Source organism: Umbribacter vaginalis, from assembly GCA_001552935.1.
Lineage (GTDB): Bacteria > Actinomycetota > Coriobacteriia > Coriobacteriales > Eggerthellaceae > Berryella > Berryella vaginalis.
Map to the genome: position 1 here is coordinate 36,323 of KQ959676.1, position 57,671 is coordinate 93,993.

The following is a 57,671-nucleotide window of genomic DNA, read 5'->3' on the forward strand; positions in this document are numbered from 1 at the left end:
AAAACGCCAAACGCTAAACCTGTTCCCAGTGATGCAAGCGCGTATGACGCTATACGCATGCCATCTTCGCTTTGTGAAAGCAGCGCAAATATAAGTGTCATCATGGTAAAAATGAAACATCCAATACCAATTCCCGTGCATATATCTTGAGTCATCTGTTTTATGGTTATATTCATCATAAACTCCTTTATTGCCATGTAAATAATCTTTACATTCCTAAGCGTTTCTTAAATGATGCAACGCAGCGCCTGCTTATCCACTCCACCATTGAGTTATCAAGGCGCACGCTTAACGAGCCACTGAAACCAGGCTCTATGCGCGCAATATGATTAAGGTTCACAAGCGCCGATTTCGAAATACGCACCAGTGAAGAAAACGCATTCGACTCAAAGTCCATCAAGCGTTTGTACGACACGCATGTTCCCTTGGTAGTGTACAAAACCACCGATCCGTGCTCCATGCGAACAAGTACAATGTGCTCTTCGCGCAACACGATAATGGCGCCATCTTTGTGGCCGTAGAAATAATCGGGCTGCAAAGGCACCTCTGAACAGGCGCTATGAGCGTTCTTCTGGCTTGAGGCTGCGGCGGGCTTGTGTTCGGTGCCGCCCACGCTGCCTTGCGCTACCTGCACCGTAGCCATGCGATGGTCGTCTGCACACTGCCCGCACGATTGCAAGTCGAACGCATACGCTTTAATCGCGGGTGTAAGTTCATGCACGTAAAATTCAACTGACTCTTCCTGTGTATCAGGCACTATATTAAGAGTCACCTTCATATGCCGTTCCTTTCAATTCTATACTGCGCGACACAATGGTAATTGCAATTACAGCTATACCTTATCAAAGAAGCGCGAACGTGTCTTGCGTTGAAGCGTATGCGGTTGGATTGGGCGCATAACAGGAAAAACGGAGCTCTCAGCGTACAAAAACATGCGCGCTAACCGCGAGGATGCGCCTTGTGCTGCACCGCTTTCAGATGCTCAAACGACAAGTGCGTATAAATTTGCGTGGTAGATAATGACGCGTGACCAAGCATTTCTTGAACGCTGCGCAAGTCGGCACCACCCTCAAGTAAATCAGACGCAAAGGTATGGCGCATATCGTGGGGCGTGGTGTGCTCTTGCACACCCGCATTGCGCACAGAACGCGCAAAAATATTGCGAATTTGGTCGGTGCTGATATGAGACCCCGAAGCAGTAACAAACACATAGGGTGCATGATGCTGCTGAAGAAGAACGGGGCGCGCGCTGTCGAGGTAGATTTCGAGCACCTTGATACAAGTGTCGTGAAGTGGCACAATGCGCTCCTTATTGCCTTTACCCCACAAGCGCACGCAGCGCTCACGCAAATCGAGCTGCGAAAGCTTTAACAGCGACACTTCCGAAATACGCGCTCCGCAGGCGTACATGAATTCCAGCAGCGCGCGATTACGCAGCTCAAGAGCTTCTTTATAAGGGCGCCGTACAGTGGATAGTTTGGGAACAGGAACAGGTGCTGGCGCAAGCGTACCCTCTGAAGCTGCGGCATGTGCGCTCGTGAACAGATCAGATGAAGCAGCGTTGTTCATGGTGCTTGTGCCATCCAACAGCCGATCAAGCTGCTGATGTTTCAAGGTGTGCGGCAAATGGCGCGCAATTTTCGGCGCGCGCAAGCTAAGCGTTGGGTCTAGTGCGCAGCGCTTCTCATCGCACAACCACGCATAAAAACCTCGCAAGGTACTAAGAAGCCTGTTTAAACTAGCATGGCTTATGCCATCGCTCGTGCGCTGTGCCAGAAATGCGCGCACATCAAAGCGCGAGACGCGCGCAATATCCCAGCTGTTCTGATTGCAAAACCGTGCAAACAGCGACAAATCACTCGCATACGAACGCAAGCTGGCTTTGCTGTACAAGCCGCGCTTCGTTTGGTTGAGAATATACCTATCGATCAAGGCATTATTTGCTTTTGAACAGGAGTTTTGTTCCTCTGTAGAAGAACACGCGTCAGCACACGTCTCCTCTGTAGAAGAACGCTCTTCAGCACGCATGTCTGTTGCGCCAAACCGCTCAGGCGTTTTAAGTCGCGTGGCGTTATGTTCGCTATTACTTGCCATACTCTGCTTTCAACAAGCCTAAATTCTCCAGTTCAGATGCGTAATTCTCAAGTGCACGCGACGCACGCTGCGCATAGGCAGTGTAGCGCTGCGTCTTGTTTTTGCATGGTACATCAAGCGGTTTCATGATACCGAAATTAACATGCATCGGCTGAAAATGCTGTGGCTCGGCGTGCGTCATGTAGTGTAAAAGCGAGCCAAACACCGTTTCGTCAGGGATAACAGGCGCTCGCAAACCAGAAAGCTGCGCCGCAACCGCAAGCGCAACATGCAAGCCCGAGCGAATTGCTTCGCTATACCCTTCCGATCCTGAAAGCTGACCTGCCACATACACCGGACACGGCAGCGTTTGTGCAAGCGATGTAAGCTGCAAGTTAGCGTTCAGCAAGCGTGGTGCACATAAAAAGGTGTTGCGGTGCATAACGCCATAACGTGAAAATTCGGCTTCAGACAGCGCAGGTATCAGCTGAAATACGCGTTTTTGCTCAGGAAACGTTAAATTCGTTTGAAAGCCAACCAAATTATAGGCGGTTTTTTCAGCATTTTCGGCACGCAACTGCACCACCGCATAAGGACGTTTCCCGGTGCGCGGATCGCGCAAACCAACTGGCTTAAGCGCGCCAAAACGGGGTGCATCAAGGCCTTTACGTGCAATTTCTTCGATAGGCTGGCACGCTTGAAACAAGTCTTTCGTTTCAAAATCGCGCAAAATGACACGTTTCGCATGCACAAGTTCGTGAATAAAGTGCTCGTATTCTTCTTGCGAAAGCGGCGCATTCAAATACGCTGCTGGTGCGGTGGCGGTGGTGGCATCAAGCGGTGCGGGTGGTATCGCATCGGGTGCGGCATCACCTGCGGGAACGCAAGCAGCATCGCTCGCAGCACCAGGCTTAGCCTTGGGGTTGGTATCGCATGCAACAGCAGATGCAACGCAAGGCAGCGCATCGCGCAAAGCGCCAGTTGTGTGAACAGGCACAGCATCTTCGTAGCGATCCTGCAAAAACAAGCGATCGAAACGCAAGCTGCTCGTCTCAACAATAGGCGCCGCAGCATCATAAAAAGCCAGCGCATCACTGCCCGTATACGCACGTAAATCGCGCACGAGGGCATCAGTTGTAAGCGGCCCAGACGCAACAATACACGCATCACTTGCTGCTGCAAGTTCAGCAATACTGCTAACAGCATTGCGCTCGAAGTGAATATTCGGATGCTCAAGCACACGTTTGTGAACCGCAGCGCTAAAGCGAGTTCTATCAACGGCAAGTGCACCACCTGCATCAACTTTGCACGCGAGCGCGCACGCATAAAGGCGTGAGTGCAAACGCGCAAGCTCTTCTTTCAGCAAGCCAGCAGCCGAGTTTAGTTTTGTTGATTTCAGCGAATTCGAACACACCAACTCAGCGCAGGTATCCGTTTTGTGAACAGAGCTTTTGCACAAAGGACGCGCCTCACACAAGCGCACGTGCGCGCCTCGATCGGCAAGCTGCAACGCCGCTTCTGAGCCAGCTAAACCAGCTCCAATAATTGTAACGTTTTTATCCATGCATCCATTCTAACGTATTTTTGCGCTCCACCGACCATCAGGAAGCCGCTCAATCTCTCCGTTTAACTCAGCGCTTACCAAAATTTCCATCAACATCGTATAAGAAAATGTAGCGCTTACGTGGCTTTGTGCATAAGCGAGTAATTCATCATCTGTTGCGGAACGGGCACAAATAGCTGTAATTACAGGATGCTGCGGCGGGGCATTTTCAACACTCTCCTTGCTCACAAGCGCATCCGCACAATCAATAAACGGGTATGCTGATTGCAGCGCATCGGTAAAGCTTTGCGTATCAATAATAGGATACGCGCCTTGGTACAACAAATAATTGGTGCCTTTCGAAAACGCTGACGTAATAGCTCCCGGAACAACCATCACGCATTTCCCCATGTTAAGCGCATCGTCTGCCGTTGAAAGCGTGCCTGATGGCATCCCTGCTTCAGCAATTAAAAGCGCTTTTGATAGTGCTGCAATAAGACGATTGCGTTTGCGAAACATATACGGCTTTGGAATTGTGTTTGGTTGATTTTCGCTGATAAGAAGCCCTTTATTGTCAATAATGTCCTGAAACAGCTGAACGTGACGCGCAGGATACACATGCTCAAAACCTCCCCCCAATACGCAGATCGTAGCACAACGAGCTTTTAAGGCGGCTTTATGCGCGCAGCTATCGCAGCCATACGCACCTCCTGATACGACGATTAAATTATACTTACACGCTTGCGCTGCAAACAATTCAGTCACCGAAAGTCCGTACGGGCTTGCCTTACGCGCACCAATAATCGCAAAACAGCGCGCACGGACATCAGCACTCAAAAGCGAAGTATCACCCATACAATACAAGCATTTTGGTGGCGATACTACCTGATGAAACTCTAACGGATAGCGCGCATCGTTTGCATAAATGCATTCATAGGCTCCTTGTAAAGCAGTCATGATTGCCCCCCTTATCAGCGCGCGGGTGTGTTGTCGGTGCGCGTTCGATAGCTAAACGCTTCAAGAATGTGCTGTTTGCTTACCTGCGCTTGCTCTTCAAGATCGGCAATCGTGCGTGCAACCGATAAAATGGACACCATTCCCCTGCCGCTTAACTGGGCTTTTTCTGACATCGCCGTAAAAAACTGCATGTCGTTTTCCGACAAGTTGCACTGCTGCAAGCACGCACTTATGCAGCGGCGCACCAGGGGCTTGCGCTTTTGTGCGAAGGCACGCGCACGCAACACAGCAGCACGCAAATCGTGTGATGACTGCGCCCGCGCTGTTTCCATAATTTCAGTTGATGTGATGCGCGAAACCTCTATTCGCATGTCAAACCTATCAAAAAGCGGACCGCCAATTTTGTTTTGGTAGTTAACAATTTGCGTTTGAGAACATTTACACGAATAATGCGTGTCGCCGTAGTATCCGCACGGGCACGGGTTAAGCGCCGCAATCAGCGAAAAACGCGCCGGGAACGCAATCACTCGGCCTGCGCGCGCAATGCGCACTTCCCCATTTTCAAGCGGCGTGCGCAAACTTTGCAGCACTGAGCTTTTGAACTCCGCAAGCTCATCGAGAAATAACACTCCATTGTGTGCAAGTGAAATCTCACCAGGAACAATGGGTGTACCTCCTCCTAAAAGTCCTGCTTGTGTTATAGAATGGTGTGGACTGCGAAACGGTCGGTACCCAGCAAAAATACTGCTACATGAAAGCCCACGGATCGAGTGAATGACCGCCGTTTGAATTTTTTCGTCTGCGGAAAGTTCGGGTAATATGGAAGGTAAGCGCGATGCGAGCATTGATTTCCCTGATCCAGGAGGACCAATCATCAGCAAACCATGCCGTCCCGCTGCCGCAATTTGCAACGCACGCTTAGCACGCGTGTTGCCAACAATATCAGCAAAATCAAGCGTAGCTGGCTTTGCTGTGGAACACGGAGCAGTCAACTTATTCACGCAATGCGTTTCAAGATGCTCAATATCACGCAGCGTTTCTAAGCACCCAATCGACAAATTCTGCAGTTCGCCCAGCTGATCATTTAAAGGTCCACATACCAGTGCATACTTAAGACGCAATGCTGTAAGCGCACACGGCAAAATGCTTTGCGCGCAGCGAACGCGCCCATCAAGGGAAAGCTCGCCAACAAACAGGCGATTATGCGCACAGCGCGGATCAACTTGCCGCGTTGCAATGAGAATACCCAGTGATATAGCTACGTCAAATGCTGTTCCCGATTTTTTAAGCGAGCTGGGAGCCAAATTTACCACAATGCGACACATAGGCATCGTATAGCCTTGCGCTTTTATAGCGCTGCGTATACGTTCGCGTGACTCCTGAACAGCAGTATCTGCCAAACCAACAATCAAAAAACTGGGCATTCCTGCACTTACAAGAACTTCTACATCAACGCACACGGCATCAATGCCATCAAGTGCCGCACTGGTAATTCTACATTGACCCGTAAACGACATACGACATCACAAGTCTTTAGTGCTTGCAAACGCATTGATATGATGACGCAACAAGGCACGATGCGTATCAGCGAACAAAATTGAAATGACATCGAAGCGTAACGGACATTCTTGCTGCTCATACGTTGAAATATAACTCAGTGCAATCTTTTCGTATCGTGCACGTTTTTTCTTATCAACAGCCTCACTAGGCAAACCACACGTAACATCACTACGTGTTTTCACTTCAACAAATACAAGCGTGTCTTCATCGCGCGCAATAATATCTGCTTCTCCCGCAAAACAATGCCAATTGCGCTCGAGAATTTCATACCCACATCGCTCCAGATAATGAAGTGCCGCTTGCTCACCTCGAATGCCAAGTTCATGAGCGCTTTCAGGAAGAGGATCTTGCACTTTAAGCACGCAATCGAGCGCATCAAATGTATCAGGAGTGGAAAGCGTTTGGGGTGTGAATGTTTTGGTACAAGTCATAGCAATCTCCTTTCATTACGAAAAAAGACTACATCAGCAAAACTGGTAAAAAGACGCGAAAAAGACGCCAATAACACGCGAATAATACGGCATAAAAACACGAACAATACGACAATAACACAGCTCAAAGACGGCGCAAATGAGCAGCACGGCAAGCAGCCATCAACGGCACAAACGGAGCAACACGGCAAGCAGCCATCAACGGCGCAAACGGAGCAAAACGATGTGCAAGCGCACAATGTCGCTCACGATGCAATGCACTGAACAACCGCATAACACCGCAAACGGAGCATACGCAGCAAAACCTCTGCGTTCTTACGAAAGAAAGTTTTTGCAAAAACTCACCCGATGCAGAGGGCAGATACCATGCGTTTTAATAGCATTAATGTGCTGCTGTGAACCATAGCCTTTATGAGCATCGAAACCGTATACGGGGTATAGTTTATGCTGTTCAACCATGTAATTATCACGCGCAACTTTCGCGATTATCGACGCTGCAGCAATAGACGCGCTTTTCGTATCGCCTTTTACAACGGCACGTTCGCGCTTATCAAGATGCAGCGGCACACCGTCAAGCAAAATGCACTCAACGGGCACGTGGTGCGCATCAAAATATGCAATGACGCTGCTAAATGCGCTGCGCAAACAGTACGCCATACCATAAGTATCAATATCGTGCGCATCAACCGATTCAATATGGAATGCAAGCGCTTGCTGCTGGATGCACGCTGCAATCCGTTCTCGTTTATCAGGCGCAATTTGCTTAGAATCGTTAAGCTCAGCAATGGGTGGTGCATTTAAGTTCAATACAACACCACCAACATACATGGGACCTGCCAGCGGGCCTCTTCCCACTTCATCCATACCAAGAACGCATGAGTGAGCTCCAGCGCGTATATCGAAATCGTAGAGTGCACGCAGGCGCGCTTGTTCTTCTTGTTCGCGAAGAATCTGGCGTTTTCGCACGTCAAAAGCATGCTTAACGCCTTTACGACTATCGGATGCGTAAAGGATACGCAGCGCTTCAAGCTCACTTTGTGAAGCATGAGCAATGCGTGCTTGAATGTCGGATATAGTTTCCACTGACGCACTCCTTTTCATCGATGAACGTTTTTCTTCATATTACATTGTACTAATTTCAACAGACTCACTCTCATTGCGCGCTGGTAACACACGATGAGCGCACAGTTAATGCTTTTATGCACTTTTATGCACTGCTAGGGACAACGGCACCAACAATAATGTCTCATACAGGAAGCGATTGCCTGCACACTAATCAAGGTCAGAGAAACGCGAACATAAAAAAGCCCACACAGTGTGCGGGCTTAATCAAATCAATAATGCGGCAGTACTGATAAAAGCAAATCTTAACGGAATGCTTTTTCCTTAATTTTTGCAGCCTTACCAATTTTGTCACGCAGATAGTACAGTTTTGCACGACGTACATCGCCCTCGCGAACGACTTCAATTTTGTCAATTTTAGGAGAATGAACGGGGAATGTACGCTCAACACCTACCGAGAAGCTCATTTTACGTACCGTAAAGGTTTCACGGCTCGACTGACCATGACGTCGAATAACGTCACCTTGAAATACCTGAATACGTTCACGATTACCCTCAGTAATGCGATAATGAACTTTTACGTTATCGCCCACATGGAAATCAGGAACATCGGTCTTAAATTGTTGCTGTTCAATGGCGCGAATGATATCCATAGTATATTTCCTTCTGTATGTCTAAAACATTTATCGTGTATACTCTCTAAAACACGCATTACGATAGTATATTGCCTTGTAAGTCACGATGCAAGTACTTTTTTAGACGTCAAGAATTTATGCACAAGACGCACAAAATTTCACTTGCAGCCCATGAAAATAAGATGTATGCAAGTAATCCTACCACAGCACACAACACAATAGAACGCTTAAAATATGCTGTTATTCCTACACACAATGCAGCTAAAAGCGCAACTAAAAAAGCACAGCCATCATGAGCCTGAAAATACGGAGACGTCACATCGTTTACCACCAATGCTGCAAACGCAGCAGGAGGAATAAGCGATAACATACGTGCAGCTATACGTGGTATTTTACGACCTTTCAGCAACATAAGCGGCAGAATACGTGAAGCCGCCATCGCCGCAACTAAACATACGAGCAAAATAAAAAACTCACTCCAGCTTATTGTATGCATTAGAGGCTCCCCCTTGCACGTGCGTACAAGCAAGCAGCCATAAGACCAATAAGCGAACCAACAATAATAGCAGGCCCGTTTAAGCCAAGAAGCTTGCATCCAATAACGCCGATGCCAGCAAAAATAGCTGCAACAATATCGTCACGCGTTCCCAAAGCAAGTGCCAACAAGCAAATAAAAACCGACGTCATAGCAAATGAAGCTACAGGAAGCGGCAAGCTAAGCGCACCGCCAATCACGCAACCAACTACGCCTGAAATCGTCCACGATGTTTGAGAAAATATATTCACCCACGTAGCACGCGTAATATCCCAATCTTGCGTTTTGAACTTCGTCATGTTGATGCCAAACGACTCATCGGTTACGTTACCGGCGAATAATATGGCACGCGCTGGTGAAACATTCGCTGCATAAGGAGATAACGATGCGGAATAGAGCATTTGACGCAAATTTACAAGCGCAATACTGGCAATAATTGACGGTAAAGGAGTGCCTGCAAGATACATATTAGGAAGCATGAATTGCCCTGTTCCCGAATAAAATAGAACACACATAATCAGCACTTGAAGTGGGCTTAAGCCGATAGATGCACTTAAAATACCACAGGGAACACCAATTGCGACATAGCCAAACACAATAGGCAGCGCTGCTATAAACGCTTCTTTTATTGCTGTTATATGCTGTAACGCGTTCACTATTGTTACGAATCCCTTTCATGCTCACGCATCGTACAAAATAAGATTCACGTGCATACTGCACATGCGGGTGCTGTGACATGCAGCAGATCTCCATCAACTGACGTGCTTTGGTGCCTATCGCACACGCGTGCTTATGACGTTAATCAGGGCGTTTAACGCGTGATGCAGAACCCGCATACCGCACACGCATGCTTGTGACATAAGCCTGCTCCACGGGTATAGTAACACCGATACGCTCCAAAAATTTCCAACAACTATGCAACAGCTTACACGCACAAGAAAACTATAAACAGTATTTACAATTGTTTTCATGAACGTCTATCATCGCTTATAAAATAGATAGAAATTCACAGAGTTTTACCATGTTATCAGCCTCTTTTCGTGGAGGAAATACGAAAATGCACTCCTTAGAATTGACTTTTCCTAGCAATCAAGTATGTTTAGTACAAACAGACGCAGTATGCTTTTAACTACAACTGCTTAAAAGCTACTCAAGAGAGAGGATATCGTTATGATATACAACAATATTGCTGAAACAGTAGGCAACACTCCCCTCGTAGCACTTTCCCGCTACGCTGCAAACCAGCACATTAACGCAACTATTCTTGGGAAAGTTGAAGCATTTAACCCCACCAGTTCGGTGAAAGACCGTATTGCCATTGCTATGATTGATGATGCCTTTGAGCAAGGTCTGATTGATAACAATACAACACTTATTGAACCAACCTCAGGAAATACTGGCATTGGACTTGCATCGTGCGCGGCGGCACGCGGCTTAAAGCTTATTATCACGATGCCTGAAACCATGTCGATAGAGCGCCGTAAGCTTATGAAAGCACTGGGTGCACAGCTGGTGCTTACCGAAGGAGCAAAAGGCATGAAAGGTGCTATTGAAAAGGCACAACAGCTACACGAGGCTACCGAAAATTCATTTATTCCCTCTCAATTTACCAATAGTGCCAATCCGCGTATTCACTTTGCAACAACTGGCCCAGAAATCTGGAAGGACACTGACGGAAAGCTTGATATTTTTGTCGCAGGTGTTGGTACCGGTGGAACAATTTCAGGAACAGGCGCTTTTCTGAAACAGCAAAATCCTTCTATCAAAGTTGTAGCTGTTGAACCAAAAGACAGTCCTCTGTTAAGTGAAGGACATGCAGGTGCGCATAAAATTCAAGGCATAGGAGCAGGCTTTATACCCGAAACCTTAGATACATCGATATATGATGAAGTAATTGCTATCGAAAACGAAGAAGCATTTCAACACGCACGCAGTGTAGCTGCACATGAAGGATTGCTCGTAGGAATTTCTTCAGGAGCAGCACTCGCAGCAGCTCAAAAACTGGCAGCGCGCGAAGAAAACCACGGTAAAACGATTGTTGTACTGCTTCCCGATACAGGAGAGCGTTATTTAACGACCGAACTGTTTAATGTGGAGTAAAAATCACAAACTTTAGCTTATACTACAGGTATGAATTCGATTCGTTGTAGCAACACCTAATCATAGCTGCATGGTTGTACCCTCTGCAGCTATGAAGTACATCGAAAGGCGACTCATGAAGATATCAGCTAAAGGTTTATATGCTGTAAAAGCAATGATTTATATTGCGCGACATGCTACGGATGAACCCGTTTCGCTTTCAGAAATTGCTAGTGAAGAAAACATTTCACGTAAGTATCTCGAACAAATTATGCACACTCTCAGCAGCGCACAACTTGTAGTAGCGACACGCGGTAAATTGGGAGGCTACCGATTAGCGCTTCCACCTAGTGAAATAAGCATGTTTATGATATTAAAAGCAACGGAAAACTCATTGAGTCCTGGCAGTTCTAACGAAGAGCAGCATATTTGCTCAGTAAGTATCGATCCTGATTTATGGAAAGGTTTGGGTGACGCAATCAGGAGCTACTTAAGCGATATTACCCTTGCTACAATACTCAAAGATACACAAGCACAATAATGCCAGTTTAAAGGAGCACAACCGTATCGTGACAGGTAAAGATTCAAGCATTGCAAGCGATTATGCCCAACCAACACCAGGCCAGCGCGTTTTAAGCGCAATGAGCGGAGGGGTAGACAGTTCAGTTGCTACTCTGTTGTTGCACTCATGGGGTTTAGAAGTACAAGGTGTCACACTCAAATTATTTAACAATGAAACCAGTTGCTCTCTTGAAACTAAAACGTGCTGTTCACTTCAAGATGTTGAAGACGCGCGCAGTGTATGTGTCGATTTAGGCGTTTCGCACTACGTCTTTAATTTTACAAAAACGTTTGGTACAACGGTTATTGATAAGTTTTGCGATGCGTATTTATCAGGAGAAACACCCAATCCGTGCATCGATTGCAATCGCTTTGTAAAGTTTGAGGCGCTCCAACAGCGCCGGCGTGATTTAGGTTTCGATTACGTTGCAACAGGACATTATGCGCGGCGCATCTACAACGATGACACGCAGCGCTTCGAGTTACATACTGCTTTTGACGAACACAAAGATCAAAGCTACGTATTGTTTCACCTTGATCAAGACACCTTACGCCATATGCTTTTCCCCCTGGGAGATCTTACAAAAACGCAGGTAAGAGAACTTGCGCGTGAAGCGGGTTTTATCAACGCGCAAAAACAAGAAAGTCAGGACATTTGCTTTGTTCCCGATGGTAATTATGCAGCGTTTATACACAATAGAACAGGAAAAACATTCACGCCAGGCGCTATCGTGAACCGCGAAGGCAAGCGGCTTGGTACGCATCAAGGGCTTATTCACTACACGATCGGCCAGCGCAAAGGCATAGGTGTTGCGGCAGCGCAACCACTGTATGTATACGAAAAGCGTCCAGAAACAAACGAACTCGTTGTTGATACTGATATGAAAACGCAGTGTCGCGGCGTTATTGTGCGCGATGTAACGTATGGTGCTCTTGACCATATAGATGGCACGCAGCAGCTCAGTGTAAAAACACACTATCGTCAAAAAGCTCAAGATGCTGTGGTAACAAATGCCAGCAACAAGCGCCTTCGGATAGAATTTTGTGCTCCACAACGAGCGTGCGCACCTGGGCAATTTGCAGTTTGTTATCGTGGTGACACTGTTATATGTGGCGGCACGATAGAAGATATCATTCCCGAATAGCGCGTAAGCAAGCAACGGCGGTTACGGGCAAGCACTTCTTGCTTACGAGCTCTCCTTAGTTACCTTAGTTACGAGCGCTCTTTGGTTGCCACACGTTACGTGCCAAAAAGCGCTCCTTGATTACGGATATGTCTTGTTTACGAGCGCCCTTTATTTGAAAACGCCCGTTGCCTCCTAGCGCTCCTTGCTTGAAAGTGCTGCCTGAGCTGCCGCTAAACGCGCAACAGGAACGCGATACGGCGAGCAGCTTACGTAGTCAACACCGATGTTATGGAACGTATGGATTGAATCAGGGTCACCGCCGTGTTCCCCGCAAACACCCACTTTCAGCTTGGGATTTCCCTTGCGTCCTAAATCGGTTCCCATCGCAACTAATTTTGCGACAGCAGCATCAATCGTTGCAAACGGGTTATACGCAAGCAGCTTTTCAGATAAATATTGAGGGATGAACTCCCCTTCCACGTCATCGCGGCTAAAACCAAAGGTAGTTTGCGTAAGGTCGTTTGTGCCGAAGCTAAAGAAGTCTGCCTGCTTAGCAATTTCGTCGGCCGTCAGCGCTGCACGCGGCAACTCAATCATAGTTCCAACAGGAATTTCAAGTGAAACACCAAATTCATCAGCAATTTCTTGAACTGTTTGCTCACAGGTTGCACGCAACTTTTTCAGCTCGCGCACAGTACAAACCAGTGGGATCATAATTTCTGGTTTGGGATGTAAACCTTCTTTTATCAGACGTGCTGCTGCTGTTGCAATAGCACGTACTTGCATAACCGGCAAAATGGGATACACAATGCCAAGACGGCAACCGCGCAGACCAAGCATAGGATTTGCTTCTACAAACGAATCAATTTTTGAAAGCAGCAAACGTTTTTCAGATAGTTGCTCATCAGCAACACCCTGCGCTTCTAAACGAGCGATCTCAACCGCTAAATCGCGCGGATTTTCCAAGAACTCATGCAAAGGCGGATCGAGCAAACGCACAATAACAGGCAGCTCATCCATAGCTTTAAACATACCATAGAAGTCTTCTTGCTGAGCTGTAAACAACTTATCAGTTGCTTCTTTGCGCACGTCAGCGTTATCGTTTAAGATGAACGTTTGAATAATTTGTTTGCGCTCGCCTAAAAACATGTGCTCGGTTCTGTCAAGCCCGATACCTTCTGCACCAAACGAACGTGAAAGACGCGCATCTTCTGGGTTATCGGCGTTTGCACGTACGCCTAACTGTCTGAATTCATCAGCCCATTCCAAGATAGTGTCAAGATTTCCCGTAAGTGACGGCGATACTAAATCGACAGCACCCAAAACGACAATGCCCGTTGTTCCATCAAGGGAGATAAGGTCGCCCTCATGCAGCACAACCGATGTGCCGCTCACGCGTGCTTCTTTAGCTTGCGCGTCAATTTTAAGCGCCTCAACACCACAAACGCAAGGAGCGCCCATGCCACGTGCAATAACAGCAGCATGCGAAGTTTTGCCACCATGGGACGTAAGGATACCTTCAGCAGCAATCATGCCTGCAAGATCGTCAGGTGTTGTTTCCCAGCGTACCAAAATTGTTTTTTCGCCACGCTCAGCAGCTTCAACTGCTGCTTTAGCTGAAAAGACGCATTTTCCAACTGCAGCTCCAGGAGAAGCATTCAATCCGCGCGCCAAAACATCGTAGTGAGCATTCGCGTCAAATTGCGGGTGAAGCAGCTGGTCAAGTTGCTGTGGTTCGATACGCATGACCGCTTCCTCTTTGCTAATAAGCCCCTCAGTATGCATATCAATCGCAATTTTAAGCGCCGATGCAGCTGTACGCTTGCCAACGCGCGTTTGCAGCATCCACAGTTTACCCTGTTCAATGGTAAATTCGATATCCATCATATCGCGATAATGTTGCTCAAGTATCAAAAACACACGCTCAAGCTCACTGCCTGCTTCCTGCAATCCTTCAACTGTTTTAAGCTCTGATATAGGAGAAGTGTTACGAATACCAGCAACAACGTCTTCACCTTGCGCATTTACCAAGTAGTCGCCATAAAATTCCTTGGTGCCATCAGCAGGGTTACGCGTGAATGCCACGCCTGTTGCTGAGGTATTGCCCTTGTTACCAAACACCATGCACTGAACATTAACGGCAGTACCTAAATCGTCGGGAATCCTGTTCTTTGAGCGATACAACACCGCGCGCGGATTATTCCAGCTTCCAAACACTGCTTCAATAGCAAGCTTAAGCTGCACTAAAGGATCTTGCGGAAACGCACAGCTTGAACCCTCAACAAGCTGAGGATATTGATCTTGCGGCGTATATTGCGAAAAAATGCGTTTAAACTCCTGCACTAATTCTTCCAAATCGCTAGCCGTCAGTTGTGTATCAGATTCAACATTACGCTTGCGTTTCATGCTGATAATGGCGTTTTCAAACAAATCGCCGTCAAGCCCGATAACCACGTTCGAAAACATTTGAATAAAACGGCGATACGAATCCCATGCAAAACGCGGATTGTTCGTTTGTGCAATAAGGCCATGAATCGATCGATCATTCAAGCCTAAGTTCAACACGGTGTCCATCATGCCTGGCATCGACAAAGGCGCACCCGAGCGCACCGACACCAGCAGCGGATCGTTATCGTCCCCAATAGTTTTACCCATGCGCTTTTCAAGATCAACGCGGTATTCATGTATCTCTTCAAGAGCGCCATCAGGCCATACGTTTGATGCGTTGGCATATTCCATGCACGTTTGGCAGGTGATAGTAAAACCAGGAGGAACGGGCAAGTCAAGATTTGCCATTTCTGCTAAATTAGCGCCTTTGCCTCCCAAAAGAGCCTTCATATGGGCGCTTCCTTCAGTAACGTTTACTCCCGCTGCATCTTTTCCGAATCGATAGACTCGTTTAACCTGATTGGTCACCTTAATCTCCTTCAGCGAATTGGTTTGCTTGCCTACACAATACGCGCTTGTAATACCTTCGTACACAACGAGCTTCGTGCACAACAAACACGCGAGGTACAAATTCTAGGCATACCTACCACGTACTATTTCCACACGGGGCATGTGCACCCTGCTTACACGCTGCAAAGCACCTCTGTGCAGATACTGCAGTGTAATTATAAAACACAGTGCTTCTGCATTACTATATATGTGCAGGCTGTAACGCATTTTTTACAAAGCAACAGGTATCATGTGAACTTATACGAAACTTTCACATAATTGCTTCGTCCTTATAGTACTCTAAGATAAGACACAATAAACGCGCTATCACGCATACGTTGCGAAATTTACCGCGTATGGTTGTTGGTGCGCGCAAGCATGAAAGGAGGCTTGTATGCATCTGTTGCTTATTGAAGATGACCGCAGCTTGTCACGTACCTTGCAAGCACTCCTGCAGGAGCACAACTACTCAGTTGACTGTGTGTTTGATGGCACAACAGGACTTACCTATGCGCGCTGTGGTGAATATGACATTATTATCTGCGATGTAATGATTCCTGAAATTGATGGTTTAAGTGTATGTAAAAAATTGCGACGAGAAGGCATATCAACACCTGTTTTAATGCTTACTGCACGCGGAAGTGTTGCTGATAAAATTGAAGGCTACGACAGCGGTGCCGACGACTACATGACAAAACCGTTCTCGACTGCAGAACTGCTGGCTCACTTGCGCGCACTGGCGCGCCGTCAAGGATCTGTTCTGTTTGAAAAAATTGACGTAGGCGACTTAAGCCTTAATCTTGAAGCACACGAACTGCAATGTAACGACAAAAAAATTAACCTCTCGCAAAAAGAATTCATCATTGCGCAACTGTTTATGTCAGCGCCCACCCATACCCTCACAAAAGACATGATTATTGCAAAAGCGTGGGATAGCGAAAGCTTTGTTATGGATAATAACGTTGAAGCGTATATCTCATTTTTGCGCAAAAAAATCCGTTTTGTGGGCTCAAGCGTACGTATTGAAACAATGCGAAAAATTGGATATAAACTGGTAATCGATGAAAAATCAGCCGATACACAATCGACAAGGTCGCTCGATGATTAAGCGCTCAACGAATAGCATAATAAAAACACTTCGCTTGAAATTTATTGCCGTAGTCATTATTGTGAGCTTCGTTTTGCTTACCAGTATCTCAGCACTTCTGTGTATCTTAAGTTTTAACCGCTCGGTGGATGAACTTTCCTTTTCACTTAATCAAGCCTTACAGCGAAGCACATCAGCCTATATTTTCCCACGTCAACCTGAGAATTACTATATGCTCCACCAAGATGAAGCGCTTGCACCTTTCGAGCTCAACGCATCTCATTATGGCACTAACGCTCTTCCTATTCCTGTTGCCGTTTATCGAATAAGTGCTGGTGGCGTTATAGACCTTGTAGCTCAAGCGTCTCAAGCAGTTCTTTCGCCACAAACGCTTGGAACAAGCATTGAAGAAGCGCTGAACAATACGCATGACACAGGCTCACTACCGCACGCAAATTTACACTTTGCAAAAACATACGCGTACGGTTCAACTTATATTGCCTTCGCAGAAACAAGCTCTTTGCGAGAATGGAAACGCGTTGCTGTTATGCTTGTATTTGGCGAGCTTGTAACATTGATTTTTATCAGCGTTATCGTAACGTTAATTGCCAACTGGCTGCTGTTGCCAACTCAGCGCGCCTGGGAAGAACAGCGACGCTTTATTGCTGATGCATCTCACGAACTTAAAACACCTCTTACTATAATTCTTGCAAATATCTCGCTTATAACACATCACAAAGACCATACGATTCAGCAAGAAATTCAGTGGATTAACGCCATTGCGCACGAAGTAAAGCGCATGGAGCATCTTACAGGTGAAATGCTACGACTTGCTCATGTGGAAGAATCAGACAAGCTGGTAGTAACAACCCTATCGCTCAACGAGCTTATCGAAAAAGAACTGTTGCAATTTGAAGCGCTTGCCTATGAACATCATTTTACCCTTGAGTGCAGCAGTAGTGAGCCTATTAACATACAAGCTGATGAAGATAAAATTCAGCAATGCTTTGCAACCTTGCTTGACAATGCGTGCAAATACGTTAATGAACAGGGATTTGTTCGCGTAGAACTGAAACGAGATGCAAGGCGTGCGCAGGTCTACATCACCAATAGCGGTGGCGATATTAGTGAAAAAGATGCGCTTCATTTATTTGAGCGCTTTTATCGATCGGATAAATCGCGTGGAAGTAGCATTGAGGGCTTTGGCTTAGGTTTATCAATTGCGCGTGAAATTGTTCGTAAACACCGTGGCACATTGCAATTATATGCCTATGGCAAAGGAGAAACCTGTTTTCGCGTGACTCTTCCTCTTAAACAGCCGGTCAAAAAGCTCTTTGATGACAAATAACCTTATCTTCAAATTACAATAAACGAGCAGTTCAGACCCATAAGCGTTCGCTCATTGTTGCAAGAATGTTACGATATTGAAATTTTTGTTACAAGGAGTAAAATTATTAACGTAATGCAAAGCCAAAGAAAAAGGAGAAACTATGGCTTGCTTTCTTGTTAGTACCGGCGAAGCAATTGTGGTGAGCATTGTTCGCGCAGCGGTGAAGAAAAAGGAAATGGAAAAAGGCATTGTAGATGCTGAAGGAAACCAACTCACCGATCCATCGGTTTCTGGCATTTGCTGGACACGCAAACTCAGCTGGCTTATGAATATGCTGTGGGGCGGCGCGATTTTGCTGTGTTTAGAGCACATGTGGCATGGCGAAGTGGTTCCGTTTCCGCCGTTCCTTACTGCCATGAACGATCCGTCCGATATTGGGGATATGCTTCATGAAATGGCAACCGTAGGTGTTGGTATGGCCGTATTGGTTACTATCGTGTGGATCGTAACGTTCCTTGTTGCCGATGCGCTCGTAAAACGCCCTGTTAAAAGTGCTAAGGAGGCATAACATGACGCTCGTCCTTACTTTCCTTGCTGCTGCAATCGCTTCCATCGTTTGGTATGCAGCTGGCCCTCAAAACCACATGAAAATTGGCGCACTTGCCCTTATGTACTGGGGAGCAGCAATTATGTGGTGTGTAGATGGTATTAACAACCTTATCGAAGGTGAAGGCTTCATTGAGATTGTAGAAGCAGAAACTATGATTGATGACGCAATTTTAGGACTAACCGTTATTGTCCTTGGCTTAGTTGCATGGAGCATTTACCTGTTCATCAAAGATCCAAAAGGAACGATACGTCAATCGTTGCGTAGAACAAAATAACGCACACTGCCTGCATATAGCGCAAAACGTGCTGTAGAGCACGGCGTGCGCGGCACAAAGGTGATGCGTTAAGAAGAAGTACTTCTAGTAGAAGCCGCCTCCAAACCATGGATGCGGCTTCTACTTACTCTGCTTATAATTCCAGCTTCTATTTATAACCGATAAAAACTCACGTACGTCCTATCGCCGCGCGATATACTCATGCATTCCTTATCGACGCGTTCCCTATTAACGCAAGGCATATCAGCAAGAATGCCAAAGGTTGCGCGTGTGCTGGTACTTCCGATTAAGACCAGTTATTACGATCAGCAATGCTCCCCATGCCAGTGGTTATGCATGTGCGTGCACTTCAGTAGTATATGTGCACGAACGACAGCACACAACCTGATTATCTTGCAGTTGTTCAAGTGCCGTTTGACCTAATTCACGCGTAACAGGCTCTGAAAGATCGGTGTATACCACAGTCTCAAAGCCCAAGCGCTGTGCATCAAGCGCGCTTTCTTTTACACAATGCGAAAGCGCAAGACCACAAACATCAACCTCATCAATTGCATGATCACGCAAAATACTCTCAAGCGAGTTACCCGCTTCATCAACACCTTCAAACGCTGAATAAGCACTTGCATACATCCCTTTTTTCACCGACACGTCAATCGGCAAGCCCGAAATGCTTGCTTGTAATTGTGCGTTTGGAGTATCAGCAACGCCATGAACAGGCCACGTATCGATAAAATCGGGGTGATCAGAAAAATGCGCACCAGGATCGATATGCCAATCTTGCGATGTAACAATAAGCGTATAGTCACGTGCGTGTTTCTTCACGTGATTTGCTATTCTAACAGCGCATAAATTACCACCTTGAACAGGCAATTCACCGCCTTCACAAAACGTGGGCTGCACATCTACAATAAGAAGTGCACGTCGCTTATTCATATCTGCCCCCTATTCATGGTATGTATACGTGCGAAAAAGCAAATGCAAAACAGATACTTAATGCGCTTGCGCCCAGTTAGGAGCAATGCGCGCGTCAACACGCAGCGGCACTGATAACTCAACCACGTGCTCCATACAATCTAGCACACGTTCACGAAAATCATCCACTTGATTCTGCTTAACGGAGAAATCAAGTTCGTCGTGTACTTGCAATAATAAATGAGCATCAAAATGTTCTTCGTCAATAATGCGTGCAACGTTAATCATTGCAAGTTTAATAAGGTCGGCTGCTGAACCTTGCATAGGGTGATTCATGGCCATACGTGCACCAAAAGCACTTATGTTTTTATTCGTTGAGCGAAGCTGAGGAATATGACGTTTACGCCCAAACATCGTTTGTGCAAACCCATGCGTGCGTGCGAGCTGCACCGTTTCATCTAAATAGTGTCGTACCTGCGGATATACTGCAAAATATGAATCGATCATGTCTTTGGCTTCAGCGCGGCTAATGCCAAGCGATGTTGCTAAACCATAGGCTTGCTGACCATACACAATGCCGAAGTTGACCGCTTTTGCATGAGAGCGTTGCGAAGCACTAACCTGTTCAACAGGAATGCCAAACACGTGTGCTGCCGTTAACGTATGAAAGTCCACGCCCGAATTAAACGCTTCAATAAGCTTAGTATCACCTGATAAATGCGCAAGGAGCCGCAGTTCTATTTGAGAATAGTCGGCAGACAGAAATACTTCATCGTGCGCACGCGGCACAAAACATGAACGAATACTGCGTCCCAGTTCACTGCGAACAGGAATATTTTGTAAATTCGGATCGGATGACGACAAGCGCCCGGTGGTTGTGATTGTTTGGTTAAACGTGGTGTGAATAAAACCATCAGCACTATGATCTGCTAAATCAAGCAAGGTTGTAAGATACGTAGAGCGCAACTTTGCCAATTCTCGATACTCAAGAATCGCCTTTGGCAATGGATGCAACACTGATAAACGCTCAAGTTCAGCAGAATTCGTAGAATAGCCACGCTGTGTTTTCTTTCCTGGTGGTAAACCCAGCACGTCAAACAAAATATGAGCTAGTTGCATTGGAGAATCAATATTAAAGCTTTCACCAGCTAATTCTGTGATTTTTTGTTCATAACGTTGCAGCTTTTCGGTAGTTTCCTGCAAAATGTCACTCATATGCTGCGAATCAATAGCAGCGCCCGTGCGTTCCATGCACGCCAACACACCAACAAGCGGCGCATCGATTGTCGTAAATACATTCCACGATGAATCGTTTTGCAATAATTGACACAATTCAGGTACAAGCTGCGAAACAACATCAGCTTCAAGGCACACGCACGCAGTATTGTCGCTTTCATCATGATCTGGCAGCACTTGATGCAAATAGCTTTCTGCAAGAAAGTCGAGCGTTTGGTTTTGCTCAGATGAACGCAATAAATAGCTTGCCAAACGAACATCAAAAGCATCCATCGTGATAACATCATGATTCGATAAAGGCGATGGCAGCGCGCTATCAGCAGGAAATACCTGTTGAATAAGAGATTTTACATCGTATGCAGCAAAACTTCCTTGCTTGATAATGCGTGCAAGAAGCTGCGGCGCATCATCAGAACTTACAAGCGCAAGACCTGCATCGCTGGCACAAGCAAGCACATGCGCCGACTGAAATAAATGAGGTGTATCGACGCTTCGATACGAAAGCGCAAGACGAGTATGTGCATGGAGAGCGTTTTCAACAAATGCAAGCGCCTCATCTGATTGCAGTGCAACACGTACTTCAAAGCGATCATGCATACTGCCATCGGTTACATCAGCTGCACTTTCATCTTCGTGCAATAGCTCACGTATGCGTGTTACGAGCGCTTTAAGGTTATATTTGTTCAATACTGTTTGCACATACGCAAAATCACATTGGGGAAATACCAAGGTTTCAAGATCAAGATCAAGCGCAACATCATTGCGAATAGTTGCAATGTCGCGGCTTAAAAACGCCTTATCTTTGTCTTCGCACAAGTGCTCTTTATCTTTACCGCGCAGCTCATCGATATGCTCATAAATACCTTCAAGCGAATCGAATTTTTGAAGCAACGTTGATGCTTTTTTTGGACCAATACCACTTACACCTGGTATATTATCAGCGCTATCGCCCATAAGCCCCAAATAGTCAATAAATTGCCGCGGCCAAACACCATAGCGATCAAACACCGCTTGCTTATCATAAATACCAAGCGATGATGTTCCACGAACGGTTGTAAAAACGCTTACGGTATCGTTGATAAGCTGATAGGCGTCTTTATCACCCGTCAGCAGGTGCGATGCCATATTCAGCTTGCTTGCTTGATGAGCAACACTCCCTAAAATATCGTCACCCTCGATACCTGATATTTTTACTACTGGGACATTCAACGCTTTCAAAATTTCTTCTGCAACAGCAAATTGAGGACGCAAATTTTCATCCATCGGAGGGCGATTTGCTTTATATTGTGGCAATTTATCAATACGAAACTGAGGCTTACCTGAATCAAAAGCACACACAACAGCATCAGGTTTTTGCTCTTGTATAAACCGAATAAGCATTACCATAAACCCATATACCGCGTTAGTAGGCGTGCCATCAGGAGCTGTGAGTGGTGCGCTGATTGCATGAAACGCACGATGCATAAGAGAATTCCCATCAATAACAGCTACTACTTTTTGCAAAGACATGCATAACTCCTTACCACAGGTACGGCTTCATTTCGTATTCTACGCGTGTACTGCGCGTGTTCTGCGCTTGCGTTACGTGCGCTCTACGCTTGTGCGTTGGGTATCTCAGCGTGCCATAAGTAACCTACACCACGCACCGTTTCAAGACGCTGCGCTAAATCGGGACCAATTTTTGCACGAATACGGCGCACATGCACATCAACCGTACGCGATCCGCCATAATAATCAAAACCCCATACACGCTGTAACAACGCATCACGCGAAAAAGTCTGATTCGGGTGTTTTGCAAAAAATGCCAATAGCGCATACTCAAGATAGGTAAGATCAATGGGCATACCATTAACGCATACTTGATACGTTGCCAAATTGATAAGCATGCTATCGATACGCAATTCATCGCCCTCATGTTGAGGAACGTGATACGCTAACAACCTTGAAATGCGCATCATACACTCTTCAAGACTTGCATTGCTCGAAACATAATCGCAACGCTCCATAAAAGGCCTGTTGATACTTTGAAAATCACCAGGTGTCAGAATTTCAAGCAAAGGTGTTTCTGACTCTTGCGCTTGATGCTCAACAACGCCAAGCGCAGAGCGCGCGGCACCAGTAGCTTCGTACACGACCACATCAAAACGTGAAGACGATGTCCATAAGCGAGACAGCTGATTCGTAGAACCTGCGCAAACATCAACACCAAGACGCATAAATACCTGGTGAAAGTGGTGTGCGTGATCTAAACTATCAGCAATAAAAAGCGCTTTATGTGACATACAACATTCTCCTTAATGCACGTAACTCAAACGCAACGGGTGCATCTTCTTGCTATAACGTAGGTAAATACCGATCAATTTCCCACTGTGATACCATCTTTTGATATTCGCTCCATTCTTCTTTTTTGGCACGCAACAAATAAGAAAACACATGGTCACCAAGAACCTTGTGGGCAAATTCTGAATGCTCAAAGGCTGTTATTGCTTCTCCTAAATTAGTAGGAAGCGGAGTAAGCGTACTGGTTTTGGGATCGGTCGACTTGAAATTCGTTGCAGGCGGCAGCGCAAGCTTCTTCTCGATACCTTCAAGACCTGCAGCTATCATAAGCGCAAACACCAAGTACGGGTTAGACGCAGGGTCGGGGTTTCTAAACTCGATACGGCATGCTTCTTCACTTGACGGTCGATACCCTGGAATACGTACTAACGCAGCACGGTTTTTATAACTCCACGTAACCATTTTTGGAGCTTGATCGCAAGAATTTAAGCGCTTGTAAGAATTCACATACTGATTGGTGATAAGCGCAAATTCAGGAGCATAATGAAGCAAGCCTGCTATATAGTGTTTGGCAACATCAGAGAGGTTATACCCCAGCGGATCAGCAGGATCGTAAAATGCATTATTGCCTTCATCATCAAACAAGCTTTGATGCACGTGCATGCCGTTACCAGGATGATGCGCAAACGGCATTGGCATAAATGATGCATGAACGCCATGTTCAATGGCAATTTCTTTTACCACAAGCTTGTAGGTCATAACCGCATCAGCCATCGAGAGCGCGTCAGTAAAACGCAGGTCAATTTCATTTTGCGACGGCCCGCGCTCGTGGTGAGAATATTCAACCGGAATGCCCATGTTTTCAAGCATAAGAACAGTTTCACGACGTAAATCGGTAGCTGAATCAAGCGTCGTAAGATCGAAGTAACCACCACAATCAAGCACTTCAGGGCGCTGTCCGTTCTTGAAATAGTAAAATTCCAGCTCGGATCCAGCATTTACAACATAGCCTTTTTCAGCAGCGGCGTTTACCATGCGCTCAAGAATGCGGCGCGGATCGCCCTCAAAAGCTGCGCCATCAGGATGACGAATGGAGCAAAACATGCGTGCTACTGCATTTGACATGGGACGCCACGGCAACACTTGAAACGTTGATGCATCGGGAAAAGCAAGCATATCCGATTCTTCTGAAGAGGCAAAGCCTGCAATGCAGCTACCGTCAAAACCCATGCCATTCGCGAATGCATGCTGAACTTCACTCGGACTTACCGCAAACGACTTCATATTCCCCAGCACGTCAGTAAACCAAAAGCGTACAAAATGAATATCGCGACTGTTAATGGTTTTCATAACAAAATCTTCTTGAGGCGTCATTTTTACATCCCATCGCTTTGATTTTTGTAACTACTCTATCATAGTTCTTTTAGAACGCTTACTATAACTAGATTCGATACAAGCAAGTGAACTGCACGAATAAAGCAAAATTGACTATTCTCGACAAAAGAACTCATACTTGCATAGAAGTGCAAGTACCTTGATAATCACACCATTGCCTGTTTTACAGGTACAACAAGCACACGAACAGAACGGAACAACCACTATGATCACTATTGATCACGTATCGAAAACATACGCAAGCAAGCAAGGTGAACATCATGCACTCAAAGATATATCGCTGACTATCGAAAGCGGCGATATTTTCGGAATTTTAGGCTCGTCGGGCGCTGGTAAATCGACACTCGTACGCTGCATCAACTTACTTGAACGACCAAGTTCGGGGCGTATTCTGATTGATGGCAATGATATAACCAACTATCGCGGGGCACAATTAAAAGAGCTGCGCCAATCAATTGGTATGATCTTTCAGAATTTCTCGCTGTTTCAACAGCGCACAGTACTCGAGAATATCACGTTTCCTCTTGAGCTTACTGGCTGCCCTAAAGCAAAGCGTGAAACACGTGCAAAAGAACTGCTCGATGTAGTAGGTCTTGCCGATTTGAGTGCACGCTATCCAGCGCAGCTATCAGGTGGCCAGCAGCAGCGTGTTGCTATTGCACGAGCACTTGCCAACCGTGCAAAAATCATGCTCTGTGATGAAGCAACCAGCGCACTTGACACCAAAACAACCGTTGCCATTCTCGACTTATTAAAAACAATCAATCGCGAATTTGGTGTCACGCAAGTGCTTATTACCCATGCACTCACCGTAGCAGAGTCAGCATGCAACAAAATTGCCGTTATTGATGATGGACGTATCGTTGAGCAAGGAGCTACGCACAGCGTATTTGCCCATCCTCAAAGCAATGCACTTCATGAACTGATAGAAAATTCGCGCAGCGTTATAAGCGCTCAGGGCGTTTCGATTGTTGAACAGGGAGCATAACCATGAACGAAATTCAACTCTTTTGCAATAAATATGGAGCGCTCCTTGCGCAAGGAACTATTGACTCTATTGTCATGACAGGAATTGCAACACTTATCGCTGGCATTATCGGACTGGTCTTAGGCGTTATTCTGGTAATTTGTGCACCTGGTGGGCTAAAAAGCAACCGCGTCGTGTATACCATTGTTGGCTGGATAGTCAACCTTGTGCGCTCGGTGCCGTTTATTATTTTACTGGTTGCTATTATTCCTTTTACACGCCTTATTGCAGGTACATCACTTGGCGTACCTGGTGCACTTGTTCCCTTAACCATAACAGCAGCGCCGTTTGTAGCGCGCGTTGTAGAACAATCGTTAACAGAAGTTGATGCACGTCTTGTTGAAGCAGCTCAAAGCTTTGGTGCGAGCAGCTTACAAATTATTACGAAAGTGTATATACACGAATCACTTCCAAGTTTAGTGCGAGGTCTTTCTCTTACCTTTATAACACTTTTTGGTTTCTCGGCAATTGCTGGTGCTGTTGGAGCAGGCGGACTAGGAGATATTGCCATTCGCTATGGATACCAGCGCTATCAAACGGACGTTATGCTGGTAGCTGTTGTATTATGTGTCATTATAGTTGAGATTTTTCAAGCGCTGGGTGATATTATTGCACGAGGCATTGATCATCGTAATAAGTAGTTCCGTCGCTTTGCGCGCAACGTTTAAGGAAACACAAAACTCAGTGATAGCACTTCCTGCAAACTCGACGTCTGCAAACTTATAGAGCATTATACATGCGTAACGTGAAGCACTGAGTGTATAGTATATGGTAGGTGATGAAAGCCTCGAGAGTGTTAACTCTTGAGGCTTTTCAGGTAGAACTCAGCGTGCGAATGCGGCTCGTTCTCGATTGATAAGCGCTTATCCAACCTAATAAGGAAGGCATATGACACAAACTACACGTAAACGTATAGCAGTCGTAAGCATGGGTGTAAAGCTCGGAGATGAAACACGCGGCTATACGCGCTTTAAAGTTATAGCAGAAATGCTTGTACGTGCCGGATTTGACGTTGATCTTATCACAACAAGTTTTCAGCATTGGAACAAAGCACAACGCTCAATTCACGACGCATGCTACCAGCAGGAAGCGTTTCGTACGGTATTTATTCCTGAACCAGGTTATAAAAAAAATCTCGATATACGACGCATTATAAGTCATCGCATATGCGCACAAAACCTTAAGCGCTACTTGTTAGGCGGGGCGCACGCGGCTGTCTGCGGCGAGATACAAAGTAAAACGCCAGTTTGCGCACAGGGCAACGCGCATAGCAAGGCGCAAAGCGAAACACGCGGCGTTAGATATGCCGAAACACAACGTGAAGCGCAAAGCGAAACACGCGATGTAGAACACGTTGAAACACAACGCAAAGCTTACACAACGCATACATCCTACGACCTCATTTATGCAGAAATTCCACCGAATGACGTTGCCCGCGTATGTGCTGAAGTTGCAGAAATGCAGCATATACCTTTTATCGTTGACGTAAACGACTTATGGCCTGAAGCAATGCGCCTTGCGTTTTCGGTGCCTGTGCTTTCTCATCTGTTGTTTTATCCGTTTTCACGCGATGCACGCTACGTGTATCGCCATATTGATGCCTGCATTGGTACCTCTGATGAATATGCACAACGACCAGCACGCGACAGAACACAGCCCTACGAGCACTACACCGTGTATGTAGGAAACCAACGAGAGAAATTCGATGCTGCTGCACGTAAAAATGCATCGCTTATCAGCAAAAATGAACAAGAATTTTGGGTCACGTATGCGGGAACACTCGGTGCGAGCTACGATATAGAAACGCTTATCGATGCAGCCGCAAAGCTACAAGCACTCACTCCCCAACTTCGTGTAAAAATACTGGGTGATGGGCCTGAACGCACAACCCTTGAAGCGCGAGCTCAAAGTACGCACGCTCCCGTTGATTTTCTGGGATACCTTGACTATCAGCAGATGGCAGCCTATTTATGCGCAAGCGATGTAGTGGTAAATTCCCTTAAAGCACATGCAGCACAAAGCATTGTAACGAAAATTGGCGATTATTTAGCATCAACAAGCGCACTTATCAATACTGGCTCAAGTAAGGAGTTTCGAGAAAAAGTTATAAGCGATGGCTTCGGCATGAACGTCGATGCAGAAAACGTTGAAAGCTTAGCAAGCGCAATGCAATATTTGTACGAACATCCCAAAGAACGAGACGAAATGGCACGTAAAGGGCGCCTTATTGCCGAAGAGCAATTCGATCAAGCGCGTTCGTACCTCACAATTGTGAATTTAATCAAGAAATTGACACACTCTGAAACATAAATCTCGTATACTGAAAGCTTGCAGAATGTATGTTAGGAGGCTTCGATGCATACTCATCGATCCATAAGTTTTTCTCCACCCGACATTTCTCAAGCGGAACTTGACGCTGTTGTTGATGCACTCAAAAGCGGCTGGATTACCACCGGACCGCGCACAAAGCAGTTTGAAAACGAACTAGCAGCGTTTTTTACAACGCCGAAAGTTGCGGCGTTGAACTCGTGTACAGCAGCGCTTGAATGCGCATTGCGTGTTCTGGGCATTGGAGCTGGTGATGAAGTTATAACGTCAGCTTACACCTACACAGCAACAGCAGCTGCCATCTGCCATGTTGGTGCAACGCCTATACTGTGCGATGTTGCTGCTAACTCATACGAAATGAACTACGATGCGTTGCCTGCACTTATTACACCGCGCACAAAAGCGGTTATACCTGTTGATATAGCTGGTGTGATGATAGATTACGACCGTTTATTTGACTGCCTAGCTGCTGAGTCAACTCAATGGACACCTGCAAACGACATGCAAGCGCATATCGGGCGTATTGCGGTTATTGCTGATGGCGCACACAGTTGCGGCGCAGCGCGTGCCGGGCGCATGTCAGGATCAGTAGCTGATTTAACGGCGCTATCGTTTCATGCTGTTAAAAATCTTACCACTGGAGAAGGCGGCGCACTCACGTGGCGCGCGGGACTGTTCGATGATGAAGCCCTGTACAACGAAATCATGCTGCTGTCGCTTCACGGGCAAACCAAAGATGCATTGCACAAAAATCAAGCAGGCGCATGGGAATATGACATCATGTTCCCTGGTTGGAAGTGCAATATGCCGGAAATGGCAGCGGCGCTTGGACGCGCGCAGCTGAAGCGCTACCCTACTTTGCTGGCACGTAGACGCAGCTTAGTTGCTCGTTACGAGACAAATTTTGCGCACGCGGGTTTTGATGCGTCTGAGTTGCACCTTGTTCGCCACTATGCACTTGGAACACCTACGCCTGATGCAAGCAAAGCCGCCACGGCGCGTAACGCTACAACAGCACCTGACGCAAGCGACACGCCCAATACCGTGCGGTATTTGAGCGCCGAAGAAGCTTTCGATCTGCGCGAACGTGAGGCCCACGCCGCAGATGGTTTTGCATCAAGCGGACACTTAATGCTGTGCCGCTTTATGGGGATGTCGCGCGAATTTTGCAATGAGCTTATCATGCGTTGCGCGCAAGCAGGTATGGCGTGCAATGTCCACTACAAGCCACTTCCCTTGCTTACTGCGTACAAAAATCTTGGGTTTACCTGTGATAACTATCCTCACGCCTATGCGCAATATGAAAACGAGATTACACTTCCGCTTCATACCTTACTGAGCGATGACGACGTTGATTATATCTGCGATGTCGTAAGCAACTCGTATCGCACCATGAAACGCGAAGGGCTCCGCTAACGATGTATCAACACGTTATAAAGCGCGCGCTTGATATTATATTCAGCCTATGTATGATGCCTTTGGTGGCGTTAGTGGTGCTGGTGTGTGGCGTGTTTATCAAGCTTGAGGACGGCGGCAGCATCTTTTACAATGCACCACGTGTTGGCAAAAACGGGCACCCGTTCACCATGTATAAATTGCGGTCGATGAAAATTAACGCACCCGACTTGGTTATGGAAGACGGATCAACATATAATAGCAGTTCAGATCCGCGCATGACACGCATCGGTGCCTTTATGCGCAAAACGTCGCTTGATGAATTTCCCCAATTTATAAATGTGTTACAAGGAACAATGAGTGTTATTGGGCCGCGCCCCGATCTTGAACGCGAAGTGCAATTGTATCGCGGCAACGAAGCGCAAAAATTAAACGTACTACCAGGTATTACCGGCTATGCAGCAGTGTATGGTCGCAATGCGCTCGCGTGGCGTGAGCGTCTGAAACTTGACGTTTATTATGTAGAACATCAATCGTTTTCACTTGACGTGCGAATCTTTCTAAAAACATTCACCGCAATTGCAGCGCAGGATGGCATCTATGCACAAAGCGATCAACAACCTGTATCATTGCAAAGCGATACCCTTAACGCTGACAAGCCGCATAAACCGCACAAGAAGCGTTAACAGATTGCACGTTTTCACGCGCCGCTAAGTAAGCTACAATAGCGTTAATTGTTTTAAGGAAGAAAGATACAGCATGACACATACCTCAGCTACCAGCTTTGCTACTGAAACAAGCAGTGCTGAACGCAAGGCGCGCAAAGGAACAACGCCTAGTTCATGGCAACATAATTGGTTTGTGCTTACATCGCTTGTTAGCAAAGACTTTAAGCTTAAATATCGCCGCTCACTGCTGGGTGTTTTATGGAGCGTTTTAAATCCCCTCCTAATGATGGTTGTGCTAGCAGCCGTTTTTTCGTACATGTTTCGCTTTAGCATCGACCACTATCCGCTCTACTTAATTTTGGGAACGGTCTGGTTTGACTTTATGAGCCGCGCTACGTCATCAGCTATGAGTTCAATTATTGAATCGCAATCACTTATCAAAAAAATACGCATCGAAAAAATGCTCTTCCCTATCGAAAAAGTATTCTTTGAACTAGTCAATACTGCTATCTCGCTGGTTGCTGTTATTGCTGTTATGGTATATTATCACGTCTTTCCAACACCATGGGCGCTTCTGTGCTTGCCATTTATCTTGCTGTGCACGTTTATTTTTTCAGTTGGCATCGGGCTTATTTTGTCGGCACTGTCGGTATTTTTCCGCGACGTTATGCATCTGTGGGGCGTCGTTATTACCGCATGGACGTACTTAACGCCGATCTTTTATCCTGTTGACATGCTTGATAGCTGGATGAAAAATATTATGCAATTTAATCCTATGTATCACTTCATTAACTACCTGCGTAGTATTATGATGTGGAACACAAATCCAGGTATCCTAGAAAGTGCAGTATGTTTAGGAATGGCATTGGTGGTGTTTGCGCTTGGAATGTTTATTTTTAGACGTACTGAAAAGAAATTTATCTTGTACATTTAGTACAAATGCACAGGTGATCAGACGCGCTTATGCCACATAAGCACGCACGATGTGAGGGTATATACGATTATGACACTACATCCTACTCAGAGTAATGAACATAACGGCGCAGCACAAGCGAGTGAACAGTCTGGCCAGGACGATGCTACATACATGGGCGAACAGAGCGCTCCACACGCTGCCACGCACACCGACCAGGTAGCCACATCAACGCCCGCACCTAGCACGCAGCAGCCTATCATCGAAATAAATGATGTGTCGATGATCTTCAATATTGCGAGCGAACAGTTAAATAGCCTTAAAGAATACTTCATCAAAATTGCGAAACGTGAGTTATTTTTTAAGGAGTTTAAAGCACTTGAACACATTAGCTTGAACATTATGCCTGGTGATGTATATGGCATTGTAGGAACAAACGGATCTGGAAAATCGACGCTGTTGAAAATTATCGCGGGCGTACTTGAACCAAGCAAAGGCAGTGTACACATTCGTGGTACGATTGCTCCGCTTATTGAGCTGGGTGCGGGATTTGATATGGAACTTACCGCGCGTGAAAATATTTTTCTTAACGGATCGCTCCTTGGATATAGCAAGCAATTTATAGAAGATCGCTTTAATGATATTGTCGATTTTGCAGAAGTGCACGATTTTCTTGATATGCCTATGAAAAACTACTCATCGGGTATGGTTGCGCGCGTTGCGTTCTCGGTTGCAACGGCTACTATTCCCGATATTTTAGTCGTAGACGAAGCGCTTTCTGTTGGTGACTTCCTGTTTCAAGAAAAATGCGAACGCCGCATCAACGATCTTGTTGAACACCACAACACCACCCTCCTATTTGTGTCACACTCAATTGAGCAAGTTGAACGCGTGTGTAAGAAAGCCGTGTGGATAGAAAAAGGTCATATGCGCATGGATGGCGCGGTAGACGACGTGTGTAAAGCATATCGTGCACTTGATGGAGCCGAGCATGAATAAGGATGCACTGGTAAGCATTATCGTGCCCATTTACAACGCAGAAACAACGCTTGAACAGGCCTTATCAAGCATCGAACAGCAAATCTACCCCCATTTTGAAGCGCTGTGTGTAAACGATGGATCGACAGATAACTCGCAAGGCATTATTGACGCATTTTGCGCGCGCGATTCCCGATTTCAATCAATTACCAAGGAAAATGGTGGCTACGGCAGTGCTTGCAATTGCGGTTTGCAACGCGCGCAAGGCACATGGATAGGCATTCTTGAACCAGACGATTGGTACGATTCTCATTTTTTAGAACGTTTGCTTGATTTGCAAGATACTCACCAGACACAACAAACAGCACCGTGCGATGATATCTTAAAAGCAGCATACTGGCGCGTAACGCATCCCGATACCAGTGAGCAGGAAATTCTTGCATGCTCGTATCGCAAGCGCGTTCGTATAAAACACCAGCCGTTTACGATATATGACAGTGGCGCAACTGAGTTGCTTAATCATCACCCCAGCATTTGGTCAGCACTCTATCGACGTACTTTCCTGCAAGAAAACGCTATCACATTTCGAGAAATACCTGGTGCTGGCTGGGCAGATAATCCCTTTTTGTTTGAAACGTTTCTCGCAGCAAAGCGCATTCGGTATTGTGATGTGCCTCTGTATTATTATCGGGAAGAAACTGAAGCCAAAACGCGTTCGTTTGCGCAGAACAGTCCCTTTATTCCCCTCGATAGACTGCGTGACATTTTTGAAATTCTAAGCAAGCGCAATGAAAAAAATTATGCGGTATTGTGTTCGGTATACCATCGTGTGTTTTTCTATATTGCTGGCTTATGTACGTATAACAATCTCTCCGAAAACAAGCGCTTGAAGTGCGCCATTACCGATATTTTCAAGAAACTGCACCCGGCGATTGTGTTTTCGATCGACTCCATTGAGCCGCGCTATTTGAAGCTGTATTGCGAACTGACTGGCGAGGACGCCGCGCGCATTCACTACGGGCGCTATCTAGTGTATTTACTGCGCGAAAGCGTGTATAGTGCGCGCAACATTGGCATTAAAGTAACAATGAAGCGCGCGTTTGCGTTTCTGCATAAGCGTTCGAAATAGGAGCATAGGTAAGGTGCACACGAACGTCATGCACCACCTGCACAACGTGCACACGAACGTCTCGCGCGCTGCCTACGCCACGATTCTTAGTTAGTGTCAATAAGCAGTGCACGAGGACTTTTACGCATAAACGTTACACAAGCTAGCAGCAAAGCAACAACAAGCACTACGCTCATAAACAGCACCACGCCAGCTACCATATGTGCGTCTAATGAAATGCTCAAGCTATCAAGTGTTTTATTAAAACCATCAGCCTCAGCTCCTGCTCCAAGACCGCTTGCCTGCCCTGCTTTTTGTAAACTGTTACTAATAGATGCGCTCATACGTGCTACTAACGCATTTCCAATAACCTGAGCGCTCGCACTCGCACAGAAAAATGCCACAATAAATGCAGGTATGCTTACCATAAGCAGTTCGCATAAAAATTGCCCCCACACATATACTTTCGATTTTCCTACCGAAAGCAACACAGCAACCTCGTGGCGGCGCGCATTTATCCATAAGAACAGCAACAACGCTACTACAATTCCAGTAAATGCAAGTGAACCATACCATACGCCTGCTGTAAGTTTAAACAGCGACTGTATAGATTGCTGAAGCGCAGGATAATTATCTGAGCTTTTTACTAAATGATACATATTCCAATTGATATTTAAGCGCTTTAATTCTTTCAATACTTCATCAAGGTTTTTCTGAGCAGCAACGCTAAAGGTAGCGTCCTGATAAAGCGCGGTATCTTCGGTATAGCCATAAACACGTGCAGCGGTCGATAAATCGGTGACAAAGGTATTTTCATATAACTCTTGAGCAGCGCTTACCGCCTGCACGTTATGACCATCAAACAGCCCTTTTATGCGAACGGTAAAGCGCTCATGAGCACCTTTTGCATTATCGGCATCATATATATTTGATGCAAGTGTGATAGTGTCACCAACATGCAAATTATTTTTTTCCGCAAAATCTTTATGCATAAGAATTTGATACGTGTCTGAATTGCTTAAGTGCTCCCCTTCTACCAGACGAAATGCTCCCGTTGCAAATTTTGTTTCCTTTGATGAATCGTTCACACCCGTAAGCATGACAGCTCGACCAAAACGCTCAGCACGGGTTTTGTCAAGGCGAGCTTTCGTTTGTGGTGTTTCAACAATATGTAAATCAACAACATCGGCAACGCTATTAATACGCTTTGTTACCTGTTGTGCAAGCTGTGATCGATTTATCTTAGCAATATCTTGACCGCGCACATTGCCACCACCACGTGCAGTTCCTTGATTAACGCGACGATTTATCTCCATCGTAAAACTGTTCGTCAGCGCACCATAGGTTTCCGTCTGTGCTTTCAGTGTTGCTTGTTGTACAGCGACACTCATGAGGGCAAGCGTCGTCATCACCAACACAACGAGCGCAATAATAGCTGACTTCAGCGGTTTTCGTGTAATATAGGCAAATGCATTACGGAGCATACTGAATCCTTTCTGGCACTAACTTACCTGCTATGAACGCTCACACAACTGTTTGTTGCGTAATTCAAGAACAACATCAGCCGATTGAGCAAGCGTCATACTATGCGTCACCACAATGACGCATTTATTGCTTGTAGCTGCACGTTCTTTTAAGATGCTTATAATATCGTGTGCTGTTTGCTCATCTAAATTCCCTGTTGGCTCATCGGCAAGAATGACAGGAGCTTTACTTGCCAAAGCACGTGCAATAGCAACGCGCTGCTGCTGACCACCCGAAAGCTTTAATACGCTGCGTGAACTATGCTGCTGCTCAAGACCTAAATCGAGCAATATATCAGCGCTAGCATGCTTGTTTACCAAACGAATATTTTCAAGTGGAGTAAGATAATCAATGAGATTGTAATTTTGAAACACAAGCGCAATATGATTGCGGCGATGCGTATGCAAACCATGTGCTTTCAACGGCTCATCTTCAAAAAGAATCTCACCTGAACTAGGTGTATCTAAGCCAGCCAGCAACGAAAGCAAAGTCGATTTACCAGCACCCGATTTTCCAAGCAATGCATAAAACTTCCCTCGCTCAAAGGCATAACTAACATGAGAGAGTGTTTCGCGTTGTGCATTTCGATATAGGTATGACACATCACGTAAAGCTAAAACTGACATAAAAACTCCTTTACCAAACGTGGGATACAACAAACGCGCTTTCTCCCAAGGACACACAGCGTACATTCGCGTATTCCATACACACACTTACGACATCTGAACAAGCAGTTCACGGGGTTTTTTCCGCATGAAGATAACGCTGGATACACCAACTGCAGCTGCAATTACTACCAGTGCTAACACATAAGCGCTCAGCGCAACAATAAAAGAACTGATTGCGCTCGATTGTTGCATAAACAAACTTTCCAGCGGATTGTATGCTGCAACACTGTTTCCGACAACAGCGCTTCCAACATCAAAGGTTGATGGAGCATGTTCATCAAACGATTGAGCAAAGCCAAGAACGTGCGCTACGATACTCTGCGAAAAGAAGTGCACGCAAACAAATGCAATAAGCGCACTTGGGAGCGAGAGCAAAATCATCTCCAAGAGTACTTGTGCGCAGATGGTACGCTTAGAATTACCGATAGAAAGCAATATGCCAATTTCTGCAATACGTTCGCGCAGCCATAACACTAATACCAGCAATAACACTACAAAACTACCAAGCAACACCGCAGCTAATACAATGCGTACTAATAAACTTACGGCATCGACAGAACTATGAATGCTCTCAAATGCAGCGCCACTATCGCGTAGCGTAAACCTACTAAAATCAAGCGGCAAATCCATAAGCTGAGCTTTCAGCTGTTCGAGTGTTTGATAAGGTGCAGGTGCAATATCAAGTGAAGTCATACGTGCACCACCTGCGGCAACGGTAGATGTATGTTCTGGAGATGTTTGATGGAGCGACGCAGAATCTTCGCCTTGAGCTACGTTGCTTCCGCTGATCGATGCAGCGCTGCTTCCGCTGATCGGTGTCGTGTTGGCGGCATCGATCGGTGTGGTGTCGCTTCCAGCGCTGGATGTGTTTTCTGCGCGAACATGCTGCGCATCCTCAAACGATGTAAACATGGTGTTTTCACTTAAATCAGAGGGTGCTCCCGTAAAGCGCTCTTGCCGCTTTCCTGAAAAGATACCAACGATCGTAAAGCTGTATGGCTGTGCATTTTCACTGCTTTTCATACGAAGTGTCATGCCGCATGAAAGCTTGTTATGGCGTGCAAAGTCTTCATGCACCATAAGCACATGGCGCTCTTGTGGCATAGGAAAACGACCATCCATAAGCGTAAATGCACTTGAACGAAATAAGGTATGGCGCTCTATATCATTGCTGCCATATAACGCTATCTGTGGGAGTGAAGCTACATCAATATCGGTGCGCTCAATTAATTGGCGCTCCAACACAGGTGTTGCTGAAATCAGGGTAGCCGTAGTACGAAGCTGGGCCGTCAAACGCTCAGGCTCAACCGTATTCAAAACAGCTTGAACATCACGCTCGGTAAACGTGTCTTCTTCATTGTGAAGACCAAGGCTTAACGATGCATGCGATGCACGTGCAACATGCGAGCTTATGTGCTCGGTGGCACTCAGCATTCCTATGCACACGTTAAGACATATAAGTACTACTACCACAAACGCGCCCAATACCATACTGCGCACTCGTTTGCGGATCAGTGCATACCATGCTCGCTGAAGTACAGACATATATCATCTTTCTTGTCGTAGAGGCGCTCTAAGTGACTGCTATCTATAAGCAGTACAGAGCACACGTGCCACCTGCATAAATACTTATTTTCTGCAAGAGCAATAGTAAAAAAAGAAAATTAAAATTACATGAAAGAAAAAATGAGTTTTTTATACTTCTTTAAGCTACGACAAAACGCTACCACGCGTGCTCCAACATATACGGTATGTTACACATGGTATGGTGCGTATGACATTTTGCAAGCAGAAAACCAGCTCGCAGCTATAATACTAATAATGAACGATAACAGGATCACCTTTACGCACCACATCAAACAATGCACTTGCACTTGAAAGTGACAAATTGATACACCCATGACTACCATGCGATTTATACCACGTTCCACCGAAACGCGGTTGCCATGTAGCGTCATGAAAGCCAATGGAATTATGTACAAACGACATCCAATAACGCACCGTTACTGACCACTGTTTTTCGCCATCTTTCCAGCTTTCAAGTAGCTGTGGAGATGTGCGATAGTTAATTTTCCAAGCACCCGGTGGCGTTGCATGCTCACCAGGCTTTCCTGACACAATAGGACTTTCCCACACAAGAGTGCCGTTGTCATAAAAACGCGCATACTGTTCAGACAAATCTACATCGATATAGCGATCGCCCCAATCGGGCTTATCAGCACTGAGGGCACACGCAGCTGTTGACGCAAATGGAATTTCAAGCGGCTCGCCTGTAGCATCCTTAATGCGAGCAATCACATCTTCTATTACCTTATCAATATCAACGCGCCATCCATACGTGCCACCACGAACGCTAATATGCTTACCATCAGGACGTGTATAACTGCGTGTAGCACCAACGGTATTAAACGAACTTAATACGCCACGCAATGCCGTGCGCGCCTTCTCATCACTAAACTGTATACCATCAGCATCAAAGGTTATCATTTCTCCTTGTAACTTACGCGAGACCGTATAAAACGGCTTACCGTTTGCCGTAAGGACAATGTCGTGCGCAATCATCGCATTCGCTTGTTCACACGTACGCTGCAGCGTTTCATTGTTGGCTGTTATAGCAGGGGCGATGGTATCTGATGCATCTAAGGTAACGCTCTGCTCAAGCTTATCGAGCGCTTGAAGAATTTTTTGCACCACACGGCTTGTATCTAATGCCGTTCCTGGCTGCTCTTTTTCTATGTGAAAATGCTGTTGATCATCGTTAAAAACGATATATGCATCGCGCGGCAGGCGTTGCGTTTTGTTATAGCGTTCGATCTTTGAAGCTACTACTTGCGTTAATGCGTCTTGATCGGCTTTTGCTTGCAAGAGTGATGAATAATCGTAGTGTCCTGCTATAAGTGCGTACGGCCACATCCACGCAGCTTGTCTGTGATGCATTTCTTTTACAATATGTTGTGCATCGATGCGTAAATTCATATCGCGCGTTGTAATTGTTTCGTGAAACCCATCGGCGCTAAGAGCAATCTCATACGCGTTAAACGCATCATTAAGCGCTTGTTCGAGTTGAGTGTCTGACTTAAGCGATGCATCGATAAACGCTATTCGTGTGCGCGGAAAAAACAAAGAAGAAAACAAAATAATGCCTGCTACATATAACACAAGCAGAACAATACCGATGCTTATCCAAGCAATAGCAGCTTTCTTGTGGCGCGCACGAGGTGTAACAGAGCTCTGTGCGCGCGTAGTAGACGCCTCATGTGCAGTGACCGATGATGATTGCGCATTGTGCTTATGCGCACTTTTGACATCAGAAGACACGTGAGTGCTTGCTGCATGCTTACTGCCTGCAGATTTATGTTTTCCTTCACGAGAATTTCGTTTGCCGAACAGCCCCATATATGCATGACCTCTACTTACATAGCTTCGTGCTCTACCGTACAAAAGTATTATATACCACAGCACATGCTTGTAAGTACTTCAACATAAACCATCGTGTTACAAACGTATAGGTATAGCCTCGTTATTCATTCCAAAGAATCGGTTTTTACTGCTAGGGTATCAACCAATTTACAAAGCTGTTTACACCCTTGTATAGGCGCGCTCTCTTGTTCAAGATTGGACGGTACTGCAGCCCTTACATCATGTGCTACCTTAGCACAGCGTCAGTAGCACGCCCATGCGTCACTTTGGATACAGATGCAGTCGTAGCCTCATGCGCCACTTTGGATACAGCTTCGCGTACGGCTGTAGCTTCATGTTCAACTGGTGACTCATTTGGTGGTGCAATCTCAGGCGCAGGTGAAGCCTTATGTTCTGCTTGGCTTATTGGCTCAGCGTTGTTATTTGTTTCAGCTGTGCGCTTATTTTCTCGTTTGAAATGGTCTAACTTTTCTTTCATGTTATATGATTTTCCATGTACTTCAATAGTACCATCATTATTAAAGCACATGCCTTGCAATGAACAAGGAGGGAGCTCCAACTTAAGAGTATCAAACTGATCAGACGTAATGCCATATTGTTTACATACTTCGTCTTTTATAGCATCAGAGGACTTTTCTGACACTGCAGCAACCTGAACAGGCTTAACGTGCGTATCTTGAGGAAGCGTTGTGAGTACAGCAGGTGCTCCTGTATCATAGTACGCAACATAAAAACCTTGTAAGTCACCGATTTCTTTAAAGATGTGCGTAATGTGTCTTTGTGTAGCCTGATTGTTTACCAACGCATGGTATTCATACTCGTAATCGGCAGGAAGCGTCCACGTATCAGCATGTTCGACGCGATACTTCAACGTTGCAACAACATCACGTGCACTAAATCCGTGAAAGTCGGATGGATACGACTTAGCAAACTGGATAATATCACGAATTGCATGACTGTGCGCATGTCGCTCTCCTGCAAGATGATAGACGTAAAATGTTTGTTGGTCTTTGTCAAAAAAGCGCATATATTTACAATCTTCCCAGGGCATTTTATCGAGAGGAACAATATTTTTTGCTTCTACTGAATCGTAGGTAAATACTTCATCATTATTAAGAGGTTTCAGTGGTTGTGTATGCGTGCCTAAGTATTCGCCAATTTTTATATGAGGATATAATGCGCTGGGGTCAGTAAATGTTACACGCTCTTCGCCGTTTTTATAATAAATATGCCAGTGATCTTCATGCCTTAAAATTTTAACGACTTCGTTTTCATCAGCGGCTGCATGAGGAAATGTTCCTTGACTATCTCCAGTTGACGAACCATTTTCCTGCGGAGTGTTCGGTGTATCAGATGAGCTGTTGGTCGTGCCAGGAACGCTTTGTGGAGTAGAATGTTCATCACCAAGAGGCGAATGTGTTCCCGTTCCCGCTGATGAATGGTGCGAACCAACATACGTACCGATACGTATCCCTGGAAATATCGCCTGAGGATTATCATACGTAATCACTTCCTCACCTGCGGCTGTATAACAATGATAGTGATCAGCATGCTGTAATATTTTTGTAATGGGCATCTGCGCTAATTCAGAAAGCTTTACCACACGCACAAACGATAAACCCAAAGGGTTGTTAGCATTACTTGCGTCATTTGAGTGTGCTCCTTGTTGTGCTGCAGACGATGCGTCTTTGAGATCTGCTTGCGCAGATGGCATGCCATCGGGGGAATTCAGCTCGCTTTCGCTCGGTGTATCAGCAGCAAAACCCTGATCAGCTGTATTGTAGTCAGCTTGCACGCTGCCATGGCTTCCAGTATACGTTCCAATGGGAATATGTGGATATAAAGCCGATGGATTGGCGTAGGTGATAAATTCTTTTCCTGTATTCGTAAATATATGATAGTGGTCGCCGTGTTTAAGAATTTTCACTACATGAACTGCCATATTTTGCAATGTAGCACGTGATACTACCGAAGCAGTATTCGACAAATCACTTGCTTGTGTTGCCTTTGTTGGGTCGGAATACGTAATAATTTCACGTCCGTCTTTGGTAAATACATGCCAGTGATCTCCGTGTTTTATTATTTTTACAATTTCACTTGATGCCACTTTTTCAGCATCAAGCAATACCGTCGTGCTCGTATCAGCAGCATAAGCACTTGTTTTATCCTGAAATGCCTCAGTATTATAAGAAAGCGCGCCCTTTGATGCATAGACATTTGACAGCTCCGCTGCAGACAAATTACCTGCAACGTTAGACATGTCTGCTTGATGAGGTAGTATGCTACACGCAGGAAGCGTTATAAGAACGCAAGCGCACAGCGCGCCAGCAGCAAATGACGTCATTTTCGTCGTACGTTTCATATTCATATGGTTCATATTCGTGTGTTTCATGATAATTTCCTTTTCAAAACAAGCGTAATAACTAATACAACAACAGCGAGCAATACAATTACCGAGCCAGGCTTTAAATTTCCATAATATGAAATGCATAAACCGCAGTACACAAAGGCAAGCGAAAATGCTATTCCACCGAGCAAAACACTTCGATACGTGCGAAACAATTGCATAGCGCACAGTGTTGGAATAACAAGCAACGAGGACACAATAAGCGATCCGATAGTTTTTGCTGCAAGCGAAATAGACGCCGCAACAAGCAGTGAAAATACAAACGCTAATACGCGCTCATTAATACCAAGAAATTGAGCTGCAACGCTATCAAATGTTGCTAAATACAAACGAGTAGCGATAATGCGATATGCGATGCAAACGAGTGCTGATATAACAATCACGAGGTAAAACTCGGTATCGGAAATAGTGACAATCGAACCAAACAGAAATGATGTTACCTGCGCGCCGTTTCCTGCAAATCCTGTAAAAATACCAGCACAGCCAATTGCAAACGCTAACACAACAACCGTAGAAATCTCCTGGTAGGCTGGTAATTTATCGCTTATTGCCTGCACGCTTAAAACACCAATAATACAAGCGATTACCGAGCCCAGCAACGGATGAAACCCAAAGCATAATCCCGCAGCAACACCTGCAAGTGATGCGTGAGCAAGCGTATCACCCATTTGAGAAAGGCGCTTGAGTGTTACGGGAAGTCCCACCAGAGGCAACAAAATAGCTAGGATACTTCCAACAATAAAAGCGCGTTGCATAAACTCAAACTCAAACATGGCGCGCCACCCGCTTTTTACAATCTACCTGTTTGTCCTGTTTAATCTGCTCTGCTGGCGAAATCTGATCAGCTGGCGAAATCTTTTCTGCTGGTGAAATCTTTTCTGCTAACCGATCCTGTTCAATATCGCCATCTTTTTGAAGCAAGGCATCTTTTTGAAGCAAGGTATCCTGTTCGGGCAGATTATTCTGAGTAAGCTGCTTAATGTGCATATTTTCAATACGATACAGCTGAGTTGCATACGCGCGCACCTCATCTACATGGTGCGTTACGATAAGCACAGCCATACCGTCTGAACAACAACGAGACAAATGTTTCATAATCACAGCACTTGACTGAGCGTCGATACCTGACGTTGGCTCGTCAAGTACCAAAAATTGCGGATTTTTCAACAAAGCAAGCAATAATGCTAAACGCTGTAATTGTCCACCCGACAACTCTCGCAGCGTCGATTTCACCACAGCATTCAACTGAAATTCATCAAGCAGCGAACTTGCTCGCTGAAATACCTGTTCACCAAAACCAAACAAGCGCGTTTTCTTCAAATACGAACAATGCTTATGAATAACCTCCTCTACTGTCGTAGGAAATATGCGATACGCTTGAAAATTGCTTTGCGATACATAGGAAATGCGGCTGCGCTGCTGGATCGACGCTCCCGTTTCACCAAAAAGCCTGATTGTGCCTTGCTGCGGTGTTAACAATCCAAGCACTAATGCAAGCAGCGTTGTTTTGCCGGCTCCGTTTGCACCCATCAGCGCTACGAAATTCCCACGATGAATGCAAAGATGTGCACCCTGCAAAATAGCGCGCGTGTCGCCACCCGATTGCGCCGCATAGGAAAAGGACACATCGTCCATCGCAAGCACTTCATCACGCGATGCATGAAGCGTATACGTATCGGCCTTTGAACAGCACGACTGCTTGCTTGTGCGTGCATCCACTGTTCCACTGAAATAAGCGCACTTAGCTTGCAGAAAATCTGCTTGCAGTGCACTTTTCAATAGATTGCTGGGTAATAAAGAAGCTTTAATCATTGCGCTTCCTTTACACAAACGATTCCATTAAAGCATGCAAGTTTCGCTTCATCAGTTCTAAATAACCAGCGTTCACATCGTCTTCGCTTAAATGCTCCATTGTGAAGAGCGTTGATGTGTGGGCACCCGTTGTTCGCGCGAGCGTTTGTGCTACTTTTGGCGTTGCGCTTCCTTCAAAGAAGATCGTAGTGATGTTGTGCGCCTTTACGAATTCGGCAATTTTAGCAAGCTGAGCTGCGCTTGGCTCGTTATCAGGAGAAATACCAGTCACTGCCACTTGAGTAAGCCCGTAATCGCGTGCAAGATAATTAAATGCAGCGTGCGACGCTACAAAATATCGCTTTTCAGCTGGCACGGTGCGCAACTGATCTGCAAACTGCTTGTCAAGTTCCTCAAATTCAGCGCGTGCTTGCTGGTAATTTTCCTGATAAAACGCGGCATGAGCACTATCGAGCGCACAAAACTTTTTGCACAGCGTATCAAGCTGTTCAAGTGCGTTTTTAATGCTCAGCCACGTATGAGGATTAACGCTTGAATGGTCTCCTGGTTTTGCATCTTTGTTTTGAAGAAGCGTTAAACCCTGCGAAAGATCTAAAAATCGCTCGTCGTGGTGCATGCTCTCTTTAAGCTGCGGAATAAACGTTTCCATGCCAGCGCCGTTATAGATAATTAAATCGGCTTTGGTAAGGCGCGCCATATCTGCTGTTTTTAGTTCAAAATCGTGAGGCTCTTGGTTGCCTTGGATAATAGTGCGTACATCCCAGCTATCCTTTACAATCCGCTTAGTAAGATCGTATACAGGAAAAAAACTGGTATATACTACAGGCTTTGAAGTGTGTACAGCATCAGCGCCTGTTGGTGATGTCTGCTTTTGATTACTTTGATCAGATGGGGTGCTGCATGATACAAGTGCGCACGCACAGGCGATGATGCAAGCAAGAAAAACTACCCGACAAGCTGCTGCTATCGATCGCGCTCTTTTACTGCCTAATAAACTGTTCATTATGTATTCCCTTCCTCAACACAAATCCTAAGCACTGGATGCTTCGGTGTTGAAGGTAAGTATACATAAATTGATAAGTGAATTGAATTTGAATTTCATTTTAATATTCAATTACATGAATTATTCAAGAAACACAATGTAACATAACTATGAGCAAGCGATTATGCACGGGTCACATTCCTTGCTCAGCTTAATGTACCAATTATCTGGCTGTAAAAGAGTAGGCGTAATATGCTGCAGCACATAATATTCGCAGCTGATCAATATACTTTTCATAAAGCTTGCATAACTGCCATGTTGCTTATCAATGGAACAAATTCACTGCACGAATGGCACAAATCCACTGCAAAGCGTGACAGCTACGCATAACACTCGTCATATAACACGAGCGTGAACTCACTTTACTTGTTGTATTGTTTTGGGTTTCGGATTATTCGTCTGGATTATTGTTCATATGCTCTTCCATGTCTTTACGAATAAGTTCACGAATGTATTTTGCTTTGCTTTCCTGTTGACAAAGCCACTCATGAAGCTCTTTATCCTTTGGATAAAATGCTATCGTATAAGACTTAACGTTAAGCTTCTGATAGCGTGCGCTAGCGCGCCTTTGTGCTTCACTTGCCATTATTTCTTCTTTCTCATGTTATCGATTGCTTGAACGATATAATGCGCTATAAGATAGCCAATAGCACTTGTGATAATCATACTTACTACTTGAACCATAATGATACCTCCTATATACTTGGGGTAGATGCTGAGGAGCGAATTCCCTAACACCTTTGTTACTTTCGCGCTGCTTTGCTTTCTTGCCCTTAAGCTTAGGAGCTCCTTTTATGCCTAGATTTATCAGTTCAATAATTATTCCTGCTAAAACCGAACATAAAAGATTTTGGAGCAAGTCTATAAAAAGGAGCGAACTCCCCAGCATCTTTGTTCTTACTGCTCCTTTGCTTTCTTGCGCTTAAGCTTAGGAGCTCCTTTTATGCCTCGCTTTATCAGTTCAATAATCAAGTATACGGTAATGATTAATGAAGCATTGTTTGCTTGTGACAGTTAGGTAAAAGCACACCATCAAGAAAAACGTAGTGGCAGCCTTTCTTTTTTGGTATACTGGTGGCAAGGAGCTTAATAGCCCCTTGCCTTGCTCGCTTATTTTTTCTTCCTGCGAGCTAGGAACTTGTCAATCGCGGCTATTGCGTAATGGGTGCCGACCCCTGCGATAACCGCGATTACTATTTGCAGTTACGCTTCGTTCATGTAAGCTTTTTCGATACGGCAACTACATTGCAATACGCCAGTTAAAATCACGCGATAATGGTACACCGTTCGGCTGATATAAAACAACTAACCTATGTAATAACATGCATTATTGCAGGTCAAAAGCGCTGTAAACTGTGCAAAAATAGTACTAATTTCACGCCTGATATATTTCTGACATCAAACTTTGAACGATTAAAAAAACGGTGCTTGTGATCATGCGTTTTGTGCAAGCTTTCTGACAAAACCTGACATACCGCGATCAGGCATTCTGACATATCAACAAATAACGCCTGATAAACGAATAGTAACGATTAGCGCATTTTTTAATATAAAGATAACAAAGGAAGAATAAAACACCTGTTCAGAAAGGCAATTAAAAAGGTGAAAATGGTGGAGGCGCGGAGAATCGAACTCCGGTCCATGCTAGGACATTGGTCAGGCTCTACAAGCTTAGTTAGTGCTTGAATTTCAGAAGAGCTTTGTGCACTAACAAACAGATCTCTTCCTAAACGCTCAGTCTTTTGTTACAGCGCAGCGTTCACACTCTAACAGCATTCCCCTAACATGACATCGCACGCAGCGCAGGGACAACACCACGATTGACGGCTGCTAATAAATTAAGCAGCAAGGGCATATTGCCCAGAGTAATTAGTTTTGCCAATTAAATTTGACGGTACTCGGGTTTAACGTGGACGAGAGACCACGACCTGCTCCTCACCGCAAACCTACCATGTCGAAACCAGTCGCCCCCATAGGTTATAGGTTTTACCTTTTCAAAGTACAAATAGTGTATTGAAGTACTCTACTTCAGCAAATTCTTAAAGTCAAGTAAGCCTTTTAAGTCGTCATATGCTTCTTTCAGCTCACTGACGGTTTCTTTCCCGTCTTTAAGAACGCCGCGCAAATCTTGAGCGGTATCCTTTAGCTCTGCACGGGAAATAGTGCTATCGTTTGTGTCGCCAGTCGATTGACCTGCAGATTCGCTATGTGCGGCATCTCCGCTTGCAGCGTGTTGATCAATAACAGCTTCATGTGCCGCAGTTGTGGGAGCACTGCCTTCTTCATAGAAATACTCAACTGTGTTACCATCAGCATCATATACAGCAACGCCAATTTCATTATCGTGTTCGTCAACTAAATAATAGGCAACGTCCTCAGGCGAAAATTCAAGCTCAAAGAGCTCATCTTCTGCGGGGCTCGTTTGATCATCAAGCGTCATAGTTACCTCGTTTCACCACGTGCATTATTTCACCACGTGCATTACCTGCTGCGTGCTTTCAGTGCACGCTCAATTTCGCGCTGAGCATCACGTGCTGCCATAGCTGCACGCTTATCATAAAGCTTTTTCCCTCGACAAACAGCAAGTTCAAGCTTCACTAATGCATTATGCTTAAAATACAACTTTACTGGAACAAGCGCCATACCTTTCTCGCGCGTTTTTTCTTCGAGAATACGAATTTCACGCTTATGCAGCAACAAACGGCGACGCCTATCGGGATCAACGTTATTCAAATTGCCATTTTTATACGGCGGAATATGAACGTTGTTCAACCACACTTGCCCGCCACGCACCAATGCAAAGCAGTCAGTAAGCTGACAATTATTGTCACGAAGCGAGCGTACTTCTGTACCCGTAAGCTCAACGCCAGCTTCGTAGGTTTCAAGAATTTCGTAATCGTGAAATGCACGTCTATTGCGTGCAATAAGTTTTTCCGTTGTCTGCTTCATGCTTACCAATACTCTTTTCTTGCTTTGCGCTTTTTCTTCTTTTTAGGGCGAAAATCAAGCTCTAACTGCCCAGCTAAACATTCATTTTTAGGCGCAATACGAGAAATCGAATCGATGTTCCACGCAACAGCGCGCTTTCCAAACAGCTCAAGCATTGCCATACGCGCATCAGCCTTATTGTCACGCGAAGACAAGCGTGCCTCACTATCAAACTCAAACGTCCCAATTTCACGTTCATCGGAACTCACAGGCGCAGTATAATGCGCTAAAAATCGCATAGTATCACCTTAGGGTACATCTTAGTCCGCTACGTTCTGGTTTGCCACATCTCGGTACGCACGGTAGCATTTCCCTACACAACGCTCTTGCACGTGCGGGGCAATGCCGCACAACTACCTTCACGCTCCTGTGTAACACGGATGTTTCCACACATGATGTTGATTGATATGCTCGCATAGTGGCTGAATACGTTCTTTGCAACACTTACTTGCTTTGCGTACGATAATGAGCTGTTTCAAGTGCATAATTTTTTTGAAAGTCTTCGCTACCATTGTTGTCAACCGCTACATCAGGAGAAACACCACGGCCATCTATTTCACGACCCTTAGGCGTTAAATACACTGCTACCGTATAACGCAGCGCACCACCAAAAGATAACTCACGTGTTATCTGTACAGATCCTTTCCCCATACTTGTTTGACCAACAATAATGCAACGTTTGCTTTCCTGCAAGGACGACGCAATAACTTCTGCGGCGCTCGCTGTGTTTTTGTTCACAATAATAGTAAGTGGTGCATCGCTTAACGCAGCTCCTGTTGCCGATTTCGCATTCGTAGAAAAGCGTGTTTTTATCTGCAACGCAGCAGCATCTTTAGAAAATGCACCAATAATATCAAGTGCTTGCGACAAATATCCCCCAGGATTGTTGCGTAAATCAAGCACAAAAGCGCTAGCGCCTTGTTCTTTTAATTCGCTTATAGCACTGCGCACAAGTGATGATGATGTAGCGGTAAGTTGTGTTAATGCTATATAGCCCGTGTCGTTATGTAATTCAGTACGCACATTAGGACTTTGCTGCTTTTTGCAAACAAGCGTAGTGGTAAATTCATGACCTTCGTTTTTACCTTGAGCATCAGGACGCAGCCACGTTATTACGATCGATGTTCCTTCATCGCGATTAAGTGCCGCAATAACTTCAGCGCGCGACCATTTTTGGGAACGATCACCATCAAGCGCAACAACCACATCGCCAACGCGCACATCATTCAGCTGAGCAGGAGAATTCTCAAAAACATCAACGGCATACGCTTTGCCATTTTTTTCAGCAAACAACACACCGATGCCTGAAAATGCTTGGGTTTCTGAATTAAGCAGCGCCCGATAGCGCTCGGCCGTATAGTAGCGTAAATTAGGGTCTTTAGCAGCACTCGCAAAGCCGTCGAGCAGCTTTGTTGTTGCATCATCAATATCGTACGAATCGAGACTTTCGTTAGCAAGTACTGTTTCAACTTCAGAAAGTCTACTTGCCACTAACGAACGCTTGTCGCTTTGTAGTTGTGAATTTGCAGCTTTTGAGGCGCTCACACCCGTAACGCTTGCTGGAAAGCCCAAATGCTGCAACAAATCAACATTGCCGCGCAAGGTAAACCCCAGCACGAACAAACCAATTGCAACAAGAAACATTACAGCGATGCCCACCACGCGCAAATTCCAATAATGTTGGCGGCGCGTACTTACCATCTTTCGTATGATCTGCTTATTATGCTGCACGAACTACCCTATCACTATACCTTCAAATAGCGGCGCATAGCAAAGCTCGAGCCAATAAGACCGATAATTAAGCCTGCAAGCACGAGCACGACGTACACCATGGCATACACACTCATGGAAACATCTAATGCTAAAAATGCAAGCGCCGATTGAATACCTGGCATAACCGTGCGGCGCATAATTTCAAGGATTACCACCGCAAGCAGCGAGCCAATAAGCGCATGCAAGGCACCTTCCATCAAAAACGGCCCTCGAATAAAACCATTCGAAGCACCCACCAAGCGCATGATGGAAATTTCCTTACGGCGCGCCAAAATAGCCAAACGGATAGTGTTATTTATGAAGATAAGCGCAATAAAGATAAGCAGCGCTACCAACGCTACGCCAATATAGCGAATGTATGACGTAACAGAAAATAAGCGCTCTACTGTTTTTTGACCATAATTAATAGATGCAGACGGATTAGCTGGTTCATCACAAATGTTCTTAAAGGTATCGTCAGCAGCTAAACGTTGTGCAATCGTTTCAACAAGTTTTGGATCGGACAAAGAAATAGTAATTGATGCGGGAAGCGGGTTTGAATCGCCCAGCTGATTAGCAATATCAGAATTGGCATTCATCTCACGAAACTTCTCAAGTGCGCCTTCTTTAGAAATGTAATCAACGTGCGCTACACCGCTTTGAGACGCAAGAGAGCTTTTGAGCTTTTGAATATCGTGCTGTGAAGCATTATCGCCCAAATACGCAGTTATCGAAACTTCACTTTCGACTGACCGTACTACCCGGTCAATCATCGCACCACCTACCAAAAACACGCCAATTATCAGCAATGATAAGAAGATAGTAACGATAGAGCCAAGTGCTGTTGACAAATTACGCGAAAAACCTCGCAGTGATTCTTTGAAAAAATAAAAGAAACTAGACATTAAAACCATACACTCCTCTGTCTTGATCGCGCGTGAGGTGACCACGATCGAGTGCGATTACGCGGCGGCGCATATTGTCGACCATTTCGCGGTCGTGCGTTGCTACTAACACTGTTGTACCTGTTCTATTGATGCGTTCAAGCAAATCCATAATGCCACGAGATGTTTGTGGATCTAAATTACCAGTTGGCTCATCGCAAATAAGCAAGGGAGGACGGTTAACAATGGCACGAGCAATCGACACGCGCTGCTGTTCTCCACCTGAAAGCTGATCGGGCATTTTGCGAAGTTTTTCCTGCAAACCAACCAAGCGCAGCACTTCAGGTACCTGTGTTTTGATAACATGTTTACTTTTGCCAATTACTTCAAGTGCAAATGCGACATTTTCAAACACTGTTTTATTTGGCAGAAGCTTAAAATCTTGAAATACGCAGCCAATGTTACGGCGCAAATAAGGCACACGCCAATTACGCATCGTTCCAAGATCTTCATCGGCAATAATAATGGAACCTTTGGTAGGTTTAATTTCTCGAATAAGCGAGCGAATCATGGTTGTTTTACCCGACCCTGAATGCCCTACTAAAAATACAAATTCCCCAGCATATATCTGAAGCGACACATCGTCAAGCGCTGGCTTATTGGGTTGAGCGGCATAAATTTTTGTAACATGATTAAATGTTATGACGGGTGTTCCTGTTTGTTCGGGAATATCTTCAACGCCCAAAACGGGCAACGACTGCGATAAATGAGCCGTTTTTTGGCGTGCAGCACTACCCGCATGGCGAGCGCTCGCATGCCTTGTATGTTCCTGATTTGAAATGCCTGCCAAGAGAATACTCCGTTCTTCTTGATACTTTACGTGCCACCTTTGTAGCACCAATTGCGAAATCCGCAACTACAACGCTGCTGCAAGGCATTACAGCTCGTTTAATTATACCTTATATTGAAAAAAACAGCACTGCAAGTAGCTATGCAGTGCGTCTAACATGCATTCATCGTGCGCTCAAAGCAACAACACCCACGATGTGCGTTTTTATGATTTGGTAGCAAGTCCATCCTGTACAGCAGCAACAATAGCGGCTGCATCAAGCTTGAAATAAGAAAGCAACTCGCTAAACTCGCCCGATTTTCCAAAATGGTCATGCATACCAACACCGCGCATAAGCGTAGGACAACGCGCTGATAGGCACTCAGAAACCGCACTATATAAGCCTCCTATCAGGCTGTGTTCTTCTGCACATACCACAAAACGCGTTTTGCGCGCCGAAGCTTCAATGGTATCGCCATCAAGTGGCTTTATGGAAAAAGCATCGATTACTTCTGCGGAAATACCGTCGCGCTCCAGCATATCAGCCGCTTTCAGCGCTTCGTTTACTTCTACTCCACACGCAACAATCGTCACGTCGCTGCCTTCCCGAACCACATACGCCTTACCAAGTTCAAATGCCATATGCTCATCATAGACAGCATTAACACTTGCACGTCCCATACGAACATACATCGGCCCTGGTGTAGCAGCGGCAATACGCAATGCTTGAACCGCAGCATTATAATCAGCAGGAACTAACACTTTCATGTTGGGCAAACCACGCATCAACGAAATATCTTCAAGCATCTGATGACTTCCGCCATCAGGCCCAACTGAAATACCTGCGTGCGTTGGACACACTTTAACATTAAGGTTGCTATAACAAACCGTATTGCGAATTTGATCGTAAGCGCGCCCGGTGCCAAACACAGCAAACGAACCTGTGTAAGCAATTTTGCCAGTAAGTGAAAGACCTGCGGCAACGTCAATCATGTTTTGTTCTGCAATGCCCGTATTAAACAAACGACGCGCATACTCATCGCAGCGCGCTGCAAACTTTGCTGTGGTTGTTGAGCCGCTCAAATCGGCATCAACGGCAACAACATCTACGCCTTCATCGGCAAGAGCCGCTAACGTTACACCAAATGCCGCACGTGTTGCTTTTTTTTCTTCACATTGAGCCTTGTTGGCACGTAGTATCATAATGTCTCCTTAGGCTTGCTGTTCAAGTTCTACCAATGCATCGTGAAGCTGCTGCTCATTAGGCGCTTTACCATGCCATCCTACTTGATTTTCCATAAACGAAACACCTTTTCCTTTAATGGTATGAGCAATAATAGCCTGAGGAACACCTTGTTTTTGCTCGCGCGCCTGCGTCAAAATATCAACCAGCGCCGATATATCGTGACCGTCAACGTCATACGTTTTCCAACCAAAGGCTTCAAACTTACGTGCAACATCGCCTGGATCGCATACTTTTTCCGTTGGACCATCAATTTGCAAGCCATTTCTATCAATGATAGCAACAAGATTGTCAAGATGGCGATGGGCTGCAAACATAGCGGCTTCCCACACCTGGCCTTCTTGGCATTCGCCATCGCCGAGCAGGGTAAACACCATTTGAGATGTACCGTCAAGCTTGAAACCAGCAGCCATACCACATGAAATAGACAAGCCCTGACCAAGCGATCCCGTTGACACTTCTACACCAGGAACAAGCCTGCAATCGGGATGACCCTGCAAGCGTGAGCCTAGTTTACGCAAGGTAACAAGCTCATCAACGGGAATATATCCAACTTGCGCCAGCGTTGCATACAGCGCAGGAGCAGCATGACCTTTTGAAAGTACAAAGCGATCACGCGTGGGCATATGCGGATTCTTAGCATCGTAGCGCATCACATTGCCAAAATAGAGTGCGCATAAAATGTCGATGCACGACAACGAGCCACCAGGATGACCGCTGCCTGCAGCAGCAATACTTTTTAGAATGTTGATACGCATTTCCCGAGATATAGTTGAGAGCGCGTCAGAAGACATAAGCACAACGCCTTTCTTTGAAATATGCCTGTGCGGCATACAGCCGCTGCCATAGCTATCTTGCAAGCTTTCACAAGACAAACAATGGCATTTTACCATTTTCACTGAGAAACTACGCCGCGCGACACGCACATTCGCGCAAATTTCTTATTTAGACTTGGTGTGCACAGGCAAAAGAGTACAATGAGCATAGTATTTGCACTGTGTTTGACGCTCAAAACAGAGCGGCGTGTTTTATGCGATACGGAGCGTTCGATGTCGTACCGAGCACTCGGTGCTGTACTACTCTGCAGCAAAGCTACTATGCAGCTAAAACATTCAAGGATAAGGAGGAACCAATGCCAACACAACCTGAAAGCAATCCTGCATTTCCCGAAGGTGAAGGCGGAGCACAGATGCTCACGCGCATGAACAGCGGCGCGCATGAACAGCTGGCACAATGGGGTCTATCGTTTATTGATCTTCGTTACAAAATGTTTGGTCTTGATGTGGGCTGCGGTGGCGGTGCAAACATAGAACGCCTGCTCAATGGCATGCCGCGTGGTACCGTTGATGGCATCGATCATTCTAATTTGGCAGTGCGCATGTCATGTGAGCATAATGCACAAGCTATCGACTTGGGCAGATGTCGTGTGCAATACGCAGAAGTAGAACATTTGCCTTTTGCAAAGGAATCGTTTGATATTGTAACGGGCTTTGAAACAATTTATTTTTGGCGTGATGCGCTTAGCGGGTTAAAAGAGATTCACCGTGTTCTAAAACCAGCAGGAGAATTGCTTATTTGTAACGAAACCAACGGTGAAAACCCTGAAATTATTGAATTTGCAAAAACAATTCCAGGTATGCAAGTATACAATGCAACTGGTTTCAAAAGTATGTTTAAAAATGCAGGATTTAGCAAAATAGATATTCACGAAAATCCTGAAACAGGAGCGCTTGCTGTTATTGGAACAAAATAAGCGCATCCTATCTGGTAGGCGTACACGGTGTGGTGTGCAAGCAAACACTGCATGCCACACCTTACACCACTGCCGAGTTAACACCACATTTTAGCACAGGTATCTAAACGTGCATTGAATAATGCTATTATGCGTTTCACAAGCACTAATGTAGAATTATTTCTCAACTACGCAACAAGCTTGTCAATTTGGTTTCTAAAAAGCAACAAAAATAAAAAACATTCTCTAACGTCACGTGTCCTTTTTTAGTATTCCCTATACTAAAACGCATAAGGGAACAAAAGGATGAGTGAATGACACAATCGGACGACATCATCGATGTAGAGCCCGTTACATCGTCAAGAACACGACTATCAGAAATTGACCGAAAAAAACCAAACTCAACACGTTTAGGTAGTAACAAAACACGTCTTGGGTTCATCGAACGTATGAAGCGCATTTCTGAACGTCATGAACAGCGGAAACGCAAACGTGAAGCCGACTTGCTACGCGGCGACATTCTTGCTGTACTGTTTACGAAAGTGCGCGCACTTATCCAAATATTTTTAGGCTTGATAGTTATTCTTGTTGGACTGCCCTTGCTTGTTTACCCACATCCAGGCTTATTGCTTATCATTGTAGGATGTGCGCTTGTTCTCAGCGGAGTTTTTATTTTGTATCAAAGTCACACCCAATAAGAACGCGTTGCATCACACGTGTCACGCCACAATCGCGAACGCGTTTCAGCACGTCACGAACGTGCGGCGTCATGTCACGAACGTGCAGCGTCACGTCATGAACGCAATACCAGATCTTCGCAATATTCCCCTGCTGAACGCTTCGTGCCGCGAGCGCCACATCACACATACCAACTCCCCGTGCACGCCTTCACTATGATTCGTACAAGATAACGCCCAACGCATCAACATTGCCCTCGTCAAGCGCGCGCATGTCGTTTTTAAACGCTGCATCACTCATCAGTGATCGCAACAAACGAATAAGAGGGCGCGTATATTCGGTTTTTACAACTACCATATCAATCCATTCATCTTGCAACGGTGTAAAACGCAAACACGATGCGCTGGTATGCAACGCTTCGCGCGCAACAGCAACATCACTTGCGCCAACTTCAATAAGATGAGAAACGCTTTGCTCGCCAAAATGCTCTTGTGCATAGCCCTCAATCGTTGAACTCCGTGCATCAAGCAAGCGAAGTCGCTGGTCAAGCAAGATACGTTCACCGCAACCACGCTCTCGATTTGCTAAACGCACATTTTCTTTCAACAAACTGCCCCATGATAAAAACGCGCCAGATGAGCGCTGATGATACAAAAAACCAACTTTGCGTTTATACAGGCGAAATATGATAAGTGAAATGCCTGGAACAAGACGCAATGCATATGCAACATTATAAGAATTAGTTTTCAAGTCGAATAAATTAGTAACTGCCATATGAGCGCTGCCTGCATAGAGGGCAGAAAGAGCGGCATATGAGCTGCACCGATAGCGCTGCGTGAGCAAGCCCTCACCACTGCACCGCGCCGCAATCACATCTGCAGCGCGCAAATCACTTGCTACAATATAGCTTGAATGTACCAAAGGATGATTACTAATAGATGCAATCTCAGGATTTAAGCACAAAGAGTTTGTATCGCCGTGTGAAAAAGATACGCCAGGCCAGGGAGTATTCTGAACAAACGCGCTTGATGCACAAGCTGCATGCCCCTGTTGAGCTGCAGCAGCATCGTCTACGCCAGCAATAGCACCACGGCCAGCACGAACAGCATCCCCACGCCGTGTTGAATTAAGATAATCGTGTACGTCAGACAAAGTAAAGCGCAACTTGCGTCCAATGCGATATGAAGAGATGACACCTTCTTTTGCCATTTGATAAACAGAGTTCTTCGCAATTTGCAAATACTGCGCAACTTCTTCAGCGCTTAAGGAATCATCTGCACGCATAGTAACATTTCTCTTTCATCATGGTATGATTACCGTTATCATTTTATAGGAATACGGCGTTCTTGGTAAGTCAAACGTAAGGAAGTCTTGTGGCAAACCGTGAAACTTTTAGCAGCAAACGCGGGTTTATTCTCGCGTGCATTGGCTCGGCAGTTGGCATGGGGAACATCTGGCTATTCCCAACGCGCATCTCGGCGTATGGCGGAGCAACGTTTTTGATACCCTACCTGCTGTTTGTTCTCCTTATTGCATCAACAGGTGTGATTGGCGAAATGAGCTTTGGTCGCTTTACTAAATCGGGGCCTATTGGAGCATTTGCGCGTGCCACAAAAATGCGTTTTGGTTCGGAGACACCAGGTAAAATTATAGGAATCGTGCCTGTTCTTTCATCGCTGTGCATGGCAATTGGCTACTCGATTGTTGTAGGGTGGATTCTTACGTATGCTGTCGCATCATTTATTCCTGCTGCACCGCTCGCGCCCAGTGTCGAAAGCTTTGCGGCAACGTTTGGCCAGGTAGCAGGCGATAATATGCCGTTTCAAATAGTTGCTATGGTAGGCGTAATTGCCATTATGGCACTTGGTGTTACGCGCGGCATTGAACGCATCCACTTCATTATGATGCCGCTGTTTTTCGTGATGTTTATTGGCCTTGCGCTGTATGCAGCTACGCTCCCAGGCGCGCTCAATGGTTACCGCTACGTTTTTATGCTTGATCCACGCGGGTTGCTTGACCCGCTTGTGTGGGTATACGCGCTTGGCCAGGCATTTTTCAGCTTGTCAATTGCCGGAAACGGCACGCTTATTTACGGCTCGTATTTAGACGACAAAGAGAACATCCCGCAATCGGCAAAATACGTTGCTATTTTTGACACCTTAGCTGCGGTTATTGCATCGCTTGTAATTATTCCGGCAATGGCATCGGCAGGTCAAACGCTCTCAAGCGGCGGACCTGGACTTATGTTTATCTACCTTCCTCATCTGTTTGCAGGAATGCCAGGTGGTGCACTGTTCCAAATTATTTTCTTTGTTGCTGTGCTGTTTGGTGGATTTACGTCGCTTATCAACTTATACGAAGCGCCCATCGCAACACTGCAAGAAATACTGCACGTAAAACGCACAACAGCCGTATGCTGTATCGGCGTTATCGGCATTATTGTTGGCTTGGCAATTCGTCCGATTGTTGCGCAATGGATGGACGTGCTTTCCATTTACTTCTGCCCTATCGGTGCACTCCTGGCGGCAATTATGTTTTTCTGGTTTATAAAAAAACCAATTGTTCTCGAACAAGTTTCAAAAGGAAGAAATCGTCCGCTTTCGCTTGTATTTTTCTACTTAGCGCGTTACGCTTTTTGCCCCATAGTGCTTATTATACTTATTGTTGGATGCGTTATGGGAGGAATCGGATAAGCTTCGCACACGCATAAAGGAATGCATTTACATGACAAGCAAACTGTACACACGTGATGCGCTCTGTTTGATGGGCGCATCGTTTTTTTTCATGTTCTCGACAATGCTGGTAACACCGCTGATAAACGGCTATTCTTCGGCGCTTGGCGCGCATGAAGTTTTCGCGGGCGTCGTTACGGGTTCGATGAGCATAATTGCCCTAATTTTACGCCCGTTAGCTGGGAATTTGTCTGACCACATCTCAAAATATCGCCTGTCGGTAATTGGCAGCGTGCTTATTTTTATCGGCGTTGTGGGCTATTGCATAAGCCCCACAAGCCAGCTGTTGCTTCTTTTTCGCCTGGTGAACGGTGTAGGATTTGTTCTTGCTACCGTTTGCATGACAACATGGCTAAGCTTTGTAGTGCCGCGTGAACATGTTGGCGAAGCGATGGGTATGTATGGCCTGATGAATGCGCTTGCAATGGCTGTTGCGCCCGCAATCGGCATTGCGCTGTATAACGTGATTGGCTATCGCGAAACCTTTGTGCTGAGCGCTGTTGCAGCGTTGCTGGTGTTTTTTCTGGTGCAATGCGTTCAGAATAAAGGAGAAGCGCCACTGGTTGCAAAACGAACAGCGCAGCATGAAGATGCTGATGGCAAGAGCGTAGATACGTCCACGCGTAAAGGCACAAGTGCTGGGGCTGACGGCGCGGGTATTGTTGCAAAACGAAACAAGCGCGCTTCATGGACACAAGCATTCAAAAACGTGCGCGTGTTCCAAAAAAACGCCTTCCCCATTACTTTGCTGATGCTGTGCTTTTCGATGCCCTATTTTGCAACGCAAGCCGACCTTGTAGAGTATCTCCAACATATCGAAAGTCCTGTTTCAGCAGGCTTGTTCTTCATTTTTTATGCAATTATTTTACTGGTTATACGCTTATTCTTTAAGAAATACTTTGACCGTGTTCGTTATGGT

The 57,671-nt window shown here is 45.6% G+C and carries 53 protein-coding genes and 1 other RNA gene (1 of these 54 cut by a window edge); 19 read left to right on the plus strand and 35 right to left on the minus strand.

Annotated features, from left to right (window positions below; translation table 11 throughout):
- Nucleotides 1–208 precede the first annotated feature (208 nt).
- From HMPREF3190_RS01015 to HMPREF3190_RS01060, 10 genes are all read right to left on the minus strand, one after another.
- On the minus strand, nucleotides 209–778 hold the full coding sequence (locus HMPREF3190_RS01015; RefSeq protein ID WP_066779417.1) for a LytTR family DNA-binding domain-containing protein: 570 nt from the start codon (nucleotides 776–778) through the stop codon (nucleotides 209–211).
- Nucleotides 779–939: 161 nt separating this feature from the next.
- Nucleotides 940–2,094 (minus strand): tyrosine recombinase, encoded by a 1,155-nt coding sequence (locus HMPREF3190_RS01020; RefSeq protein WP_066779420.1) that lies wholly within the window; start codon nucleotides 2,092–2,094, stop codon nucleotides 940–942.
- A complete protein-coding gene (gene trmFO, locus HMPREF3190_RS01025) occupies nucleotides 2,084–3,637 on the minus strand; it encodes a methylenetetrahydrofolate--tRNA-(uracil(54)-C(5))-methyltransferase (FADH(2)-oxidizing) TrmFO (RefSeq protein WP_066779423.1) in 1,554 nt (517 codons plus the stop codon). The genes HMPREF3190_RS01020 and trmFO overlap by 11 nt, the downstream gene beginning before the upstream one ends.
- Before the next feature lie 9 nt (nucleotides 3,638–3,646).
- On the minus strand, nucleotides 3,647–4,573 hold the full coding sequence (dprA, locus tag HMPREF3190_RS01030; RefSeq protein ID WP_066779426.1) for a DNA-processing protein DprA: 927 nt from the start codon (nucleotides 4,571–4,573) through the stop codon (nucleotides 3,647–3,649).
- Nucleotides 4,574–4,587: 14 nt separating this feature from the next.
- The gene (locus HMPREF3190_RS01035; protein ID WP_066779428.1) at nucleotides 4,588–6,090 is read right to left on the minus strand and encodes a YifB family Mg chelatase-like AAA ATPase; all 1,503 of its coding nucleotides are present in this window, start codon (nucleotides 6,088–6,090) and stop codon (nucleotides 4,588–4,590) included.
- Nucleotides 6,091–6,096: 6 nt separating this feature from the next.
- On the minus strand, nucleotides 6,097–6,564 hold the full coding sequence (locus HMPREF3190_RS01040) for a YraN family protein (RefSeq protein WP_082715049.1): 468 nt from the start codon (nucleotides 6,562–6,564) through the stop codon (nucleotides 6,097–6,099).
- A 315-nt stretch (nucleotides 6,565–6,879) separates the two neighbouring features.
- Entirely contained in the window at nucleotides 6,880–7,647 is a 768-nt protein-coding gene (locus tag HMPREF3190_RS01045) for a ribonuclease HII (protein WP_449675940.1), read from the minus strand.
- Between the two features lie 284 nt (nucleotides 7,648–7,931).
- Nucleotides 7,932–8,279 (minus strand): 50S ribosomal protein L19, encoded by a 348-nt coding sequence (gene rplS / locus HMPREF3190_RS01050; RefSeq protein WP_066779431.1) that lies wholly within the window; start codon nucleotides 8,277–8,279, stop codon nucleotides 7,932–7,934.
- Between the two features lie 109 nt (nucleotides 8,280–8,388).
- On the minus strand, nucleotides 8,389–8,757 hold the full coding sequence (locus HMPREF3190_RS01055) for an AzlD domain-containing protein (RefSeq protein ID WP_066779434.1): 369 nt from the start codon (nucleotides 8,755–8,757) through the stop codon (nucleotides 8,389–8,391).
- On the minus strand, nucleotides 8,757–9,452 hold the full coding sequence (locus HMPREF3190_RS01060) for an AzlC family ABC transporter permease (protein WP_449675942.1): 696 nt from the start codon (nucleotides 9,450–9,452) through the stop codon (nucleotides 8,757–8,759). Before HMPREF3190_RS01060 ends, HMPREF3190_RS01055 begins: the two co-directional genes overlap by 1 nt.
- Before the next feature lie 514 nt (nucleotides 9,453–9,966).
- Here HMPREF3190_RS01060 and cysK point away from each other — a divergent pair.
- The 3 genes from cysK to mnmA all read left to right on the plus strand — a co-directional run bounded on the left by cysK (nucleotide 9,967) and on the right by mnmA (nucleotide 12,581).
- Nucleotides 9,967–10,896 (plus strand): cysteine synthase A, encoded by a 930-nt coding sequence (gene cysK, locus HMPREF3190_RS01065; RefSeq protein ID WP_066779437.1) that lies wholly within the window; start codon nucleotides 9,967–9,969, stop codon nucleotides 10,894–10,896.
- A 115-nt stretch (nucleotides 10,897–11,011) separates the two neighbouring features.
- Nucleotides 11,012–11,416, plus strand: a complete 405-nt coding sequence (locus HMPREF3190_RS01070; RefSeq protein WP_066779440.1) for an RrF2 family transcriptional regulator — start codon at nucleotides 11,012–11,014, stop codon at nucleotides 11,414–11,416.
- A gap of 28 nt (nucleotides 11,417–11,444) precedes the next feature.
- The gene (gene mnmA, locus HMPREF3190_RS01075; protein WP_066779450.1) at nucleotides 11,445–12,581 is read left to right on the plus strand and encodes a tRNA 2-thiouridine(34) synthase MnmA; all 1,137 of its coding nucleotides are present in this window, start codon (nucleotides 11,445–11,447) and stop codon (nucleotides 12,579–12,581) included.
- A 174-nt stretch (nucleotides 12,582–12,755) separates the two neighbouring features.
- On the opposite strand, the gene ppdK is transcribed toward mnmA, so the two are convergent.
- Nucleotides 12,756–15,479 carry a pyruvate, phosphate dikinase gene (gene ppdK, locus HMPREF3190_RS01080; RefSeq protein WP_066779453.1) on the minus strand — a complete coding sequence of 908 codons (2,724 nt, stop codon included), beginning with the start codon at nucleotides 15,477–15,479 and terminating at the stop codon, nucleotides 12,756–12,758.
- 415 nt (nucleotides 15,480–15,894) lie between these two features.
- Here ppdK and HMPREF3190_RS01085 point away from each other — a divergent pair, with 415 nt between their 5' ends.
- The 4 genes from HMPREF3190_RS01085 (at nucleotide 15,895) to HMPREF3190_RS01100 (ending at nucleotide 18,801) form a co-directional block, all read left to right on the plus strand.
- A complete protein-coding gene (locus HMPREF3190_RS01085; RefSeq protein ID WP_066779456.1) occupies nucleotides 15,895–16,608 on the plus strand; it encodes a response regulator transcription factor in 714 nt (237 codons plus the stop codon).
- Nucleotides 16,562–17,935 carry a sensor histidine kinase gene (locus HMPREF3190_RS01090; protein ID WP_082715053.1) on the plus strand — a complete coding sequence of 458 codons (1,374 nt, stop codon included), beginning with the start codon at nucleotides 16,562–16,564 and terminating at the stop codon, nucleotides 17,933–17,935. The genes HMPREF3190_RS01085 and HMPREF3190_RS01090 overlap by 47 nt, the downstream gene beginning before the upstream one ends.
- Nucleotides 17,936–18,077: 142 nt before the next feature.
- The gene (locus HMPREF3190_RS01095; RefSeq protein ID WP_066779461.1) at nucleotides 18,078–18,485 is read left to right on the plus strand and encodes a hypothetical protein; all 408 of its coding nucleotides are present in this window, start codon (nucleotides 18,078–18,080) and stop codon (nucleotides 18,483–18,485) included.
- 1 nt (nucleotide 18,486) lies between these two features.
- Entirely contained in the window at nucleotides 18,487–18,801 is a 315-nt protein-coding gene (locus HMPREF3190_RS01100; protein ID WP_066779464.1) for a hypothetical protein, read from the plus strand.
- A gap of 330 nt (nucleotides 18,802–19,131) precedes the next feature.
- Here the strand turns inward: HMPREF3190_RS01100 and HMPREF3190_RS01105 are convergent, their stop codons facing one another.
- The 4 genes from HMPREF3190_RS01105 to HMPREF3190_RS01120 form a co-directional block, all read right to left on the minus strand.
- Nucleotides 19,132–19,734 carry an isochorismatase family protein gene (locus HMPREF3190_RS01105; RefSeq protein WP_066779466.1) on the minus strand — a complete coding sequence of 201 codons (603 nt, stop codon included), beginning with the start codon at nucleotides 19,732–19,734 and terminating at the stop codon, nucleotides 19,132–19,134.
- Between the two features lie 57 nt (nucleotides 19,735–19,791).
- Nucleotides 19,792–22,458 carry a DNA polymerase I gene (polA, locus tag HMPREF3190_RS01110; protein ID WP_449675945.1) on the minus strand — a complete coding sequence of 889 codons (2,667 nt, stop codon included), beginning with the start codon at nucleotides 22,456–22,458 and terminating at the stop codon, nucleotides 19,792–19,794.
- Between the two features lie 83 nt (nucleotides 22,459–22,541).
- Entirely contained in the window at nucleotides 22,542–23,231 is a 690-nt protein-coding gene (locus HMPREF3190_RS01115; RefSeq protein WP_066779470.1) for a winged helix-turn-helix transcriptional regulator, read from the minus strand.
- Nucleotides 23,232–23,283: 52 nt separating this feature from the next.
- Nucleotides 23,284–24,603 (minus strand): glutamine synthetase family protein, encoded by a 1,320-nt coding sequence (locus HMPREF3190_RS01120; protein WP_066779473.1) that lies wholly within the window; start codon nucleotides 24,601–24,603, stop codon nucleotides 23,284–23,286.
- Between the two features lie 160 nt (nucleotides 24,604–24,763).
- Between HMPREF3190_RS01120 and HMPREF3190_RS01125 the strand changes: the two genes are divergently transcribed.
- The 8 genes from HMPREF3190_RS01125 (at nucleotide 24,764) to HMPREF3190_RS01160 (ending at nucleotide 33,062) form a co-directional block, all read left to right on the plus strand.
- Nucleotides 24,764–25,612, plus strand: a complete 849-nt coding sequence (locus HMPREF3190_RS01125; RefSeq protein ID WP_449675947.1) for a methionine ABC transporter ATP-binding protein — start codon at nucleotides 24,764–24,766, stop codon at nucleotides 25,610–25,612.
- A 2-nt stretch (nucleotides 25,613–25,614) separates the two neighbouring features.
- Complete coding sequence (locus HMPREF3190_RS01130; RefSeq protein ID WP_066779476.1) at nucleotides 25,615–26,292, plus strand: methionine ABC transporter permease; 678 nt, start codon at nucleotides 25,615–25,617, stop codon at nucleotides 26,290–26,292.
- A gap of 247 nt (nucleotides 26,293–26,539) precedes the next feature.
- Nucleotides 26,540–27,961, plus strand: a complete 1,422-nt coding sequence (locus tag HMPREF3190_RS07520; RefSeq protein ID WP_449675949.1) for a glycosyltransferase — start codon at nucleotides 26,540–26,542, stop codon at nucleotides 27,959–27,961.
- A 45-nt stretch (nucleotides 27,962–28,006) separates the two neighbouring features.
- Complete coding sequence (locus HMPREF3190_RS01140) at nucleotides 28,007–29,395, plus strand: DegT/DnrJ/EryC1/StrS family aminotransferase (protein ID WP_066779479.1); 1,389 nt, start codon at nucleotides 28,007–28,009, stop codon at nucleotides 29,393–29,395.
- Between the two features lie 2 nt (nucleotides 29,396–29,397).
- Nucleotides 29,398–30,060, plus strand: coding sequence for a sugar transferase (locus tag HMPREF3190_RS01145; RefSeq protein WP_066779482.1), 663 nt, complete (start codon nucleotides 29,398–29,400; stop codon nucleotides 30,058–30,060).
- A gap of 73 nt (nucleotides 30,061–30,133) precedes the next feature.
- Complete coding sequence (locus HMPREF3190_RS01150) at nucleotides 30,134–30,976, plus strand: ABC transporter permease (protein WP_082715055.1); 843 nt, start codon at nucleotides 30,134–30,136, stop codon at nucleotides 30,974–30,976.
- A 69-nt stretch (nucleotides 30,977–31,045) separates the two neighbouring features.
- Complete coding sequence (locus HMPREF3190_RS01155) at nucleotides 31,046–31,954, plus strand: ABC transporter ATP-binding protein (RefSeq protein ID WP_449675951.1); 909 nt, start codon at nucleotides 31,046–31,048, stop codon at nucleotides 31,952–31,954.
- Nucleotides 31,947–33,062, plus strand: a complete 1,116-nt coding sequence (locus HMPREF3190_RS01160) for a glycosyltransferase family 2 protein (protein WP_066779484.1) — start codon at nucleotides 31,947–31,949, stop codon at nucleotides 33,060–33,062. Before HMPREF3190_RS01155 ends, HMPREF3190_RS01160 begins: the two co-directional genes overlap by 8 nt.
- Before the next feature lie 86 nt (nucleotides 33,063–33,148).
- Here the strand turns inward: HMPREF3190_RS01160 and HMPREF3190_RS01165 are convergent, their stop codons facing one another.
- The 18 genes from HMPREF3190_RS01165 to HMPREF3190_RS01255 all read right to left on the minus strand — a co-directional run bounded on the left by HMPREF3190_RS01165 (nucleotide 33,149) and on the right by HMPREF3190_RS01255 (nucleotide 52,404).
- Complete coding sequence (locus HMPREF3190_RS01165) at nucleotides 33,149–34,525, minus strand: ABC transporter permease (protein ID WP_066779487.1); 1,377 nt, start codon at nucleotides 34,523–34,525, stop codon at nucleotides 33,149–33,151.
- A 30-nt stretch (nucleotides 34,526–34,555) separates the two neighbouring features.
- Nucleotides 34,556–35,191, minus strand: a complete 636-nt coding sequence (locus tag HMPREF3190_RS01170; RefSeq protein WP_066779777.1) for an ABC transporter ATP-binding protein — start codon at nucleotides 35,189–35,191, stop codon at nucleotides 34,556–34,558.
- Between the two features lie 87 nt (nucleotides 35,192–35,278).
- The gene (locus HMPREF3190_RS01175) at nucleotides 35,279–36,778 is read right to left on the minus strand and encodes an ABC transporter permease (protein ID WP_066779490.1); all 1,500 of its coding nucleotides are present in this window, start codon (nucleotides 36,776–36,778) and stop codon (nucleotides 35,279–35,281) included.
- Between the two features lie 270 nt (nucleotides 36,779–37,048).
- Nucleotides 37,049–38,551, minus strand: a complete 1,503-nt coding sequence (locus HMPREF3190_RS01180) for a L,D-transpeptidase family protein (protein ID WP_449675954.1) — start codon at nucleotides 38,549–38,551, stop codon at nucleotides 37,049–37,051.
- Nucleotides 38,552–38,879: 328 nt separating this feature from the next.
- A complete protein-coding gene (locus HMPREF3190_RS01185; RefSeq protein ID WP_066779497.1) occupies nucleotides 38,880–41,045 on the minus strand; it encodes a hypothetical protein in 2,166 nt (721 codons plus the stop codon).
- A complete protein-coding gene (locus tag HMPREF3190_RS01190; RefSeq protein WP_066779500.1) occupies nucleotides 41,042–41,833 on the minus strand; it encodes a metal ABC transporter permease in 792 nt (263 codons plus the stop codon). The genes HMPREF3190_RS01185 and HMPREF3190_RS01190 overlap by 4 nt, the downstream gene beginning before the upstream one ends.
- Nucleotides 41,826–42,872 (minus strand): ATP-binding cassette domain-containing protein, encoded by a 1,047-nt coding sequence (locus HMPREF3190_RS01195; RefSeq protein ID WP_066779504.1) that lies wholly within the window; start codon nucleotides 42,870–42,872, stop codon nucleotides 41,826–41,828. The genes HMPREF3190_RS01190 and HMPREF3190_RS01195 overlap by 8 nt, the downstream gene beginning before the upstream one ends.
- A gap of 10 nt (nucleotides 42,873–42,882) precedes the next feature.
- The gene (locus HMPREF3190_RS01200; protein ID WP_066779507.1) at nucleotides 42,883–43,875 is read right to left on the minus strand and encodes a metal ABC transporter solute-binding protein, Zn/Mn family; all 993 of its coding nucleotides are present in this window, start codon (nucleotides 43,873–43,875) and stop codon (nucleotides 42,883–42,885) included.
- A 430-nt stretch (nucleotides 43,876–44,305) separates the two neighbouring features.
- A complete protein-coding gene (locus tag HMPREF3190_RS01205) occupies nucleotides 44,306–44,500 on the minus strand; it encodes a hypothetical protein (protein ID WP_066779510.1) in 195 nt (64 codons plus the stop codon).
- A 1,023-nt stretch (nucleotides 44,501–45,523) separates the two neighbouring features.
- Nucleotides 45,524–45,886: a transfer-messenger RNA gene (gene ssrA / locus HMPREF3190_RS01210) on the minus strand.
- A 51-nt stretch (nucleotides 45,887–45,937) separates the two neighbouring features.
- Nucleotides 45,938–46,354 carry a hypothetical protein gene (locus HMPREF3190_RS01215; RefSeq protein ID WP_066779513.1) on the minus strand — a complete coding sequence of 139 codons (417 nt, stop codon included), beginning with the start codon at nucleotides 46,352–46,354 and terminating at the stop codon, nucleotides 45,938–45,940.
- Between the two features lie 41 nt (nucleotides 46,355–46,395).
- Nucleotides 46,396–46,863 carry an SsrA-binding protein SmpB gene (smpB, locus tag HMPREF3190_RS01220; protein ID WP_066779516.1) on the minus strand — a complete coding sequence of 156 codons (468 nt, stop codon included), beginning with the start codon at nucleotides 46,861–46,863 and terminating at the stop codon, nucleotides 46,396–46,398.
- Nucleotides 46,864–46,865: 2 nt separating this feature from the next.
- The gene (locus HMPREF3190_RS01225) at nucleotides 46,866–47,141 is read right to left on the minus strand and encodes a hypothetical protein (RefSeq protein WP_066779518.1); all 276 of its coding nucleotides are present in this window, start codon (nucleotides 47,139–47,141) and stop codon (nucleotides 46,866–46,868) included.
- 205 nt (nucleotides 47,142–47,346) lie between these two features.
- Complete coding sequence (locus HMPREF3190_RS01230) at nucleotides 47,347–48,603, minus strand: S41 family peptidase (protein ID WP_449674213.1); 1,257 nt, start codon at nucleotides 48,601–48,603, stop codon at nucleotides 47,347–47,349.
- Nucleotides 48,604–48,647: 44 nt separating this feature from the next.
- Nucleotides 48,648–49,559, minus strand: a complete 912-nt coding sequence (gene ftsX / locus HMPREF3190_RS01235; protein WP_066779525.1) for a permease-like cell division protein FtsX — start codon at nucleotides 49,557–49,559, stop codon at nucleotides 48,648–48,650.
- Complete coding sequence (gene ftsE / locus HMPREF3190_RS01240; protein WP_066779528.1) at nucleotides 49,552–50,388, minus strand: cell division ATP-binding protein FtsE; 837 nt, start codon at nucleotides 50,386–50,388, stop codon at nucleotides 49,552–49,554. The genes ftsX and ftsE overlap by 8 nt, the downstream gene beginning before the upstream one ends.
- Before the next feature lie 204 nt (nucleotides 50,389–50,592).
- On the minus strand, nucleotides 50,593–51,570 hold the full coding sequence (locus HMPREF3190_RS01250; protein WP_066779533.1) for a transketolase family protein: 978 nt from the start codon (nucleotides 51,568–51,570) through the stop codon (nucleotides 50,593–50,595).
- Between the two features lie 9 nt (nucleotides 51,571–51,579).
- Nucleotides 51,580–52,404, minus strand: coding sequence for a transketolase (locus HMPREF3190_RS01255; RefSeq protein ID WP_066779779.1), 825 nt, complete (start codon nucleotides 52,402–52,404; stop codon nucleotides 51,580–51,582).
- Between the two features lie 338 nt (nucleotides 52,405–52,742).
- On the opposite strand from HMPREF3190_RS01255, the gene HMPREF3190_RS01260 reads away from it, so the two are divergent.
- The gene (locus HMPREF3190_RS01260; protein WP_066779535.1) at nucleotides 52,743–53,363 is read left to right on the plus strand and encodes a class I SAM-dependent methyltransferase; all 621 of its coding nucleotides are present in this window, start codon (nucleotides 52,743–52,745) and stop codon (nucleotides 53,361–53,363) included.
- 293 nt (nucleotides 53,364–53,656) lie between these two features.
- Nucleotides 53,657–54,040, plus strand: a complete 384-nt coding sequence (locus tag HMPREF3190_RS01265) for a hypothetical protein (RefSeq protein ID WP_066779538.1) — start codon at nucleotides 53,657–53,659, stop codon at nucleotides 54,038–54,040.
- On the opposite strand, the gene HMPREF3190_RS01270 is transcribed toward HMPREF3190_RS01265, so the two are convergent.
- Nucleotides 54,012–54,209: a hypothetical protein gene (locus HMPREF3190_RS01270; protein ID WP_066779541.1), complete on the minus strand. Its 198-nt coding sequence runs from the start codon at nucleotides 54,207–54,209 to the stop codon at nucleotides 54,012–54,014. The genes HMPREF3190_RS01265 and HMPREF3190_RS01270 overlap by 29 nt on opposite strands.
- A gap of 24 nt (nucleotides 54,210–54,233) precedes the next feature.
- On the minus strand, nucleotides 54,234–55,304 hold the full coding sequence (locus HMPREF3190_RS01275; RefSeq protein ID WP_066779543.1) for a helix-turn-helix transcriptional regulator: 1,071 nt from the start codon (nucleotides 55,302–55,304) through the stop codon (nucleotides 54,234–54,236).
- A gap of 89 nt (nucleotides 55,305–55,393) precedes the next feature.
- Here HMPREF3190_RS01275 and HMPREF3190_RS01280 point away from each other — a divergent pair, with 89 nt between their 5' ends.
- Together HMPREF3190_RS01280 and HMPREF3190_RS01285 are read left to right on the plus strand one after the other, a co-directional pair.
- A complete protein-coding gene (locus HMPREF3190_RS01280; protein WP_066779547.1) occupies nucleotides 55,394–56,713 on the plus strand; it encodes a sodium-dependent transporter in 1,320 nt (439 codons plus the stop codon).
- Nucleotides 56,714–56,744: 31 nt separating this feature from the next.
- On the plus strand, nucleotides 56,745–57,671 hold the 5' portion of the coding sequence (locus HMPREF3190_RS01285) for an MFS transporter (protein ID WP_066779549.1). Its footprint extends 369 nt past the window's final position; the window shows 927 of its 1,296 coding nt (coding positions 1–927); its start codon is at nucleotides 56,745–56,747; its stop codon lies off the right edge, out of view.

Excerpts from the sequence above, each read along its gene's own strand:
- ftsX (WP_066779525.1), bottom strand. The coding sequence starts at position 49,559 with ATGTCTAGTTTCTTTTATTTTTTCAAAGAATCACTGCGAGGTTTTTCG.
- cysK (WP_066779437.1), top strand. The coding sequence starts at position 9,967 with ATGATATACAACAATATTGCTGAAACAGTAGGCAACACTCCCCTCGTA.
- HMPREF3190_RS01130 (WP_066779476.1), top strand. The coding sequence starts at position 25,615 with ATGAACGAAATTCAACTCTTTTGCAATAAATATGGAGCGCTCCTTGCG.
- HMPREF3190_RS01115 (WP_066779470.1), bottom strand. The coding sequence starts at position 23,231 with ATGTCACATAAAGCGCTTTTTATTGCTGATAGTTTAGATCACGCACAC.
- HMPREF3190_RS01215 (WP_066779513.1), bottom strand. The coding sequence starts at position 46,354 with ATGACGCTTGATGATCAAACGAGCCCCGCAGAAGATGAGCTCTTTGAG.
- HMPREF3190_RS01260 (WP_066779535.1), top strand. The coding sequence starts at position 52,743 with ATGCCAACACAACCTGAAAGCAATCCTGCATTTCCCGAAGGTGAAGGC.
- HMPREF3190_RS01185 (WP_066779497.1), bottom strand. The coding sequence starts at position 41,045 with ATGAAACACACGAATATGAACCATATGAATATGAAACGTACGACGAAA.
- HMPREF3190_RS01225 (WP_066779518.1), bottom strand. The coding sequence starts at position 47,141 with ATGCGATTTTTAGCGCATTATACTGCGCCTGTGAGTTCCGATGAACGT.
- HMPREF3190_RS01250 (WP_066779533.1), bottom strand. The coding sequence starts at position 51,570 with ATGATACTACGTGCCAACAAGGCTCAATGTGAAGAAAAAAAAGCAACA.
- HMPREF3190_RS01175 (WP_066779490.1), bottom strand. The coding sequence starts at position 36,778 with ATGTCTGTACTTCAGCGAGCATGGTATGCACTGATCCGCAAACGAGTG.
- HMPREF3190_RS01170 (WP_066779777.1), bottom strand. The coding sequence starts at position 35,191 with ATGTCAGTTTTAGCTTTACGTGATGTGTCATACCTATATCGAAATGCA.
- HMPREF3190_RS01085 (WP_066779456.1), top strand. The coding sequence starts at position 15,895 with ATGCATCTGTTGCTTATTGAAGATGACCGCAGCTTGTCACGTACCTTG.
- HMPREF3190_RS07520 (WP_449675949.1), top strand. The coding sequence starts at position 26,540 with ATGACACAAACTACACGTAAACGTATAGCAGTCGTAAGCATGGGTGTA.
- HMPREF3190_RS01255 (WP_066779779.1), bottom strand. The coding sequence starts at position 52,404 with ATGTCTTCTGACGCGCTCTCAACTATATCTCGGGAAATGCGTATCAAC.
- trmFO (WP_066779423.1), bottom strand. The coding sequence starts at position 3,637 with ATGGATAAAAACGTTACAATTATTGGAGCTGGTTTAGCTGGCTCAGAA.
- HMPREF3190_RS01095 (WP_066779461.1), top strand. The coding sequence starts at position 18,078 with ATGGCTTGCTTTCTTGTTAGTACCGGCGAAGCAATTGTGGTGAGCATT.
- HMPREF3190_RS01190 (WP_066779500.1), bottom strand. The coding sequence starts at position 41,833 with ATGTTTGAGTTTGAGTTTATGCAACGCGCTTTTATTGTTGGAAGTATC.
- smpB (WP_066779516.1), bottom strand. The coding sequence starts at position 46,863 with ATGAAGCAGACAACGGAAAAACTTATTGCACGCAATAGACGTGCATTT.
- HMPREF3190_RS01265 (WP_066779538.1), top strand. The coding sequence starts at position 53,657 with ATGACACAATCGGACGACATCATCGATGTAGAGCCCGTTACATCGTCA.
- dprA (WP_066779426.1), bottom strand. The coding sequence starts at position 4,573 with ATGACTGCTTTACAAGGAGCCTATGAATGCATTTATGCAAACGATGCG.
- HMPREF3190_RS01055 (WP_066779434.1), bottom strand. The coding sequence starts at position 8,757 with ATGCATACAATAAGCTGGAGTGAGTTTTTTATTTTGCTCGTATGTTTA.
- HMPREF3190_RS01155 (WP_449675951.1), top strand. The coding sequence starts at position 31,046 with ATGACACTACATCCTACTCAGAGTAATGAACATAACGGCGCAGCACAA.
- HMPREF3190_RS01200 (WP_066779507.1), bottom strand. The coding sequence starts at position 43,875 with ATGAACAGTTTATTAGGCAGTAAAAGAGCGCGATCGATAGCAGCAGCT.
- HMPREF3190_RS01100 (WP_066779464.1), top strand. The coding sequence starts at position 18,487 with ATGACGCTCGTCCTTACTTTCCTTGCTGCTGCAATCGCTTCCATCGTT.
- HMPREF3190_RS01150 (WP_082715055.1), top strand. The coding sequence starts at position 30,134 with ATGACACATACCTCAGCTACCAGCTTTGCTACTGAAACAAGCAGTGCT.
- HMPREF3190_RS01230 (WP_449674213.1), bottom strand. The coding sequence starts at position 48,603 with ATGGTAAGTACGCGCCGCCAACATTATTGGAATTTGCGCGTGGTGGGC.
- HMPREF3190_RS01165 (WP_066779487.1), bottom strand. The coding sequence starts at position 34,525 with ATGCTCCGTAATGCATTTGCCTATATTACACGAAAACCGCTGAAGTCA.
- polA (WP_449675945.1), bottom strand. The coding sequence starts at position 22,458 with ATGTCTTTGCAAAAAGTAGTAGCTGTTATTGATGGGAATTCTCTTATG.
- HMPREF3190_RS01205 (WP_066779510.1), bottom strand. The coding sequence starts at position 44,500 with ATGGCAAGTGAAGCACAAAGGCGCGCTAGCGCACGCTATCAGAAGCTT.
- HMPREF3190_RS01270 (WP_066779541.1), bottom strand. The coding sequence starts at position 54,209 with ATGTGTGATGTGGCGCTCGCGGCACGAAGCGTTCAGCAGGGGAATATT.
- HMPREF3190_RS01145 (WP_066779482.1), top strand. The coding sequence starts at position 29,398 with ATGTATCAACACGTTATAAAGCGCGCGCTTGATATTATATTCAGCCTA.
- HMPREF3190_RS01140 (WP_066779479.1), top strand. The coding sequence starts at position 28,007 with ATGCATACTCATCGATCCATAAGTTTTTCTCCACCCGACATTTCTCAA.
- HMPREF3190_RS01070 (WP_066779440.1), top strand. The coding sequence starts at position 11,012 with ATGAAGATATCAGCTAAAGGTTTATATGCTGTAAAAGCAATGATTTAT.
- rplS (WP_066779431.1), bottom strand. The coding sequence starts at position 8,279 with ATGGATATCATTCGCGCCATTGAACAGCAACAATTTAAGACCGATGTT.
- HMPREF3190_RS01090 (WP_082715053.1), top strand. The coding sequence starts at position 16,562 with ATGAAAAATCAGCCGATACACAATCGACAAGGTCGCTCGATGATTAAG.
- HMPREF3190_RS01040 (WP_082715049.1), bottom strand. The coding sequence starts at position 6,564 with ATGACTTGTACCAAAACATTCACACCCCAAACGCTTTCCACTCCTGAT.
- HMPREF3190_RS01105 (WP_066779466.1), bottom strand. The coding sequence starts at position 19,734 with ATGAATAAGCGACGTGCACTTCTTATTGTAGATGTGCAGCCCACGTTT.
- HMPREF3190_RS01275 (WP_066779543.1), bottom strand. The coding sequence starts at position 55,304 with ATGCGTGCAGATGATTCCTTAAGCGCTGAAGAAGTTGCGCAGTATTTG.
- HMPREF3190_RS01195 (WP_066779504.1), bottom strand. The coding sequence starts at position 42,872 with ATGATTAAAGCTTCTTTATTACCCAGCAATCTATTGAAAAGTGCACTG.
- HMPREF3190_RS01120 (WP_066779473.1), bottom strand. The coding sequence starts at position 24,603 with ATGACGCCTCAAGAAGATTTTGTTATGAAAACCATTAACAGTCGCGAT.
- HMPREF3190_RS01035 (WP_066779428.1), bottom strand. The coding sequence starts at position 6,090 with ATGTCGTTTACGGGTCAATGTAGAATTACCAGTGCGGCACTTGATGGC.
- HMPREF3190_RS01020 (WP_066779420.1), bottom strand. The coding sequence starts at position 2,094 with ATGGCAAGTAATAGCGAACATAACGCCACGCGACTTAAAACGCCTGAG.
- HMPREF3190_RS01015 (WP_066779417.1), bottom strand. The coding sequence starts at position 778 with ATGAAGGTGACTCTTAATATAGTGCCTGATACACAGGAAGAGTCAGTT.
- HMPREF3190_RS01160 (WP_066779484.1), top strand. The coding sequence starts at position 31,947 with ATGAATAAGGATGCACTGGTAAGCATTATCGTGCCCATTTACAACGCA.